Origin of the sequence: Actinomadura rubrobrunea NBRC 15275, assembly GCF_001552235.1 — a bacterium.
GTDB classification, from domain to species: Bacteria; Actinomycetota; Actinomycetes; order Streptosporangiales; family Streptosporangiaceae; genus Spirillospora; species Spirillospora viridilutea.
On record NZ_BCQU01000044.1, the window covers coordinates 1 to 53249 of the forward strand.

Annotated in this window: 51 protein-coding genes; 29 read left to right on the plus strand and 22 right to left on the minus strand. The window is 73.7% G+C overall.

From position 1 onward, the window contains the following. From AR3_RS15335 to AR3_RS15340, 3 genes are all read left to right on the plus strand, one after another. Nucleotides 1-239: hypothetical protein (locus AR3_RS15335; RefSeq protein WP_217998573.1), on the plus strand; the 239-nt coding region annotated here is incomplete at its 5' end. A gap of 10 nt (nt 240-249) precedes the next feature. Continuing rightward, nucleotides 250-375, plus strand: coding sequence for a hypothetical protein (locus AR3_RS32615; RefSeq protein ID WP_281179268.1), 126 nt, complete (start codon nt 250-252; stop codon nt 373-375). Then, complete coding sequence (locus tag AR3_RS15340; RefSeq protein WP_067914783.1) at nt 372-1295, plus strand: RNA polymerase sigma-70 factor; 924 nt, start codon at nt 372-374, stop codon at nt 1293-1295. Before AR3_RS32615 ends, AR3_RS15340 begins: the two co-directional genes overlap by 4 nt. Nucleotides 1296-1337: 42 nt before the next feature. On the opposite strand, the gene AR3_RS15345 is transcribed toward AR3_RS15340, so the two are convergent. Continuing rightward, nucleotides 1338-1850, minus strand: a complete 513-nt coding sequence (locus AR3_RS15345) for a hypothetical protein (protein ID WP_067914785.1) — start codon at nt 1848-1850, stop codon at nt 1338-1340. Between the two features lie 39 nt (nt 1851-1889). Between AR3_RS15345 and AR3_RS15350 the strand changes: the two genes are divergently transcribed. Next, entirely contained in the window at nt 1890-2828 is a 939-nt protein-coding gene (locus tag AR3_RS15350) for an HpcH/HpaI aldolase/citrate lyase family protein (protein WP_067914787.1), read from the plus strand. Between the two features lie 236 nt (nt 2829-3064). Further along, on the plus strand, nt 3065-4306 hold the full coding sequence (locus AR3_RS15355; RefSeq protein ID WP_067914789.1) for a CPBP family intramembrane glutamic endopeptidase: 1242 nt from the start codon (nt 3065-3067) through the stop codon (nt 4304-4306). Here the strand turns inward: AR3_RS15355 and AR3_RS15360 are convergent, their stop codons facing one another. Then, nucleotides 4307-4798, minus strand: a complete 492-nt coding sequence (locus AR3_RS15360; RefSeq protein WP_281179269.1) for an NUDIX hydrolase — start codon at nt 4796-4798, stop codon at nt 4307-4309. 76 nt (nt 4799-4874) lie between these two features. Here AR3_RS15360 and AR3_RS15365 point away from each other — a divergent pair, with 76 nt between their 5' ends. From AR3_RS15365 to AR3_RS15380, 4 genes are all read left to right on the plus strand, one after another. After that, on the plus strand, nt 4875-5522 hold the full coding sequence (locus tag AR3_RS15365) for a DUF6758 family protein (RefSeq protein WP_067914791.1): 648 nt from the start codon (nt 4875-4877) through the stop codon (nt 5520-5522). Nucleotides 5523-5578: 56 nt separating this feature from the next. Further along, on the plus strand, nt 5579-6418 hold the full coding sequence (locus AR3_RS15370) for a PHP domain-containing protein (protein ID WP_067914793.1): 840 nt from the start codon (nt 5579-5581) through the stop codon (nt 6416-6418). 64 nt (nt 6419-6482) lie between these two features. Continuing rightward, a complete protein-coding gene (locus AR3_RS15375; protein ID WP_067914795.1) occupies nt 6483-7193 on the plus strand; it encodes an MBL fold metallo-hydrolase in 711 nt (236 codons plus the stop codon). Nucleotides 7194-7206: 13 nt separating this feature from the next. Next, nucleotides 7207-8121, plus strand: coding sequence for a RecB family exonuclease (locus tag AR3_RS15380; RefSeq protein ID WP_313819667.1), 915 nt, complete (start codon nt 7207-7209; stop codon nt 8119-8121). A gap of 27 nt (nt 8122-8148) precedes the next feature. Here AR3_RS15380 and AR3_RS15385 read toward each other — a convergent pair whose 3' ends face one another. Beyond that, the gene (locus tag AR3_RS15385) at nt 8149-9054 is read right to left on the minus strand and encodes an oxygenase MpaB family protein (protein WP_067914797.1); all 906 of its coding nucleotides are present in this window, start codon (nt 9052-9054) and stop codon (nt 8149-8151) included. Between the two features lie 156 nt (nt 9055-9210). Then, complete coding sequence (locus tag AR3_RS15390; RefSeq protein WP_067914799.1) at nt 9211-10098, minus strand: alpha/beta fold hydrolase; 888 nt, start codon at nt 10096-10098, stop codon at nt 9211-9213. 69 nt (nt 10099-10167) lie between these two features. Here AR3_RS15390 and AR3_RS15395 point away from each other — a divergent pair, with 69 nt between their 5' ends. Then, nucleotides 10168-10857: a glycerophosphodiester phosphodiesterase gene (locus tag AR3_RS15395; protein WP_067914801.1), complete on the plus strand. Its 690-nt coding sequence runs from the start codon at nt 10168-10170 to the stop codon at nt 10855-10857. A 56-nt stretch (nt 10858-10913) separates the two neighbouring features. Here the strand turns inward: AR3_RS15395 and AR3_RS15400 are convergent, their stop codons facing one another. From AR3_RS15400 to ligD (AR3_RS15435), 8 genes are all read right to left on the minus strand, one after another. Next, a complete protein-coding gene (locus AR3_RS15400) occupies nt 10914-12407 on the minus strand; it encodes a DEAD/DEAH box helicase (RefSeq protein WP_227022982.1) in 1494 nt (497 codons plus the stop codon). 448 nt (nt 12408-12855) lie between these two features. Beyond that, nucleotides 12856-13140, minus strand: coding sequence for a GlsB/YeaQ/YmgE family stress response membrane protein (locus tag AR3_RS15405; protein ID WP_067914806.1), 285 nt, complete (start codon nt 13138-13140; stop codon nt 12856-12858). A gap of 173 nt (nt 13141-13313) precedes the next feature. Continuing rightward, on the minus strand, nt 13314-13541 hold the full coding sequence (locus tag AR3_RS15410; RefSeq protein ID WP_067914807.1) for a DUF3107 domain-containing protein: 228 nt from the start codon (nt 13539-13541) through the stop codon (nt 13314-13316). Nucleotides 13542-13593: 52 nt separating this feature from the next. Further along, nucleotides 13594-14214 (minus strand): TetR/AcrR family transcriptional regulator, encoded by a 621-nt coding sequence (locus AR3_RS15415; protein ID WP_067914860.1) that lies wholly within the window; start codon nt 14212-14214, stop codon nt 13594-13596. A gap of 246 nt (nt 14215-14460) precedes the next feature. After that, the gene (locus AR3_RS15420; RefSeq protein WP_067914809.1) at nt 14461-14655 is read right to left on the minus strand and encodes an Rv3202a family protein; all 195 of its coding nucleotides are present in this window, start codon (nt 14653-14655) and stop codon (nt 14461-14463) included. A gap of 76 nt (nt 14656-14731) precedes the next feature. Beyond that, on the minus strand, nt 14732-16087 hold the full coding sequence (locus tag AR3_RS15425; RefSeq protein ID WP_227022965.1) for a dihydrolipoyl dehydrogenase family protein: 1356 nt from the start codon (nt 16085-16087) through the stop codon (nt 14732-14734). 160 nt (nt 16088-16247) lie between these two features. Continuing rightward, entirely contained in the window at nt 16248-17147 is a 900-nt protein-coding gene (ligD, locus tag AR3_RS15430) for a non-homologous end-joining DNA ligase (RefSeq protein ID WP_067914811.1), read from the minus strand. Next, complete coding sequence (gene ligD / locus AR3_RS15435; protein ID WP_067914813.1) at nt 17137-18111, minus strand: non-homologous end-joining DNA ligase; 975 nt, start codon at nt 18109-18111, stop codon at nt 17137-17139. The genes ligD (AR3_RS15430) and ligD (AR3_RS15435) overlap by 11 nt, the downstream gene beginning before the upstream one ends. Nucleotides 18112-18281: 170 nt before the next feature. Between ligD (AR3_RS15435) and ku the strand changes: the two genes are divergently transcribed. After that, nucleotides 18282-19244 (plus strand): non-homologous end joining protein Ku, encoded by a 963-nt coding sequence (gene ku / locus AR3_RS15440; protein ID WP_067914815.1) that lies wholly within the window; start codon nt 18282-18284, stop codon nt 19242-19244. Nucleotides 19245-19317: 73 nt separating this feature from the next. Here ku and AR3_RS15445 read toward each other — a convergent pair whose 3' ends face one another. Both AR3_RS15445 and AR3_RS15450 read right to left on the minus strand, forming a co-directional pair. Beyond that, entirely contained in the window at nt 19318-19845 is a 528-nt protein-coding gene (locus tag AR3_RS15445; RefSeq protein WP_067914817.1) for a superoxide dismutase family protein, read from the minus strand. A 190-nt stretch (nt 19846-20035) separates the two neighbouring features. Next, nucleotides 20036-22198 carry an MMPL family transporter gene (locus tag AR3_RS15450; RefSeq protein WP_067914819.1) on the minus strand — a complete coding sequence of 721 codons (2163 nt, stop codon included), beginning with the start codon at nt 22196-22198 and terminating at the stop codon, nt 20036-20038. A 151-nt stretch (nt 22199-22349) separates the two neighbouring features. On the opposite strand from AR3_RS15450, the gene AR3_RS15455 reads away from it, so the two are divergent. Then, a complete protein-coding gene (locus AR3_RS15455) occupies nt 22350-23069 on the plus strand; it encodes a TetR/AcrR family transcriptional regulator (protein ID WP_067914822.1) in 720 nt (239 codons plus the stop codon). A gap of 120 nt (nt 23070-23189) precedes the next feature. Here AR3_RS15455 and moeZ read toward each other — a convergent pair whose 3' ends face one another. Further along, nucleotides 23190-24371 (minus strand): adenylyltransferase/sulfurtransferase MoeZ, encoded by a 1182-nt coding sequence (gene moeZ / locus AR3_RS15460; protein ID WP_067914824.1) that lies wholly within the window; start codon nt 24369-24371, stop codon nt 23190-23192. Nucleotides 24372-24704: 333 nt separating this feature from the next. On the opposite strand from moeZ, the gene AR3_RS15465 reads away from it, so the two are divergent. The 9 genes from AR3_RS15465 to AR3_RS15505 all read left to right on the plus strand — a co-directional run bounded on the left by AR3_RS15465 (nt 24705) and on the right by AR3_RS15505 (nt 36589). Further along, entirely contained in the window at nt 24705-24899 is a 195-nt protein-coding gene (locus AR3_RS15465; protein WP_067914826.1) for a CsbD family protein, read from the plus strand. Nucleotides 24900-25104: 205 nt separating this feature from the next. Beyond that, nucleotides 25105-25929 (plus strand): hypothetical protein, encoded by an 825-nt coding sequence (locus tag AR3_RS15470; protein ID WP_227022966.1) that lies wholly within the window; start codon nt 25105-25107, stop codon nt 25927-25929. A 25-nt stretch (nt 25930-25954) separates the two neighbouring features. Then, nucleotides 25955-27244: a S8 family serine peptidase gene (locus tag AR3_RS15475; RefSeq protein WP_083951556.1), complete on the plus strand. Its 1290-nt coding sequence runs from the start codon at nt 25955-25957 to the stop codon at nt 27242-27244. An 87-nt stretch (nt 27245-27331) separates the two neighbouring features. Continuing rightward, nucleotides 27332-27685, plus strand: coding sequence for an MGMT family protein (locus AR3_RS15480; RefSeq protein WP_067914830.1), 354 nt, complete (start codon nt 27332-27334; stop codon nt 27683-27685). Nucleotides 27686-27780: 95 nt separating this feature from the next. Continuing rightward, a complete protein-coding gene (locus AR3_RS29710) occupies nt 27781-28473 on the plus strand; it encodes a PucR family transcriptional regulator ligand-binding domain-containing protein (protein ID WP_174545451.1) in 693 nt (230 codons plus the stop codon). A gap of 109 nt (nt 28474-28582) precedes the next feature. Continuing rightward, nucleotides 28583-31768: an ATP-dependent helicase gene (locus AR3_RS15490; RefSeq protein WP_067914832.1), complete on the plus strand. Its 3186-nt coding sequence runs from the start codon at nt 28583-28585 to the stop codon at nt 31766-31768. A gap of 34 nt (nt 31769-31802) precedes the next feature. Next, nucleotides 31803-35228: an ATP-dependent helicase gene (locus AR3_RS15495; protein ID WP_067914866.1), complete on the plus strand. Its 3426-nt coding sequence runs from the start codon at nt 31803-31805 to the stop codon at nt 35226-35228. A gap of 187 nt (nt 35229-35415) precedes the next feature. Further along, nucleotides 35416-36198, plus strand: coding sequence for a class I SAM-dependent methyltransferase (locus AR3_RS15500; RefSeq protein WP_067914833.1), 783 nt, complete (start codon nt 35416-35418; stop codon nt 36196-36198). 61 nt (nt 36199-36259) lie between these two features. Then, nucleotides 36260-36589 carry a hypothetical protein gene (locus tag AR3_RS15505; protein WP_227022967.1) on the plus strand — a complete coding sequence of 110 codons (330 nt, stop codon included), beginning with the start codon at nt 36260-36262 and terminating at the stop codon, nt 36587-36589. A 40-nt stretch (nt 36590-36629) separates the two neighbouring features. Here AR3_RS15505 and AR3_RS15510 read toward each other — a convergent pair whose 3' ends face one another. The 5 genes from AR3_RS15510 to AR3_RS15530 all read right to left on the minus strand — a co-directional run bounded on the left by AR3_RS15510 (nt 36630) and on the right by AR3_RS15530 (nt 44383). Continuing rightward, nucleotides 36630-38267 (minus strand): AMP-binding protein, encoded by a 1638-nt coding sequence (locus AR3_RS15510; RefSeq protein WP_227022968.1) that lies wholly within the window; start codon nt 38265-38267, stop codon nt 36630-36632. A gap of 485 nt (nt 38268-38752) precedes the next feature. Next, nucleotides 38753-39925 carry a type III PLP-dependent enzyme domain-containing protein gene (locus tag AR3_RS15515; RefSeq protein WP_227022969.1) on the minus strand — a complete coding sequence of 391 codons (1173 nt, stop codon included), beginning with the start codon at nt 39923-39925 and terminating at the stop codon, nt 38753-38755. A gap of 32 nt (nt 39926-39957) precedes the next feature. Beyond that, entirely contained in the window at nt 39958-41622 is a 1665-nt protein-coding gene (locus tag AR3_RS15520; RefSeq protein ID WP_067914835.1) for an IucA/IucC family protein, read from the minus strand. Then, complete coding sequence (locus AR3_RS15525) at nt 41613-43220, minus strand: IucA/IucC family protein (RefSeq protein WP_067914837.1); 1608 nt, start codon at nt 43218-43220, stop codon at nt 41613-41615. The genes AR3_RS15520 and AR3_RS15525 overlap by 10 nt, the downstream gene beginning before the upstream one ends. Then, nucleotides 43217-44383, minus strand: coding sequence for an ATP-grasp domain-containing protein (locus AR3_RS15530; RefSeq protein ID WP_067914839.1), 1167 nt, complete (start codon nt 44381-44383; stop codon nt 43217-43219). The genes AR3_RS15525 and AR3_RS15530 overlap by 4 nt, the downstream gene beginning before the upstream one ends. Before the next feature lie 106 nt (nt 44384-44489). Between AR3_RS15530 and AR3_RS15535 the strand changes: the two genes are divergently transcribed. Continuing rightward, nucleotides 44490-45098 (plus strand): HD domain-containing protein, encoded by a 609-nt coding sequence (locus AR3_RS15535; protein ID WP_067914841.1) that lies wholly within the window; start codon nt 44490-44492, stop codon nt 45096-45098. 40 nt (nt 45099-45138) lie between these two features. Here AR3_RS15535 and AR3_RS15540 read toward each other — a convergent pair whose 3' ends face one another. Then, nucleotides 45139-45402 carry a DUF4031 domain-containing protein gene (locus AR3_RS15540; protein ID WP_067914843.1) on the minus strand — a complete coding sequence of 88 codons (264 nt, stop codon included), beginning with the start codon at nt 45400-45402 and terminating at the stop codon, nt 45139-45141. An 87-nt stretch (nt 45403-45489) separates the two neighbouring features. Between AR3_RS15540 and AR3_RS15545 the strand changes: the two genes are divergently transcribed. Together AR3_RS15545 and nudC are read left to right on the plus strand one after the other, a co-directional pair. Next, nucleotides 45490-46872 (plus strand): dipeptidase, encoded by a 1383-nt coding sequence (locus tag AR3_RS15545; protein WP_067914845.1) that lies wholly within the window; start codon nt 45490-45492, stop codon nt 46870-46872. 55 nt (nt 46873-46927) lie between these two features. Then, nucleotides 46928-47845, plus strand: a complete 918-nt coding sequence (nudC, locus tag AR3_RS15550) for an NAD(+) diphosphatase (RefSeq protein ID WP_227022970.1) — start codon at nt 46928-46930, stop codon at nt 47843-47845. 20 nt (nt 47846-47865) lie between these two features. Here nudC and AR3_RS15555 read toward each other — a convergent pair whose 3' ends face one another. Then, entirely contained in the window at nt 47866-48159 is a 294-nt protein-coding gene (locus AR3_RS15555) for a mycoredoxin (protein ID WP_067914847.1), read from the minus strand. Between the two features lie 164 nt (nt 48160-48323). Here AR3_RS15555 and AR3_RS15560 point away from each other — a divergent pair, with 164 nt between their 5' ends. From AR3_RS15560 to AR3_RS15580, 5 genes are all read left to right on the plus strand, one after another. Then, nucleotides 48324-50420, plus strand: coding sequence for an ATP-dependent DNA helicase UvrD2 (locus AR3_RS15560; RefSeq protein ID WP_067914848.1), 2097 nt, complete (start codon nt 48324-48326; stop codon nt 50418-50420). Between the two features lie 563 nt (nt 50421-50983). Continuing rightward, nucleotides 50984-51850 (plus strand): acyl-CoA thioesterase II, encoded by an 867-nt coding sequence (gene tesB / locus AR3_RS15565; protein ID WP_067914851.1) that lies wholly within the window; start codon nt 50984-50986, stop codon nt 51848-51850. A 292-nt stretch (nt 51851-52142) separates the two neighbouring features. Further along, on the plus strand, nt 52143-52490 hold the full coding sequence (locus AR3_RS15570) for a hypothetical protein (RefSeq protein WP_067914853.1): 348 nt from the start codon (nt 52143-52145) through the stop codon (nt 52488-52490). 123 nt (nt 52491-52613) lie between these two features. Further along, the gene (locus AR3_RS15575) at nt 52614-52892 is read left to right on the plus strand and encodes a WhiB family transcriptional regulator (RefSeq protein ID WP_106258262.1); all 279 of its coding nucleotides are present in this window, start codon (nt 52614-52616) and stop codon (nt 52890-52892) included. Nucleotides 52893-53037: 145 nt separating this feature from the next. Beyond that, nucleotides 53038-53249: hypothetical protein (locus AR3_RS15580; protein ID WP_157406682.1), on the plus strand; the 212-nt coding region annotated here is incomplete at its 3' end.

Consider the following 53249-nt stretch of genomic DNA (forward strand, 5'->3'; position numbering starts at 1 on the left):
CCGCGGAGCCCCCGCCGGGGCGCGCGGTCGGCCGCTCGTGCGGGATGCTGGAGCCGGGCACCGCCGCGGCGGAAGGCGCCGCCGCACCGGCCGCGCACGGCGCGTCGACGCCCCGCCTCGGAGGCGGACGCCCGCGGCGCTCCGCCGGGCGGGCCGGAGGCGATCCGCGGCGGCGCGACGGCGACGTGTTCAGCGAGGAGGAGCGCCCGGCGACGGTATGCGCCGAGGCGATGGCGTAGGAGGCGGAACATGAGCGAGCCGGGGCGGCGCGGCGCCGCCTGGACCGCCGCGCGGACCGACGGCGTGCGGCGCGGCGCGAGCGTGGGGGAGCGGCGCCGCCGCGTCGCCGCCGAGGCGAGCGGGGACGCGGGATGAGCGCGGGGCTGGAGGAGCGCGGCGTCGGAGTGGCCGCGGAGGTGTTCGAGGAGCACCGGGGGCTGCTGTTCGGGGTGGCCTACCGGATGCTCGGCACCGTGGCCGACGCCGAGGACGCGGTCCAGGACGCCTGGCTGCGCTGGTCGGCCGCGGACCGCGCCGACGTCGCGGACGTCAAGGCGTACCTGGTGCGGATCGTCACCAACATCGCGCTGGACCGGCTGCGGTCGGCGCGGGCGCAGCGCGAGACCTACGTCGGCCCGTGGCTGCCCGAGCCGATGCTGACGTCCCCGGACGTGGCCGCGGACGCCGAGCTGGCCGAGTCGGTGTCCATGGCGCTGCTGGTGGTGCTGGAGACGCTGAGCCCGCTGGAGCGGGCGGTGTTCGTGCTGCGCGAGGTGTTCGGCTTCCCGTACGCGGAGATCGCCGAGGCGCTGGACCGCAGCGAGACGTCCGTCCGCCAGCTCGGCACCCGCGCCCGCAAGCACGTGGAGGCGCGGCGGCCCCGGTTCTCGGCCGGCCGGCGGGAGCGGCGCGCCGTCACCGAGCGGTTCTTCGACGCGGCGCTCGGCGGCGACCTCAACCGGCTGATGGAGATCCTCGCGCCGGACGTGGCGCTGTGGACCGACGGCGGCGGCAAGGCCCGCGCCGCCCGCCGCGTCATCCACGGCGCGGACAAGGTCTGCCGCTGGCTGCGGGGCGTGTCGGACGACCCGTACCAGGGCGTGCAGCCGGAGGACATGCGGGTCCGGCGGGTGGAGCTCAACGGCGAACCGGGCCTGGTCTTCGAGGGCCCGGCCGGTCCGCTGTGCGCCGTGACCGCCGAGGTGGACGCGACCGGCCGGATCGGCAAGGTGCTGCTGGTCGTCAACCCCGACAAGCTGCGCTCGGTGGCCGAAGGGCGGACCCTGCCGACGTGACCCCGACGCGGCCCCGCGCCGCGCCCCCGGGCGCGGCCGGGGTCACCGGTCGGCCCGGCGGCGCCTGCCGCCGACCAGCCGCGGCGGCGGGCCGGCCGTGGCCGCGGGGGTGGGCACCGGGCGGACGGCGGCGTAGTCCTCGTCGTATCGGCCCGGTGCCTCGATCACCTCGTCGGTCGGGGTGAGCCGCACGACGTACGACTCCCGCGCCCAGCGCTCCACCTGCCCCTCGTGGGTCGCGGCGTTGAGGCGCTCCTTGGCCAGGACGGGAGTGATCTCGTCCCACAGGTCGGTGCCCGGCCGCACCTGCTCGCAGGCCGCGACGAACGACACCAGTCGCCCGCCCTTGTCCTTGCTGCGCAGCGTCACCCGCACCCGGTCGGCCTCGGGCAGACCGGGCAGCGGCTGCTCGCCCTCGCCGCCGGTCAGGACGTAGGCCGCGCCGTCGTGCCACACGTGCCAGGCCGCCCGCGGCTGCGGCAGCCCCGGCAGGTGCAGCCACATCAGCCCGGACTTCTTGGCGGCCTCCTCCACCAGCGCCTTCAGCTCGCCCATGCCCTCAGCGTCTCACAACGCCCCCGATAGCATCCGGCCATGCGGTCACGACGTACCACTTTGGCGGTCCCCGGCAGCAATCCCCGGTTCATCGAGAAGGCGCAGGGGCTCCCCGCGGACGAGGTGTTCCTGGACCTTGAGGACGCGGTCGCCCCTTCCGCCAAGGACGAGGCGCGCAAGAACGTCGTGGCGGCGCTGAACGAGGGCGACTGGTCGGGGAAGGTGCGCGTGGTCCGCGTCAACGACGTGGAGACCCCCTGGGCGTACCGGGACGTGATCGAGGTCGTGGAGGGCGCCGGGGCCAACCTCGACTGCCTCATGCTGCCCAAGGTGCGCGACGCGTCCCACGTGCAGTGGCTGGACCGGCTGCTCACCCAGATCGAGCTGGCCATGGGGTACGAGCCGGGGCGCATCGGCATCGAGGCGCAGATCGAGGACGCCCGCGGCCTGGCCGGGGTGGACGAGATCGCCGCGTCCTCGCCCCGGCTGGAGACCCTGGTGTTCGGCCCCGGCGACCTGATGGCCTCGCTCAACATGAAGACGCTGGTGGTGGGGGAGCAGCCGCCCGGCTACACCGAGGGCGACGCCTACCACTACATCCTCATGCGCATCCTCACCGCCGCCCGCGCCCACGACCTGCAGGCCATCGACGGGCCGTACTTCAACATCCGCGACGTCGAGGGGTTCGCCCGAGCGGCGCGGCGGTCGGCGGCGCTGGGCTTCGACGGCAAGTGGGTGCTGCACCCGTCGCAGATCGAGGCGGGCAACGCGGTGTTCTCGCCGACGCAGGAGGACTACGACCGCGCCGAGCTGATCCTCGAGGCGTACGAGTACCACACCACGGTGGAGGGGCGCGGCGCGGCCTTGCTCGGCGACGAGATGATCGACGAGGCGTCCCGCAAGATGGCCCAGGTGATCGCCGCCAAGGGCCGGGCCGCGGGCCTGACCCGCACCCGGCGTTTCGAGCCGCCGTCCTGACCCTCTCCGTCCGGTACCGGTCGTGTGCGCTGTGGCGCGAAGCGCACCGACCTGCACATAGCATGCGACGCAAGCAAACGTGCAGGCAGTCGTCAAGAGGGGGTCGATCGGTGCCGGAACCAGCGGACGCCCACGGCTGGGCGCCACCTGACTCCGTCCCTTCCCAGAACAGTCCCCAGGCGCAGCCCTTCGGTCATCCGGTGCCGCCCCCGTATACCGGAGCGGAGCATTACGGCATGCCGCCGCCCCACTACCACGGCCCGCCGCCCCACCAGCCCAACGGATATGCGGGTCCCTACGGATACGCGGGTCCCTACGGATACGCGGGATACCTGCAGCCGCTGGTGAAGAGCTCGTGGACAGTGCCGGTCCCGGCCGGGCTGCCGTACCACCGCTTGGCCCGCACCGCCGTGCACCGGTGGTGGCGACCCCTGGTCGGCACTTTGGCGCTCGTGGCGGGCGCGCTGTTCGCGACGCTCGCGCTGATGGTCGTCGGCACGGTCGGCTACGCGCTGGCCACCGGCGAGGTGCCGGCGCCGTCGGACTCGGAGACGTCGATCTTCGGCGAGCCCGTCGCGGACCTGGCCTTCAACCTGGCGGCCATCGCGCTGCTGCTGCCGGTGGTGCTGTTCGTGCCGTGGTTGGCGCAGCGGCGCCGCCCCGGCACCCTGTCGTCGGTGACCGGGCGGCTGCGGCGGCGCTGGCTGCTGGTGTGCTGCGCCGTGGCGGTCGGGTTCTGCGCCGTGTCGTTCGGCGCCGGCTGGGTGGCGGGCCACTTCGCGGAGCCCCCGATCGGCGGCGGCGACGAGTGGGTCGGGTGGGCCGACTTCCTGCCGCCCGCCCTGATCATCATCGCGCTGGTGCCGTTCCAGGCGTCGGCCGAGGAGTACATCTTCCGCGGCTGGCTGCCGCAGGCGATCGGCGCGTGCACCCTGGAGGGCAGCGGCGGCCGCGCGGGCCGCGCGCTCAGCGCGGTGCTCCGCACGCCGTGGCCCGGCCTGGTGATCGCGTCGGCCGCGTTCACCGCCGGGCACGGCTACACCGGCTGGGGCATCCTCGACATCTTCGCGTTCGGCGCGATCGCCGCGTGGCTGACGGTGCGCACGGGCGGCCTGGAGGCGGCGATCGCCCTGCACGTCTTCAACAACCTGATGGCCTTCCTGCTGCCCGCGGCCGCCGGACGGCTGGAATTCGAGCAGGGCGACGTCCCGTGGCAGTTCGTCGTGGCGGATGTGACGCCGCTGCTGCTGTACGCGGCGGTCGTGGTGTGGCTGGCGCGCAGGCTGCGCGTCGAGACCGTCACCGGTGACCCGGACCCGCGGGACGCGCCGGTTCACGCGCCGCCCGTATCCGGGCAGCCCGCCGGCATCCCTGCCGCCGCCCCCTACGCGCCGAGCGGCGTCCCGGGCGTCCCCGGCGCTCCCGGCGCCGCGGACGGGCCGGACGCCTACGGTCCCTCTGGCGTCCCCGGTCCCTAGCTAGGGCGTGTCGCGGACGACGCTGCCGGAGTCCGACCAGGGGTCGGCGGGCGGAGAGGCCGTTCCGGGGACGGTGAGCACTCCCCACCCGGTCAGGGCCTCCAGCAGGCCCGGCGAGGTCGGCAGGCGCAGCAGCTCCTCAGGGGCGGCCCAGCGGACGTCGGCGGCGTCGTCCCCGGCGGCCAGGCGGCCGCCGACCGGCGTGGCGAGGTAGTCGGCGATCTCGTAGACGACGCCGTCCGGCCCCGGACGCTCCACCGACCCGACCAGGGGGCCGACGGCCACCCGCAGGCCGGTCTCCTCGCGCAGCTCGCGGACGACCGCGGCCACGTCCGTCTCGCCGGGCTCGACGCGTCCCCCGGGCAGCGACCACCGCCCGGCGGAGGGCGGCCGGGCCCGCCGGACCAGCAGCAGCCGTCCTTCCTGGTCGCGGACGATCCCGCCCACGCAGCGCACCCGCATGGCCACTCCCTTGCCTGCGTCACCGTCCATTTTGTCGTTGTTTTGCGTGCGCGGCCACCGTGCGGACCTTGACGCGGCCCAGGTGAGGCCCGCACTGTGGGTAACCATGAGGGCGGAGCCCACGTGCCCGCGTTGCGGTCAGCGCGTCAGCGCGCCGAACCTCTGGTCGAACGACTGGAGGTGCGCCGTGCACGGGGCGGTGCTGCCGCGCCAGCCGACCCGCCGCCCGGGCCCCGAAGGGCTCGCCGCCACCGTCCGCGACTGCCGCGTCCCCGTGTGGGTGCCCTGGCCGCTGCCCTTCGGCTGGCTGGTCACCGGCTTCGCGACCGCGGGGGACGATCGCACCGGCACCCGCGCCTGCGCCGTCGCGGTGTCCGGGCCCGGTCTGGTCAGCGGCCCGGTCGACATGCTCCTGGTCGCCGAGGAGCCGGGCGTCGGGCTCGGCGCCTACTACGCCGGGCTGGCCGGCCCCGACCCGGGGGAGGGCTTCGACAAGGGGCCCCCGCCCGCCAAGGTGGAGGTCAGCGGCCCGTTCGCGGCGTGCGACCACTCGGTGCCGATGTGGGCGATCCCGGGCGGCCCGGACCGCGCCGTCTACGTCGGAGAGGCCATGGGCAACTGGCTGTGGGCGATCCTGTGGCCCGCCGACGCCGGGATCCTCCTGGCCGACCGCACCCACCTGGTCGACCTGCGCGACCCCGGGATGGAGCTCGACCTGCCGTACGGCGCGAGCAGCCCCCGTCTCGACGCCTGAACGTCCCGCGCCGTGGGCCTGCTCCGAGCGGCCCGCGCTGAGTAGCCTCGTCCCGTATGCGCATCGACCTCCACTGCCACAGCGACGTCTCCGACGGCACGCGCCCGCCCGCCGAGGTGGTCCGGCGCGCCCGGGCGGCGGGCGTGGACGTCCTCGCCCTGACCGACCACGACACGGTGGCGGGCTGGGAGGAGGCCGCGTCCGCCCTGGCCCCCGGCATGACGCTGGTGCCAGGCGTCGAGCTGTCGTGCCACCAGGACGGCCAGAGCCTGCACCTGCTCGGCTACCTGTTCGACCCGTCGGCCGCCGAACTGGCCGCCGAGCTGGCCCGCATCCGCGACGACCGGGTGGTCAGGGCGCGGACGATGGTGGACCGGCTGCGTGCGCTGGGCGTGGACGTCACCTGGGAGCGGGTGCGGGAGCTGGCGCGCGGCGAGGCCGTGGGACGTCCGCACGTGGCCCGGGCGATGGTCGAGGCCGGGGCGGTCCGCACGGTCGACGAGGCGTTCACCCGCGACTGGATCGGCGCGGGCGGCCGCGCGTACGCCGACCGCTACGCGCTGGACCCGGTGCGCGCCGTGCGGCTGATCCGCGACGCCGGCGGGGCCGCCGTCCTGGCGCACCCGCGGCCGCGCCGCGGCCCGGCGGTCGCCGACGCGGTGGTGGAGCGGCTGGCCGAGGCGGGCCTGGCGGGGATCGAGGTCGACCACCCCGACCAGGACGGGGCCGCCCGCGAGAGGCTGCGGGACCTGGCGTCCGCGCTCGGCCTGCTCGTCACCGGCTCCAGCGACGACCACGGCGCGCTCACCGGCGACCGCATCGGCTGCGAGACCACCTCGCCGGACGCGTACGCGGCGCTGCTGGACGCCGCCTCCGGCGAACCCGTCACCGGATGAAAAGGCCCCGGCGTGCCACGTCGGTCGGTCATTCCGCGCGGGTGCGCGCGGTAGGGTGCGGAACGTGGACGCGCGCATCGATCAAGTGGTGACCACGGGCAAGGTCACCCTGGACGACGAAGAGTACGAGGTCGAGAACAACACCTACATCGTCGGCGACGACGACGAGGTGATCGTGATCGACCCCGCCCACGACGCCGACGCCGTGCTCAAGGCCGTCGGCGAGCGTGAGGTCATGGCGGTGATCTGCACCGACGGCAACGAGCACAAGCTGTCGACGGTGCTGGAGGTCGCCGCCGCCGGCGAGGAGGACGAGGAGAACTGGGCGCCGATCGCGCTGCACCGCGGCGACCGGCTGCTGTGGCGCGACTACTTCGGGCGGCTGGCCCGCGACGAAGAGGACGAGGAGGACGCCGAGGCGCTGCGCTCCCTCGAGCCCGACATCTGGCTGGAGGACGGCGGCGTCTTCGAGATCGCCGGGACCCAGCTGGAGATCGTGCACACCCCGGGGCACACCCCCGGCAGCGTCTGCGTGATCAGCGAGCAGCTCGGCGTGCTGTTCTCCGGCGACACCCTGCACCGCGGCCGTCCCGGGTCGATCGGCGGGGTCTACGAGGACCTGCGCAAGCAGCTCAACTCCATCGGCGCGCTGCTGACGCCGCTGCCGAAGGACCTGCGGGTGCTGCCCGGCCAGGGCGACGAGACCACCGTGGGGGACGAGGACGCCCGCTGGGAGACGTGGGGCGCCCTCGCCGCGGACGGCGAAGGCCGCTGACCGCGGCCGCGCCGTGGGCGCCGAGCAGCTGCCGCTCGCGGGCATGCCGCAGCGGCTCTACACGTGCACCCCGTCACGGCTGAACGCCTGGCTGGACTGCCCGCGCCGGTACCGGATGACCTACCTGGACCGTCCGTCCCCGCCGAAGGGGCCGCCGTGGGCGCACAACAGCCTGGGCGCCAGCGTGCACAACGCGCTGGCCGCGTGGTGGCGGCTGCCGCGGTCCGAGCGCACCCCCGAGACGGCGGGGAGGCTGCTGGTGCGCGGCTGGCTCACCGAGGGGTTCCGGGACGCCGAGCAGTCCGATCGCTACCGCGAGCGCGCCCGGGAGATGGTGGAGCGCTACGTCGCCCGTCTGGACCCCGACGACGAGCCGGTGGGCGTGGAGCGCACCGTCGCGACGCGCACCGACCGCATCGCCGTGTCCGGCCGGATCGACCGGCTCGACGACCGCGGCGCCGAGCTCGTCGTGGTCGACTACAAGACCGGGCGCCACGTGCTCACCGCCGACGACGCGCGCGGCTCCATGGCGCTGGCGCTGTACGCGCTGGCCGCGTCCCGCGTGCTGCGCCGCCCGTGCCGCCGCGTCGAGCTGCACCACCTGCCCAGCGGCGAGATCGCGGTGTGGGAGCACACCGACGAGTCGCTCGCCCGGCACCTGCGCCGCGCCGAGCAGATCGCCGCCGAGGCCGCCGCCGCGGACGAGGCCTACCGCACCCGCCTCCGGGACGCGGTGCCCCGGCAGCGCCGGAGCGAGCAGCGTCACGGCGGCGACGACGCGGTGACCGTGGAGCACGGCCCGTACGACGAGCACTTCCCGCCGCGTCCCGGGAACCTGTGCGCGTGGTGCGACTACTTGCGGCACTGCCCGGAAGGGCGGCAGGCCGCCGCTCCGAAGGAGCCCTGGGCCGCGCTCCCGGAGGACTGAGCGGGCCCCGGGGGCACCGGTGCGCGGTCAGGCCGCCGCGGCGCGGCGCGAGGGCCAGCGGCGCGGGTCGCGCAGCCCGATCAGGCCGCGGCTCACGTCGTAGCCCTCGGCGGCCAGGCGCCGCCGGGCGCGCTCCAGCATGTCCCGGGTGGGCTTGGCGAAGGCGTAGTCGTGCAGCCGTTCGGGCAGCGCGTTCATCGCCAGGCGGAACGAGCGCAGCGCGGCGGTGACGGCGGCCTGCGGCACCTCGGGCAGGATCCCGTACATGGCGCGGGCCCAGTCCGGCAGCGCGTAATAGCACAGCGCGCCGAACGGGAAGTAGCCCGGCTTCCCGGCGTTGAGGAACTTCAGGTTGTCCGGCAGGCGCGGCCACAGCAGGAACCGCACCGTGGCCCTCGCCTCCTCGGTGGCCCGCAGCCGCGGCCGCATCTCGGCGAAGTACGCCTCCATCTCGGCCACGCTGCCGGGCACCTCGTCGGCGCGCAGGCCCACGAAGGTCGCGGTGCGGCGCTGCTCGTCCAGGTACCGGTCGGCCATCGCGTCCGTCAGCGGCAGCCCGGCGCGGCGCGCCACCTCCAGGTAGGAGTACACCTCGGCGCAGTGCACCCACAGCAGCAGCTCCGGCTGGTCGAGCCGCTCCCGCCTCCCGGTGTCGTGATCGAGGACGCGCAGGCTGCGGTGGATGCGGCGGACCCGGGCGGCCAGCGCGTCGATCTCCTCGGGGCTGCCGAACGTCGCGGTCCCGACGAAGTCGGCGGTGCGCTGCAGGCGGCCGATCGGGTCCTCCTGGAAGGTCGAGTTCTGCCACACGCCCCACATGGCCACCGGGTGCAGGGCCTGCAGCATGAGGCTGCGCACCCCGCCCACCCACATGGTGCGGTCGAGGTGCACCCGCCACGTCACGCTCTCCGGGGGCTGGACGGTCGCCGCCATACGCCACCTCGCGCGGGCTCGCCACGGATGAGACGAACGAAAGTAAGTGTGTCATTACATCCGCGGGGACGACAGACCCGTGTGACGAGGCTCACCGCCCCCTCACAACGACCCGGTCACAGCGCCCCGGTCACCGACCCCGTGACAGCGACCCCGTCACAGCGAGCGGCAGCTGCGCTCGGACCGGTTCCAGAAGTCGGTGAGGGCGCCCGCGGTGGTCTCCGGCGCCTCCACGGCCGGCGAATGCGCGGCGCCGGGGATGACGACCTTGGCCGCGTCGAGGCGCTCGGCCATGGCGGCCTGCTCGGGCGGCTCCCACACGTCGTCGTCCTCGCCGTACAGCACCAGGATCGGCAGTCCGGCGTCGTCCGCGGCCTTGGCCAGCTCGTCCACGCGGTCGGGGGCCGACAGCAGCTCGGCCGCCATGGCGCGCAGGCCCAGCTCGCAGTTGCCGAGCGTGCGCGCCTTCAGAAAGTCGATGATCTCCGGGGCGAGACCCCGCGCGCGGGCGTCCGGTTCCAGGGTGAGCGACCAGATGCGGTCCATGCCGAGCTGCGGGATCGCCTCCATCAGCGCCCGCGCCTTGGCCGCCGACGGGCCGCCCACACTGGCCGGACCCGAGCTCATCAGCGTGTACGACATCAGCCGCACCTGCCCCGACAGGACCGTCTCGCGGGTGACCAGGCCGCCGAACGAGTGGCCGACCAGGTGCACCGGATCGGGGCCGAGGGCCTGCACCAGCGAGGCGACGTCCTCGCCGAGCGCGCCGCAGGTGTACCGGGACGGGTCGTCGCAGCCGGGGGACTCGTACTGCCCCCGCATGTCGATGGCCACCACGCGGCGCCGCCCGGCGTCGGCCAGGGGCTGCAGGATGGCGAGGAAGTCCTCCTTGCTGCCGGTGTAGCCCGGGACCAGCAGGGCGGGACAGCGTTCCGGTACGCCCGAGCCCGGCAGGCCCTCGAGGGCGGCGAACCTGCCTCGGGGAGTCTCGACGTACGTCCTGTGCACGTTCGGGGGCAGGGTCAGGAACCGGGGCGTACTCACAGGTCGCCACCATACTAAATATGCAGTCCGGAACACCGGTGAAGGGTGTTCGGTGGTAGCGTCACCGTCGTGACGGCCATTTCTGCGCACCGCCGGGACGCGGCGGGCCTGACGGGTCTGCGGACGGCCATCGCCTCAGGTGCAGACTACGTCGAACTGGACGTGCGCCGCACCGCCGACGGCGAACTGGTCGTCCACCACGACCGGACCGTGGCCGGGCTGCCGCTGAGCCGATGCACCTACGCCCGCGTGCGCGCGCTGGCGCCGCGCCCGGTGCCCCGGTACGCCGACGCCCTCGACATGATCGCCGGCCGTTCCTTCGGCCACCTCGACCTCAAGGAGCACGGCTGCGAGCACGAGGCGGTCGCGCTCGCCCTGGACGTGCTCGGCCCGGGCCGGTTCCTGGTCACCACCCGCGAACCCGACTCCGTCGCCCTGATCAAGGACGCGTACCCCACCGTGACCACGGCCCTGTCGGTGGGCCGCGGCCTGTGGGAGCGCGGCGCCGTCGGCGACTTCGCGCCGGTGCGTCCGCTGCTGGACTCGGGCGCCGACATGGTCGCCCTCAACCACCGGCTCGCCCGCGTCGGCGTGCTGCGCCAGTGCGCCCGCGCCGGGGTGCCGGCCATGGTCTGGACGGTCAACGCCCGTCCGCTCCTGCGCCGCTTCCTCGCCGACCCCCGGGTCGCCGTGATCGTCACCGACCATCCGCACACCGCGCTGCGGCTCCGCGACGCCCACGGGCGTCGCCGAGGGTGAGCCCGGCGGCGCCGTCAGGCGGTCTGCGTGGTCTCGTCAGGCGGTCTGCGCGGTCGTCAGGCGGTCTGCGTGGTGTCGTCGGCGGCGACGGGCTTGCCGCCGCGGGTGCGGCGGCGGCGACGGCGGGTGCGGCGGCGCTCGGTGGCCACGGCGTTCACCACGGTGTCCGCCGCGCCCTCCGCCGCGTCGCCGGACCGGTCGGACGCGGGCCGCTCGGCGGACGCGGAGGCGTCCTCGGGCCGTCCCGCCCTGTCGACCGGCTTGCCGCCGCGGGTGCGGACCCGGTTGCGCTTGCGGCGCGGCCGCCGGCGTTCGCGGTCGCGCACCGCGGAGCGGGCGCGGCCGGTCTCGCCGATGTCCTCCAGCTCCTCGGCGGCCAGCCCGGCCCGCTCGCCGCGCTGCTCCTTGGGCAGCGTCCCGGTGGCGTCCTTCGGGATGCCGAGGGACTCGTAGAGGTGGTCGGAGGTGGAGTAGGTCTCCTGCGGCGCGCCGAACGACAGCCCCAGCGTGCTGTTGATCAGCTTCCAGCGCGGCAGCTCCGCCCAGTCCACCAGGGTCACGGCCGTGCCGGTGCGGCCCGCGCGGCCGGTGCGGCCGATGCGGTGCACGTAGGTGTCGGCGCTGTCAGGGCACTCGTAGTTGACCACGTGGGTGACGTCGTCGACGTCCAGCCCGCGCGCCGCCACGTCCGTGGCCACCAGCACGTCGATCTTGCCGTTGCGGAACGCGCGCAGCGCCCGCTCCCGCTGGCCCTGGCCGAGGTCGCCGTGCACGGCCGCGACCGCGAAGCCGCGGCGCGCCAGGTCGGCGGCCACCCGGTCGCAGGTCCGCTTGGTCTGGCAGAACACCATGGTCAGCCCGCGGCCCTCGGCCTGCAGCACGCGCGCCAGCACCTCGGGGCGGTCCAGCTGGTGGGTCTGCCAGACGTGCTGGACGACCTGCGGCGCCGGCTCCGGCTCGGTGTGCGCCTCGGCCCGGACGTTGGTGGGGCGGCGCAGGTAGCGGCGCGACAGCGCGACGATCTCGCCGGGCATGGTCGCCGAGAACAGCATGGTCTGCCGGCTCTCCGGCAGCAGGTCGACGATGCGCTCGATGTCGGGCAGGAACCCCAGGTCGAGCATGCGGTCGGCCTCGTCCAGCACCAGCACGTCGATGCGGGACAGGTCCAGATGCCGCTGCTTGACCAGGTCCAGCAGCCGTCCCGGAGTGCCGACCACGACGTCGACGCCCTCGCGCAGCGCCTCGATCTGCGGCTCGTAGGCCCGGCCGCCGTACACGGCCAGCACCCGGGTGCCCAGTTTGCCGCCCGCGACGAGCAGGTCGTCGGTGACCTGCAGGGCCAGCTCGCGGGTGGGGGTCAGCACCAGCCCGCGCGGGCGGGTGCCGCCGTGCTCGATGCGCTGCAGCAGCGCCACGCCGAACGCCAGCGTCTTGCCGGTGCCGGTGCGGGCCTGTCCGATGATGTCGTGCCCGCCCAGCGCGATCGGCAGGGCGAGCTCTTGGATGGGAAACGCGTCGACGATGCCCTCGGCGGCGAGGGCATCGGCGATCTCGGGGACGACCCCGAGTTCATGGAACGTAGTCAGGGCTTCCAGCCTCCAAAGTGCGGGGTCGACGCTCGCTCGCGCGGCGCAGCTGCAGATGCCACGATGCGCACCGGCCGGGCGGCGCCCCGCCGGTCGTGTCGCGTGGCCGCGCGCTCGCGCGGGAGGGACCAGCCGTCAGTCAAAACTTCCCCGGTGACCGCGTCAGGGGTCTGCGCAGTCACTCGCTGTGGCTGCGTGCGGTCACTCTCCGCGACGCAGTGTACCGACCATGGTTTCGCTACACCAATAGCCGAACTGCAGTGGCAACGCCGCCCGGGCCCGTGGTATTCCCGGGTCGTCCGGCATCGTCCAAGATCGGAGCCGTCTCCGGCCGGGCGGGTGCCCGAGATGGCCAGGAGAGGCCACGTGCGGCCGCGGGCCGGACGGCCGGGGCGGCGGGCCGGCGGAGCCGTCAAAAGGTGCGCCGCCGCGGGCCCCACGACCGGCCGCCACCGCCGCCGGAGAAGGCCCCCGTGATCAGCGCCACCGCCACCGCGGCGATCACCACCGCGAAGATGAAGGCGACCACCGATCCGGCGCCCAGGGCGTTGGACACCAGGCCGCCGAGGATCGCACCGGCGATCCCGACCAGGATCGTCAGGATGACGCCCATCGGGTTGCGCCCGGGCACCAGCAGCCTGGCGAGGGCGCCGATGACGGCGCCGACGACGATGAACCACAGGATCGTCGTGAGCATTGTCGACCACCATTCCGTCGTTCGGGGCCGCGGCGAACGCGACCCGCAGTCGGTGGTCGATGTGCCCGCCATGAGCGAGATAAACAAAATGCCGGAGCCGGTGCGCGCGGAACGGGCGCCGGCGCCGCCGCGGCGCGCCGCGCGGCGCCCCGTCCCAGGGCCGCCGTCCGCGGCTACCGGGTGGCGAAGCCGACGGTGCGGTTCTCCTCCTCGCCGATCTCCAGGTAGCCGATCCGGTCGGCGGGGACGACGACCCGCCCGCCGCGCTGGTCCTTCAGCACGAGGACGCCGCCCTCCTCCGCCAGCGCGACGGTCAGCGCCTTCTGCACCTCGTCGGCCGACTGCGCCGTCTCGACCACGAGCTCCTTGGGGACGGACTGGACGCCGATGCGAACCTGCACGCGTTGCGCTCCCTGAGTGAGACGTCCTGAGTGAGACGTCGGATCGGTCGGATCAGCTGGTGCGGGGGAAGCCGGAGATGCCGCGCCAGGCCAGGCGGGCGATGAGCTTCTCGGCGGTGTCCTTGGGGATGGCCCGGTGCTGCGACAGCCAGTACCGCGCGCTGACCTCGGCCATGCCGACCAGGCTCATGCCGAGCAGGTGCGCCTCGTCCGGCGGCGCGTCGGTGTCCTCGGCGATCACCTGGGCGATCATCTCGGCGCACTGCTGGTTGGTGCGCTCCACGCGGGCCCGCACCGGCGCCACGTTGCGCAGGTCCGACTCGAACACCAGGCGGTACGCCTCGCCCTCGCCGGCCACGAAGTCGTAGAACGCGGCGATCACCGCCTGCACGCGCTGCTTGTTGTCCGTGGTGGACTCCAGCGCGTCGCGCACCGTGCGCACGAGGGCCTCGGCGTGCTCGTCCAGCAGGGCCAGGTATAGCTCGAGCTTGCCCGGGAAGTGCTGGTACAGCACGGGCTTGCTGACGCCGGCGCGCTCGGCGATCTCGTCCATCGCCGCGGCGTGGTAGCCCTGGGCGACGAACACCTCCTGGGCCGCCCCGAGCAGCTGTCTGCGGCGCGCCAGCCGCGGCAGCCGCGTGCCGCGGGGGCGTGCGTCCGGGGTCGCGGTCACCACACTCTCCGATCACCGATCGTTGCGACGGCGGGGCGGCCCGCCCCGGAATCGTCGCCGGACGTTGATCCCATCATCGTACGCGCCGGTAACCACGGCGGTCACCACGACGCACGCACGATCGTACGCTCACTGGAACCTCCCGCTCGCTTCCATGATTCCCCATTTCCGGGGCGCCGCCCCGCCGCGCCGCGCGCTCCGGCCGGCGCGGCCCGAGCGGTCCCGCGCCGACGGAGCCGGCCCGGTTCAGCGGTATTCGTCCTCGTCGAACTCGACCTCGAGGCTCTGCTCGGTGGCGTCGGCCTCGTTGGCGTCCAGCGGCAGATGCGACGGCAGCACCGGCGCGTCCTCGTCCTCGCGGAGGGCCGCGCGCTGCTCGGCGGCGTCGGCCTCCGGCTCCTCGAAGCGCAGATCCGGCTCGGGGCCGTTGGTCTCGGTCATGGACGACTCCTCCCATCGATCCCCTGCGACATCCCCATCGCCGTCGCCATCGACATCGCCCGGTCGGACCTCGGCGTCACAGCCGTCCGGCCAGCTCGCGCAACGGCGCCTCCAGCGCCTCACCGAACGTCGGGAAGGCGTGCACGACGTCGGTGAGCACCCCGAGGGGCGTCTGCGCCCGGATGGCCAAGGCGATCTCGCTCATCCACTCCTCAGCGTAGAGCCCGACGGCGGCCGCGCCGATCAGCAGCCCGCGCGCACGGTCCGCGTACAGCTCGACACGGCCGCGGTCGTCGGCCTCGACCGCCGCGCGGGTGGTGGCCGCGAGGTCGTACCCGGCGGTGAGCAGGTCCATGCCGCGCTCCTCGGCCTGGGCGGGCGACAGGCCCACCGCGTAGACGGCCGGCGTGGTGTGCACGACGCGGGGGACGGCCCGGTAGTCGGCCTCGCGGCGCTTGCCGAGCACGTTGGAGACGACGACGCGGGCCTGGTAGCGGGCGGCGTGGGCGGTGCGCGCCACGCCCGTCACGTCGCCCGCGGCCCACACCCCGCCCTGCGGGGGCGTCTCCTGCTCGTCGTCGCCGAGCGCCACCGCGCAGGTCTCGTCCACCGGGAGCCCCTGGCCGGGCGCGACGGCGACGCCGAGCGTCTCCAGGCCGAGCCCGTCGACGCGGGGCCGCCGGCCGCACGCCAGGAGGATGCGGTCGGCCGCGAGCGCGCCGCCGTCCGCGAGCCACAGCCGCGCCCCCGCGCCCCCCTCGCCCCGCTCGACCCGCAGGACGTCGGCGCCGAGCCGCAGGTCGACGCCCATCCGGCGCAGCGCGTCGGCGAGGACCTCGCCGGTGAACGCCGCCTCGTCGGCCAGCAGCCGCCCGGCCGGCTCGACCAGCGTGACCTGCGAGCCGAACGCCGCGTACACCTGCGCCAGCTCGCAGCCGTCGGGGCCGCCGCCCAGCACCACCAGGCGGCGCGGCAGGTCCGGCACGGTGAGCGCCTCGTCGCTGGTCCAGACCGGGGCGTCGGCCAGGCCCGGCACGGCCGGGACGACCGGCTCGCTGCCGGTGCTGATCACCAGGTCGGTGCAGCGGTGCTCGACGCCGTCGACCTCGACCGTTCCAGGGCCCGTCACGCGGCCCCGGCCGCGCAGCACGGTCACGCCCTCCTCGGCCAGGCGCGCCACCGCGCGGTCGTCGTCCAGGTGCCCGGTGACCTCGTCGCGCCGCGCGATCGCCAGCTCCCACGTCTCGCCCCGCCGCGCCGACAGCAGCAGCGACTTGGACGGCACGCAGGCGAAGTACGGGGACTCGCCGCCGACCAGCCGGTTCTCCACCAAGGCGACGTCGCGCCCGCTCTGGGCCAGTTCGGTCGCGACGAGGCCGCCCGCGGTGCCGCCCCCGAGCACCACGACGTCGTAGCGATGGTTCCGATCCAACGTGCATCCCTCCACGCCCGGTCTGGATGGCCCCCGTCCGCATCCATGGTGGCGGAATCCGGTATCCCTGCGTGCCGGTTCGAACACATACGGCTCACGGCCGGGCCCTCCGGGCGCGGGCGGCGGGACCGCCGACGACGGGGCGAGGGCTCCGGAGCGGCTAAGGGAGCGGCTGGCGGCGCTCCAGGAGCGGGGCGAGCAGGTCCCCGTGCTTGTCGGCGCGTTTCAGGACCTCGTCGGGGGTGAACGCCAGGTCGTCGGGGGCGCGGGCGTCCTCCAGCTCGTCCCAGGTGACCGGCGCCGACACCGACGGCGCGGACGCGGCGCGCAGCGAGTACGGCGCGACGGTCGTCTTGGCCGGGTTGTTCTGGCTCCAGTCGACGAGCACCTTGCCCCGGCGCAGCCGCTTGTCCATCTTGCTGACCACCAGGTCGGGATGCGCGGACTCCAGGGTCTGCGCGGCCCGCTTGGCGTACGCGGACGTGCGGTCGTCCTCCTTGATCGGCACGTACAGGTGCACGCCCTTCTTGCCGCTGGTCTTGGGGTAGGACTCCAGCTCGTCGGCGGCGAGCAGGTCGCGCAGCAGGCACGCCACCCGGCAGGCGTCGATGATCGTGGCGGGCGGGCCGGGGTCGAGGTCGAACACCATCAGGTCGGGCGCGTGCCGCTTGCCGCGGGGCCCGACCTTCCACTGCGGCACGTGCAGCTCCAGCGCGGCCAGGTTGACGCACCACATCAGCGTGGGCAGGTCGTCGACCACGATGTAGTCGACGGTGTCGCGGCCGCGCGAACTGCCGGGCGAGGACACCGTGACCGTGCGGATCCACTCGGGCGTGTACGAGGGGGTGTTCTTTTCGAAGAACGACTCGCCGTCCACGCCGTCCGGGTACCTGATGCGGGTCAGCGGACGGTCCTTCAGATGCGGCAGCAGCACCGGGGCGACGCGCGCGTAGTAGTCGAGGACCTCCCCCTTGCTGAACGCGGGGTACAGGTTCTTGTCCAGGTTGGACAGCCGCAGCTCGCGGCCCTGCACGTGCACGCCGAGCTTCTTAGCGGTCACGGGTCACCTCAACGGGGTCCTTGTCGTGGCGCAGCCCGCGCCAGGACGGGAAGCGCAGCCGCCCGTCGCGCGTGCGCAGGCTGTAGGCCACCTCCCCGACGAGGCGCGGTTCAACCCACTGGGCGTCGCGGGCGATTTCGCGGGGGATCGGCTCGTCGTAGGGGCTGGTGGGGCGGCGCAGCGGCCACAGCGTCGCGTACAGGTCGTCGAGGGCCCGGTCGGAGAACCCGGTGCCGACGTGCCCGACGAAGCACAGCCGTCCCTTGGCGTCGTACTCGCCGAGCAGCAGCGACCCCAGACCGCCCGCGCGCCGGCCGCGGCCCGGCTTCCACCCGCAGACGATCACCTCGCGGGTCAGGTAGTGCTTGACCTTGCGCCAGGAGTCGACGCGGCGGCCCGGCCGGTAAGGGGAGTCGAGCCGCTTGGCCATCAGCCCTTCGAGCCGCTGCTCGCGGGTGAACTCCAGCAGTTCGGCGACCTGGGCGGTGTCGCCGCCGTGCAGGTACGGGGGCGCCTCGACGGGCCCGGCGGGGGTCAGGTCCAGCTCGGCCAGCAGGGCGCGCCGCTCGGCGTACGGCCGGTCGTACAGCACCCGCCCGTCCAGGAACAGCAGGTCGAACACCACGTACCGGACCGGCACCGCGCGGACCAGCCGGGGGTCGGGGCGGCTGACGTGCATGCGCCGCTGCAGGCGTTCGAAGCTGGGCCGGCCGCGGTCGAAGGCGACCACCTCGCCGTCCAGCACCACGTCGTGGTGCGGCACCAGGTCGGCCAGCCCGGTCAGCTCGGGGTAGCGGCCGATGAGCTCGGTGGCGCGCCGTCCGGTGGCCCGCACGCCGTCGGCGGAGACGTAGGCGATGACGCGGACGCCGTCCCACTTGATCTCCAGACCCCACCGGGCGGTGTCCTCGGGCAGGTCCCCGGTCTCGGCCATCATCGGCTGGACCGGCCACGGCATCGTCATATCGGGCTCTTACCCGTGCCCGCCCGGACGGAAAAGATTCACTCCCGATAGGGACGGCCGGTCACCGTGCGCCGGGAACGCGGGGTGACCCTCGGGTGCACCGCGGGGCTCTGGCGGAAACCGGGGCCGCTTGCGACGCTAGTGAGGAGATCTCGGGGTAAGGACTGGCCATGCGCAGTATCTGGAAGGGCGCCATCTCGTTCGGGCTGGTGACGATCCCGGTGAAGGTGTATTCGGCGACCGAGCAGCGGGACGTCGCCTTCCACCAGGTGCACCGCACCGACGGCGGGCGCATCCGGTACCGCCGGGTGTGCAGCATCGACGGCGAGGAGGTCCCCTACTCCGACATCGCCAAGGGGTACGAGCTGCCCAGCGGCGAGATCGTCGTGCTGACCGACGAGGACTTCGCCGACCTGCCGCTGTCCACCAGCCGCCGCATCGACGTGCTGCAGTTCGTGGCGGAGGAGGAGGTGGACCCCATCTACTTCGCCAAGTCGTACTACCTGGAGCCCGACGCCCACGGCACCAAGCCGTACGTGCTGCTGCGCGACGCCCTGGAGGCGTCGGGGCGGGTGGCGCTGGTGAAGGTGGCGCTGCGCCAGCGCGAGTCGCTGGCGACGCTGCGCGTGCGCGACGGCGTGTTCGTCCTGGAGACCATGCTGTGGCCGGACGAGATCCGCACCCCCGACTTCCCGTTCCTCGAGGAGGACATCGAGGTCCGCAAGCAGGAGCTGGCGATGGCGACCTCCCTCATCGAGACCATGGAGGGGGAGTTCGACCCGACCGAGTACAAGGACGCCTACCGGGAGGCGCTGCAAGCGGTCATCGAGGCCAAGGTGGAGGGCCGGGAGGTGACGCGGCCCGAGGAGGCGGCCGAGGAGGAGCCGGCCGCCGACCTGCTCAGCGCGCTGCGCGCCAGCGTCGAGGCGGCCAAGAAGAGCCGGGAGGGGAAGAAGGCCCCGGCGTCCCGGAAGAAGGCGGTCTCGGGACGCGCGGCCAAGGCGGCTTCTTCCAACAGCGCCCCGTCAAAGAGCGCCCCATCAAAGAGCGCCCCGTCAAAGAGCGCGTCCGGCAAGGCGGCGGGCAAGAAGACGGCGGCCAAGTCGCCGTCGCGGAGCCGCAAGAGCGCCTAGCCGCGACGGCGGACCCGGCCGCCGCCTCCGGACGCGCGTCCGGTCGGAAGAGGGTTCCTGTCGGAAGCGGGTCTCAGAACGGGACGTTGGTGCACACGAGCCGGTCGCCCGCGTCACCGGTCCGCCGGTCGGTCGGCTTGGCGTGGATCACGATGGATCCGGCCTGGCCCCGGGCGACCCGCCACGGCACCCGGGTCTCGCCGTACGCCGTGCGGTCGCGCCGCACCTTGAAGTCGAGCCAGATCTCCTTGGCGCGCAGCGGCGCGTTCCGCGCGGCCCGCGGGTTCTGGTAGTGCGGGCCCGCGTCGGCGGGCCTGCGGCCGCACCGGTTCTTGTGGACGTGCACGCCGAGCGCCTTGCCGACGGCCGACCGCGGGAACCCGGTCGCCCGGAAGCGCACGACGGTCGAGTTCCGGCCGTACGACACGTGCGCGCTGGTCCTCACCTTTCTGAAGGCGGGGTTCGCGTACACGTACGTCGGGCCTTGGACCCGGATGTCTCTCGGCTTCCCGCGGGCCTGGGCAGGGGCCGGAGCCGCCAGCAGGGCCAGCGCGGCCCCCGCCGCGGTGAGCGTGACGGCCGTGCGCCGCACCAGTGTCATGGGTCGTCCCCCTGTTCACCCTGAGTGGTCGTGACGTCACGAGGACGTCGCCAACAGGCCCGATGATGCCCGTGGAACCAAGATCAATGCATGCGCCCCACGCGGGCGAAGGCTCGTGTCGCATCCCTTTTGACCTGCACAAACGTCCTCTTTGCGATGCGGTGCCCGACACGTCCCCGCCCCGGCGCCGTCAGGTGCCGGCGGGCTCCAGGCGGCCCGCGGCGGGGGCCGGGGCGTCGTCCTCGCGGATGCCGTAGCGGCGGTAGACGCGGGCGAGCGGGCCGGGCGCCCACCAGTTGGCGCGTCCCAGCAGGCGCATGGCCGCGGGGACGAGCAGGCCCCGCACGATCGTGGCGTCGAGGAGCACCGCGGTGACCATCCCCACGCCGGTCATCTTGATGAACGAGATGCCGGAGGTGGAGAACGCCGCCATGACCACGATGAACAGCAGCGCCGCACCGGTGATCACGCCGGCGCTGCGCTGCAGGCCGGAGGCGACCGAGCCGGCGGTGTCGCCGGTGGCGTCGTAGCGCTCGCGGATCCGCGACAGCAGGAACACCTCGTAGTCCATGGTCAGCCCGAACAGCAGGGCCAGCATGAGGATCGGCATCGCGGGGGCGAGCGAGCCGGTGGCGGTGAAGTCGAGCACGCCGGACAGGTGCCCCTCCTGGAAGATCCACACGACGACGCCGAACGTGGCCGACAGCGACAGCGCGTTCGCCGCCATCGCCTTGACCGGCAGCACCACCGACCCGAACGCCAGGAACAGCAGGACGAACGTGGCGCCGCCGACCGTCGCCGCCAGCAGCGGCAGGCGCGCGCCCAGACCGGACAGCTGGTCGACCAGCTCGGCGGTCCGACCGCCGACGTACACCCGCGCGCCCGGCGGCGCCGGCACGTCCCGCACCCGCTCGACCAGCGCACGGGCCTCCGCCGACATCGGGTCGGCGGCGTAGCGCAGCGAGATCTTCGCGGTGGTCCCCGCGGCGCCGGTCACGGCGGCCTGCGTCACCCCGGGCACCTGGCCGAGGCGCTGCGCGTACGCCCGGGCGTCGACGCGCCCGGACACGATCACCTCGATGGGGGCGGTGGCGCCGCTCGGGAAGTCGCGTTGCAGCGTCTCGGCGACGACGCGCGCCTCCGTGCCCTCGGGCAGCACCTTGCCGTCGACGCCGCCCCAGCTGATGCCGAGGAACGGCGTGCCCAGCGACAGCAGCACCGCCATGGCCCCCACCAGGTACAGGACGGGGCGCCGCATGACGCTCTGGGCGAGCCGGTACCAGCCCCCGCGGGCGGCCGGGGCCGCCGTGGCGCGGCGGCGCCGGAACGACAGGGCGTTGACCCGAGGGCCGAGGACGGCGAGCAGCGCGGGCAGCACGGTCAGCGCGGCGGCCATGCAGACCACGACGGTGGCGACGCCGCCGTATCCCATCGACCGCAGGAAGGTCTGGGGGAAGAGCGTGAGCCCGGCCAGGGAGACCGCGACCGTGATCCCGGAGACGGCGACGGTGCGTCCGGCGGTGGCCATGGTCCGCGCCAGCGCCTCCTCGGTGCCGCGGCCCGCGGCGAGCTCCTCGCGGAACCGGCCGACGACGAACAGCCCGTAGTCGATGGCCAGGCCGAGGCCGAGGAACGTGGTGATGTTGACGGCGAAGATCGACACGTCCGTGCCCAGGGTGAGCAGCCGCAGGGCGGCGAACGAGCCGAGGATCGCCATGCCGCCGACGACCAGCGGCAGGCTCGCCGCCGCGACCCCGCCGAAGATCACCGTGAGCAGGATCAGCAGGACCGGCAGGGACAGCATCTCGGCGCGGGCGATGTCCCGGGAGACCCGGTCGTTGATGGCCGTCTCGGTGGCGACCTCGCCGCCGAGACGGGCCGTGCCCGCCGCGCCTCCCGGGTGGCGCAGGGCGTCCTCGATGTCGGCGAAGTTGTCGGCCCGTTCCTCGGGGTCGGCGCCCGCCAGCCGCAGCACGGCGTAGGTGGCGGTGCGGTCGCGGCTGACCAGGTCGGGCGACCCGGTGGACCAGTGCGTGACGACGCCCGTGACCTTGTCCGCGGGCAGGGCGGCCAAGGCGCCGGTCACCGCGGACCGGAAGCCCGGGTCGTCGATCGTGCGGCCCCGCGGCGCCGTGTAGAGGACGACCACGTCGGCCTGGTCGCGGCCGAGGTCGCGTTCCGCGATCCGCGCGGCGCGGGCGCTCTCGCTGTCGGGCGTGGTGAAGCCGCCCGCCGCGGTGAGCGCGCCGAAGACGCCCGTGCCCCAGACCGCCGCCGCGACCAGGGCGAGCACGCCCAGGGCCAGCACCGGTCGCCGGCGCCGGTGCACGAGCCGGCCCCATCGTTCCAGCATGCGATGTCCTCCCCCGTGACGATGCGTCACTGAAATGAACGCCGTTAACTAGTGAACGCCGTTAAGTTGGCATACACTGTTAACTGTCGTCAAGGGTGTTCATGCGACATCATCGGAGGGTCGGCGGACGCGGGCGGAGGGAGACGAGACGGTGGCTGAATCCCGGCGCGACCGGCTGCGCGCGGCGACGGTGGCGGAGATCTCGCAGATCGCCCGCCGCATCCTCGTGGAGCAGGGGCCGCAGGCGCTGACGCTGCGCGCCATCGCCCGGGAGATGGGCATGACCGCGCCGGCGCTCTACCGCTACTTCGACAGCCGCGAGCACCTGATCCGGTACGTCGTCGGCGCCCTGTTCCAAGACCTGACGGCCGAGCTGACCCGGGCCATCGGCGCCGCCGGGGACCTGGACGGCAAGTTCCTGGCCGCCGCCCGCGCCTTCCGCCGCTGGGCGTTGAAGCACCGGCGCGAGTACGAGCTGCTGTTCGGCGCGCCCGTGCCGGGCGTCGGGCACACCGAGGCGGTCGACCACGCCGAGCAGTGCGCCAAGGAGTTCGGGGGGACGTTCGCCGCCCTGTTCGCGGAGCTGTGGCAGGAGCGCCCCTTCCGCGTCCCGTCCGACGAGGAGATCCGCCCCGACCTGCGCGAGCAGCTGCGCCGCTACGGCGGCGAGATGCTGGGCGACGTCGGCCTGCCGCTCGGCGCCGTCCTGCGGTTCCTGCAGTGCTGGATCCGCCTCCAGGGCGGCGTCAGCCTGGAGGTCTTCGGCCACCTGGACTTCGCCCTGGACGATCCCGAGCCGATGTTCGAGCTGATGCTGGAGGAGATGGCGCTCATCCTCGGCCTGAAGTACAGCCCGCCGTCCGGCCGGTGACGAGGGGAGGCCGGTGACGAGGGGAGAACGCGAGCGGGGCGCGCCCGCAGGCGCGCCCCGCTCGGTGCGGCTCCGGCGCCGGGTGCGGTCGCGCACCTGGCGCGGGCTCAGTAGGAGGGCTCAGTAGGAGGGCAGGCTCGGGTCGATCTGGTTGACCCAGGCCACGATGCCGCCGCCGACGTGCACCGCGTCGGCGAAGCCGGCCTTCTTGACCACGGCCAGCGCCTCGGCGCTGCGCACGCCCGACTTGCAGTGCAGGACGATCTTCTTGTCCTGGGGCAGCTTCTCCAGGGCGTTGCCGTTGAGGAACTCGCCCTTGGGGATCAGCGTGGCGCCCGGGATGGAGACGATCTCGTACTCGTTGGGCTCGCGCACGTCCACCAGGAAGATGTCGTCGCCCCGGTCCAGCATCGCCTTCAGGTCGTGCACCGAGATGGTGGAGTCCTTGACGGCCTCGGCGGCCTCGTCGGACACCGCGCCGCAGAACGCCTGGTAGTCCTCCAGCAGCTCGGTCTGGGTCGGGTTCTTGCCGCACAGCGGGCACTCGGGGTCCTTGCGGACCTTGACCGAGCGGTACGTCATCTCCAGGGCGTCGTAGATCATCAGCCGGCCGACCAGCGGCTCGCCGATGCCCGTGATCAGCTTGATGGCCTCGTTGACCTGGATGGAGCCGATCGAGGCGCACAGCACGCCCAGCACCCCGCCCTCGGCGCAGGAGGGCACCATGCCGGGCGGCGGCGGCTCGGGGTACAGGCACCGGTAGCAGGGGCCGTGCTCGGCCCAGAACACCGCGGCCTGGCCGTCGAACCGGTAGATCGACCCCCACACGTACGGCTTGCCGAGCAGCACCGCCGCGTCGTTGACCATGTAGCGGGTGGCGAAGTTGTCCGTGCCGTCCAGGATCAGGTCGTACCCGGAGAAGATCTCCATGATGTTGTCGCGGTCCAGCGCGGTGTTGTGGACCACGACGTCGATCAGCGGGTTGATCTCGCGCACGGCGGCGGCGGCCGACTCGGCCTTGGGCTTGCCCAGGCTGGACTGCCGGTGGATCACCTGCCGCTGCAGGTTGGACTCGTCGACGACGTCGAAGTCGATGATGCCCAGGGTGCCCACGCCCGCGGCGGCCAGGTACATCAGGGCCGGGGAGCCGAGACCGCCCGCGCCCACGCACAGGACCTTGGCGTTCTTCAGGCGCTTCTGCCCGGCCATCCCCACGTCCGGGATGATCAGGTGTCGCGAGTAACGGTTGACCTCGTCGCGGGTGAGCTCCGCTGCGGGCTCGACCAGAGGTGGCAACGACACGGTGGGTGCTCCTGTGCTGACGCTCGGCTGTACCAGGGGTGGACGGCCGTCCGGGCGCCTCGCCGGGATCGCTGCCGCGACACCCCGCGGGAGCCCGTGCCGGGAACGTCCTCCCACGGCACAACCTTGCCATGCCCGTCCGAATTCCCGTAGCGCGCAGTACCCGGAACAAGCCGGGCCGTCGAAGACGCGGGATCGGCCCGCAGCCGGGTGCCGCGCATTCCTGGCGGTCCCCGGCCCCCGGGCCGGGGACCGCCTGCGCCGTCGGCGCATAGATCGGCGCATGGGGGGCAAAGTCCGCACGTTACGGACATCGGCCTCGAAGGAGGAACCGTGGGTTTCCTCGACAAGATGAAGAACAGGTTCCAGCGGACCAAGGGCCGCGCCAAGGAGGAGACCGGCCACCACACCCGGGACCCGTACCTGGAGTCGGAAGGCAAAAAGGACCGCGTCTCCGGTGACATGAAGCAGGTCGGCGAGAAGGCCAAGGAGGCCGCCAGGGAAGCCCGCCGCATGATGGGGCGGTGACGCCGCCGAGTAAAAAATCCGCTCCGCTCGTCGCGCGGCGCGAAGGCCGCGCGATCAGGCGTGCATCGCACGCGAAAGCCTTGTAGTGGGGGAGAAAGGGCCTCTCGGGTGAGAGGCCCTTTTCCCTGCTCACGGTCGTGCGTCAGGGCGCGGCCCCGGTAACGTCCGGGCAGAGCGCGGCAAAGCAGGGTTAATCTGTGCGTTTGTGGCGTTCCTGCCTCCCGTTGACCGGCCGCCCGCCCAGCCGAGCCCGCCGGCGGCCGCGCAGAGTGAAGCACCGGGGCGGCCGACGGTACTGGGCCTGCACGGCCGCCAATGGATGGTCGTCGCCGTGGTCGTGGCCGGCTGCTATCTGGCGGCGACCGCCGTCGCGCTCGTCGGCGCCTGGACCACGCTGAACCGCCCGCCGACCAACGCCGAGCTGCAGCGCGCGGCCGGCGCCGAGGTCGCCCGCCGGTGGCAGGCGTGGCCCGCGCAGCGGATCTTCCCCGAGCGGCTGCCGTACCGCGTGCGCGCCGGACGCAGCGAGTTCGCGTCCCGGCAGGGCATCTCCTCGGCGACCGAGTGCGACACGGCGGTGGACGAGGAGATCGCCGCGGTCCTGCGCCGCCACGGCTGCCGGGCCGTGCTGCGCGCCACCTACGCCGACCAGCTCGAGGGCGTGGTGGTGACGGTCGGCGTGGTCGCCTTCGACGACGCCTGGCGCGCCGACCGGGCGCTGCGCGAGCTGCCCGCGCCGCTGCCGGACCGTTCCCGCGGAGTGCGGCCGGCGCTGCGCGCCGCCGCGTTCCCCGGCACGGCCGCCGCCCGGTTCACCGACGGCGCCCGCCAGGACCGCAGCAGCGACCGCGGCGGCCCCTACGTCGTGCTCACCACGTCCGGGCACGCCGACGGCCGCCCCGCGGCCGCGGTCGCCAAGGACCGTCCCGGCGCGCCGTTCGCGCTCGCCCCCCAGCTCGGCCGCCACATCGCCAAGGCACTGTCCACCCAGGCCCTGCCCGACTGCTCGTCGCGCGAGTGGCGGTGCTGAGGCCGCCGACGGGACCCCTGCACCGATGACGTTCTTTCGGCGAACCGCGGCCGCCGTGCTCGCCGCGGCGGTGGGCGCGGGCCCGGCGCTGGCGCCGGGCGTCGCGCACGCGGACGAGATCCGCGACCGGCAGCGGCCGGTGATCGAGACGCTGGGGCTGGAGGAGGCCTGGAAGGTGACGCGCGGCCGCGGGGTGACCGTCGCCGTCGTCGACTCGGGCGTGGACCCGAACCAGCAGGACCTCGCCGGGGCGGTCGTCACCGGCCCCAACATGCTGGCCGAGGTGGACCGCGGCGCCCGGCCCGCCCGGCTGCACGGCACCGGCATGGCCTCGCTGATCGCCGGGCGCGGGCACGGCCCGGGCCGCCGGCACGGCGTGATCGGCGTCGCGCCCGAGGCGCGCATCCTGGCGATCCGCGCGATCGGCGAGCGGGAGGACCCCAGCTACGCCCGCTACCGCGCGTCGGAGGAGGCCGAGGACGCGGTGGCGCGCGCCGTCCGCTACGCCGCCGACCACGGCGCCGACGTGATCAACCTGTCGCTCGGCAAGCGGGACGAGAACCCGGCGGAGCGGGAGGCCATCGGGTACGCCATCGCCAAGGGCGTCGTGGTGGTGTCGGCCGTCGGCAACGACGGGGACAAGAAGCGGCTGCTGGACCGGGACGGATTCGCCCCGTACTCCTACCCGGCCGCCTACCCCGGCGTCATCGCGGTGGCCGCGACCAAGCCGGGCCACCGGCGCGCCGCGTTCTCCAACCGCAACTACTCGGTGCTGCTGTCGGCGCCGGGCACGGGCGTGCCCGTGGCGGCGCCGGGCGGCGACTACTACGTCACCGACGGCACCAGCGACTCCAGCGCGCTGGTCGCGGGCGTCGCGGCCCTGGTGCGCAGCCGCCATCCCCGGCTGCCCCCGGCGCTGGTCACGCAGGCGCTGCTGAACAGCACCCGCTACGGCCCGCCCGCCACCTACGACCCCGAGGTGGGGTTCGGCGAGGTCCACGCGGCCCGCGCGGTGCGCGCCGCGGACGCGCTGGTGGCGCCGCGCCGCACGGTCGGCCAGCCGCCGTGGCAGCGGTTCGGCGGCGACGAGCCCGGCCCGGTGGCGGTGATCGACCGCCCCGCCTGGGTGCGTCCGCTCATCCTGGTCATCGCGGTGCTGGGCGTGGCCGGCGCGGTGATCGCGGTCGGGATCGCGGTGGCCCTGGCCCGCCGCCATCCCAGGCAGCAGCGACCCGGCCCTCAGGCCACGTCGTCCGAAGGCTGGGAGACGTCGTCCGGAGGCTGGGAGACGTCGTCCGAAGGCTGGGAGAGCTGAGACGACCGTGCCCGAGGCGTCGGCGCACGAACGACGGACGCAGTGCACACTTGGCTGTGTCCGACCCCAGGAAGGACGGAGTCGCCCTTGACCTCCTCTGAGACGTCCGACGCGGCGCCCGACCCGCTGGACGACTACGCCGAGGCGGTGCTGGACGTGGTGGAGCGCATACCGCCCGGCCGAGTCCTGGCGTACGGGGACGTCGCCGAAATGCTGGGCGCGGGCGGTCCCCGGCAGGTCGGCCGCGTCATGGCCCTGTACGGAGGCGCCGTGCCCTGGTGGCGGGTGATCCGCGCCGACGGCAGCCCGCCGCCCGGCCACGAGGTGCGCGCGCTGGAGGAGTACCGCGTCGAAGGCACGCCGCTGCGCCCGGACGGCCGCCGGGTCGACATGCGCCGGGCCCGCTGGGACGGACGCGGGCACTCCGGCGCGCGGGACTGACATGGGGACCGAACGCCCGGAAGCGCCGCCCTGACACGTCCGTAACACGGACGTGCCCATTTTGGGGCGTTGTCGCGAAACGTCCGGTTCGTAGCATGTGCGGTGTGAGGGTCGCCGAGCTGCTCGAGGATCCGGAACTGCGGCTGCGCCCGCTGGCCTGCCTTGACCGGCTGGACCGCCCCGTGCGGCAGGTCTTCGTGACCGACCTGCCCGACCCCAGCCGCTACCTGGACGGCGGCGAGCTCGTCCTCACCGGGCTGATGTGGCGGCGCGGCCCCTACGACTCGGCGCCCTTCGTGGCCGCGCTGGCCGCCAAGCAGGTCGCCGCGCTGGGCGCGGGCGAGGCCGTCCTCCCCGTCCCCGACGACCTGGTGGCCGCCTGCGACCGCTACGGCCTGCCGCTGGTGGCCGTGCCCCGCGAGACGCCCCTGTCGCGGCTGATGGCGATCGTCGTGCGGCGCCTGGACGCCGAAGCGGGCGCCCTCGGGGACGCCCCCGCCACGCACGCCGCCCTGCTGGAGCGGCTGCCCGCCGACGCCCGCCGCGAGTTCCGCCGCCGCGTGCTCGGCGAGCTGATCCGCTACGACCGCCGCCACGGCAGCGAGCTGCTCGCCACGCTCGAGGCGTTCCTCGCCTGCTCGGGGTCGTGGACGGTCTGCGCGCGCCGCCTGAACCTGCACGTCAACACGCTGCGCTACCGCATCGGCCGCATCGAGGAGCTCACCGGCCGCGACCTGTCGTCCCTGGACGACCGCGTCGATCTGCTGCTGGCCCTGCGCGCCGAGTGACCATCGGGTCGCGGATCCCGGCGTTTCACCCGTTTCACACCGGACACGCAACCGTTCGAACGGCGATTCTGGTCAGACCCGCCCCGATGATCTGCTGGAATCGTCTGTTGTGCCGTCAGCGTCCTACCGCCTCGTCCGGCGCGCCAGTCCCACGCGCGCCGTCCCGCCCGTGCTCGACGAGCGGCAGCGCCGGGTGGTCGAGCACGCGGGCGGGCCGCTGCTGGTGCTGGCCGGTCCGGGCACCGGCAAGACGACCACCCTCGTGGAGGCGGTCGTCGACCGCATCGAGAACCGCGGCGTCGACCCCGAGCGGGTGCTGGTGCTCACGTTCAGCCGCAAGGCCGCCGAGGAGCTGCGCGAGCGCATCGCCGGACGGCTGCACCGCACCACGCGCACGCCGCTGGCGCTGACCTTCCACAGCTACGCCTACGCGCTGCTGCGCCGCGACGCCGTCGCGAACGACGAGCCGGCGCCGCGCCTGCTGTCGGGACCCGAGCAGCTGCTGGAGGTGCGGCGGCTGCTGGAGGGCGAGCTGGCGGACGGCGCGCGCGACTGGCCGGAGCGGCTGCGCCCCGCGCTGGCCACCCGCGGGTTCGCCGAGGAGCTGCGCGACTTCTGCCTGCGCGCCGCCGAACGCGGCTACGGCCCCGAGGACCTGATCGCGCTCGGCCGGACCCGGGGGCGCGACGACTGGACGGCGATCGGCCGGTTCATGCGGCGCTACGCCGACCGGTTCGCCGTCGACCCGGTGCCGACCTACGACTACGCCGAGCTGATCCAGGTCGCGGCGGCGCTGCTGGCCGACGAGGACGTGCGCGTCCGCGAGCGCGACGCCTACGACGCGGTGTTCGTCGACGAGTACCAGGACACCGACCCCGCCCAGGAGCACCTGCTGCGGCAGCTCGCCGGGGACGGGCGCGACCTGGTCGTCGTGGGCGACCCCGACCAGTCCATCTACGGGTTCCGCGGCGCGGACGTGCGCAACATCCTGCAGTTCCCGACCCGGTTCCCCACGGTCACCGGCGAGCCGGCCCCGGTCGTCGCGCTGCGCCGCTGCCGCCGCATGGGCCCGGAGATCCTGGCCGCGTCGCGCCGGATCGCGCGGCGCCTGCCCGCCGGTCCGCTGGCCGCCGAGCACCGCGACCTGGTGCCCGCGCAGGACGCCCGGGGCGACGACGGACCGGCCGACGAGGTGCGCGTCGTCATCGCCGACAGCGAGAGCCAGGAGGCGGCCCTGGTCGCCGACGAGCTGCGCCGCGCCCACCTGCTCGACGGGGTGCCGTGGTCGCGGATGGCGGTGCTGGTGCGCAGCGCCGTCCGCCAGGTGCCGGTGCTGCGGCGCGCGCTCGCCCAGGCCGGGGTGCCGGTCGTGGTGGCGGGCGACGAGGTGCCGCTGATCGCCGAGCCCGCCGTCCGGCCGATCCTGCTGCTGCTGCGCGCCGCCCTCAAGCGCGGGTTCCTGGACGAGCTCGTCGTCGAGGAGCTGCTCACCGGCCCCCTGGGACGCGCCGACGCCCTCGCCCTGCGCCGCCTCAAGCGCGCGCTGCGCGACCTGGAGGACCTGTCGGGCGGGCAGCGTCCGCTGAACGAGCTGCTGGTCGCGGCCGTGACCGACCCGCGCGAGCTGATCCCCGTCCACGAGAAGGTGCGCGCCCCGGCCGAACGCGTCGCGCACCTGATCCGGGTGGCCCGCGACACCGCCCGCGAGGGCGGCAGCGCCGAGGACGTGCTGTGGGCGGTGTGGCGGGAGAGCGGCCTGGCCGACGAGCTGCTGGAGCAGAGCGCCAAGGGCGGCCCCAAGGGCGCGGCCGCCGACCGCGACCTGGACGCCGTCGTCGCGCTGTTCGACCACGCCGCCCGGTTCGTCGACCGCATGCCGCAGGCCGGTCCGGAGCTGTTCGTCGACTCGATCGCGTCCCAGGAGATCGCCGGGGACACGCTCGCCGAGCAGGCCCCGCACGGCGAGGCGGTGCGGGTGCTGACCGCGCACCGCTCCAAGGGCCTGGAGTGGGACGTGGTCGTCGTCGCCGGGGTGCAGGAGGGCGTGTGGCCGGACCTGCGCCTGCGCGGCTCCCTGCTGGGCGTGGAGGAGCTGGTCGAGCAGGCCGCGGGCGGCGAGGTGCCCGGCGAGCAGGCCGCGGGCGCGTCCATGGCCGCCAAGATGCTGGACGAGGAGCGCCGCCTGTTCTACGTCGCGGTCACCCGGGCCCGCCGCCGCCTCGTCGTCACGGCGGTCGGCGGCGACGACACCGAGGAGCGCCCGTCGCGGTTCCTCAACGAGCTGTCGCCGGGCGCCGCCGAGCAGGCCCAGCTCGACGAGAAGACCCGCTGGCTGTCGCTGCCCGCGCTGGTCGCCGACCTGCGCTCGGTGGTGACCGACCCGACCCGCCCCCTCCCGCTGCGCCGCGCCGCCGCCGCGCACCTGGCCCGGCTGGCGCGCGCCGGGGTGCGCGGGGCCCGCCCCGACCAGTGGTACGCGATCACCGCGCTGTCCGACCCGGGGCCGGCGTTCGGCGACGACGAGCAGATCACCGTGTCGCCGTCGCAGGTGGAGACGTTCACCACCTGCGGCCTGCGCTGGCTGCTGGCCTCGGCGGTGGGCGCCCAGGAGGGCGGGCCCGGCGAGTTCAGCACCATGGGCAAGGTCATCCACGCGGTCGCCGAGATGGCCGGGGCCGACGACGGGATCACCGAGGTCGACGTCGCCAAGCGGCTCGACGAGATCTGGAACGAGCTGGACTTCCGCAGCGCCTGGTACTCCGACAAGCAGCGCGCGCAGGCCGCCGCCATGGTCGACAAGTTCCTGGCCTGGCACCGGGAGAACCCCAACGAGGTCGTCGCGCTGGAGGAGTCGTTCAAGGTCGACCTGGGCCGCGTGGTCATCAAGGGCCGCGTCGACCGGGCCGAGCGGGACGCCCAGGGCCGGGCCGTGATCATCGACATCAAGACCTCGTCCACCGCCGTCCCCAAGGAGGAGCTGGCGCGGCACCCGCAGCTCGGCGTCTACCAATACGCGGTGATGCTCGGCGCGTTCGAGCGGCACGGCCTGATCGAGCCGGGCGGCGCCAAGCTCGTCCAGGTCGGCAAGGCCGCCTTCGCCGCCCGCGCGCGCGAGCAGACGCAGCCCCCGCCCACCGAGGACCCCGAGCCCGACTGGCCGAAGAAGCTGGTCGACCTGGTCGCCGCCGGGATGGCCAGCGACGTGTTCCAGGCCCGCGCCAACGACAAGTGTCGGACCTGCCCGGTACGGTCCTGCTGCCCGGTGCACGAGGAGGGCGGGCAGGTGGGGCCGTGACGATCGGCTACGCGACCGGCCGTGGGGGGTGCCGTTGATCACACCTGGCGAGCTCGCCCGGCTGCTGGAGATCCCGGAGCCGACCGACGAGCAGGCCCGGGTGATCGAGGCGCCGCTGGCGCCGATGGCGGTGATCGCCGGCGCCGGGTCGGGCAAGAGCGAGACCATGGCGGCCCGGGTGGTGTGGCTGGTCGCCAACGGGTTCGTCCGGCCCGAGCGGGTGCTGGGGCTGACGTTCACCCGCAAGGCCGCCGCCGAGCTGGCCGCCCGCGTCCGCAAACGGCTCGACCGGCTGCGCGAGGCGCTGCCCGCGAGCGAGCTGGCCCGCCTCGGCGGCGAGGCGGTGTTCGACGGCGAGCCGACGGTCGCCACCTACCACTCCTACGCCGCGCGGCTGTTCGGCGACCACGCGCTGCGCGAGGCCCTCGAGCCCGCCATGCGGCTGATCTCGCCCGCGGTGGCCTGGCAGATCTGCTCGCGCGTCGTCGACGCCTACGACGGCCCCATGGACAAGATCGAATGGTCGCCGGACACCGTGACCAAGGCCGTCATGGACCTGGCCGGCGACCTGGCCGAGCACCTGCGCACCCCCGACGACGTGCGCAAGGTCGGGGCCTGGCTGGAGGAGCGCTTCGCGGCGCTGCGCAAGCCGCTCAAGGCGCAGCGCGACATCCTCGCCAAGCAGGCCGTGCGCGAGCAGCTGCTGCCGCTGGTCGAGGCGTACGCGCGGGCCAAGGCCGACCGCGAGGTCATCGACCACGGCGACCAGATGGCGCTGGCCGCCCGCATCGCCCACAAGCACCCCGAGGTCGGGATGATCGAACGGTCCCGCTTCGCGGTCGTGCTGCTGGACGAGTACCAGGACACCAGCCACGCCCAGCTCGTCCTGCTCCGCTCCCTGTTCGGCGGCGGGCATCCGGTCACCGCCGTGGGCGACCCGTGCCAGTCGATCTACGGGTGGCGCGGCGCGTCCGCGGGCAACCTGCTGCGGTTCGCGCACGACTTCCCGCTGCGCCCCGCGCGGCGGCCGGGGGAGCGGCCCGTGCCCGCGCCGGTCGTGCAGCTCAGCCGCAGCTTCCGCAACGGCGAGCGCATCCTGGAGGCGGCGGCGCGCGTGCAGGACGAGCTGCGCGCCGAGACGTCGGCGGTGCCGCGGCTGGTGCCGGGGCCGGGGCGGGAGAAGCGCGGCCGCGTCGAGTGCGCGCTGTTCGAGACGGTGGAGGAGGAGGCCGAGCGGATCGCCGCCCGCGTGGCCCGGCTCCTCGCCGGCGATCCGGCGATCGCGCCGGACGGCGGGGCCTGGGACGGCGACGAGCCGCTGCGCTGCTCCGACATCGCCGTGCTGGCCCGCAAGCGCTCCCAGTTCCCGCTGATCCGCAAGGCGCTGGAGAGCCGGGGCATCCCGGTGGAGGTCGTCGGTCTGGGCGGCCTGCTCACCGTCCCGGAGGTGCAGGACGTGGTGGCGACGCTGCGCGTCATGCACGACCCCACGGCGGGAGCGTCCCTGGCCCGGCTCCTCACCGGCCCGCGGTGGCGGCTCGGCCCCCGCGACCTGGTCGCGCTCGGCCGCCGCGCCCGCGCCTTGGCCCAGGAGGCGGCGAGGGACGTCACCCCGCCCGCCGGCGCCGCGCCCCCCGGTGACGGCGCGTCCCCCGATGAGGCGGCGTCCGCCGCCGACGGGGCCGGCGGGCAGGGCGCCGCCCCTCCCGACGACGATCCGCTCCGGCAGCTGGTCAGCGAGCTCAACCAGGAGACCGGCGGCCTGGTCGACGCGCTGGACGACCTCGGCCCGCCCGAGCAGTACTCGCCGGAGGGCTACGCGCGGCTGCGGCGCCTGCGCGACGAGCTGCGGGCCCTGCGCCGCCAGGTCGGCCTGCCGCTGCCCGACCTGGTCACCGAGGTGGAGCGGGTCCTCGGCCTGGACATCGAGGTCGCCGCCCGCGCCGGCCTGGACCCGGTCACCGCCCGCGCCGATCTGGACGCCTTCATCGACGCCGCCGCCGAGTTCGCCGGGGACGCCGAGGACCCCACGCTCGGCGCGTTCCTGGCCTACCTGCAGGCCGCCGAGACCGAGGAGTTCGGCCTGGAGGCGGGCCGCGTCGGCGAGAGCGACAGCGTCAAGCTGCTCACCGTGCACGCGTCCAAGGGCCTGGAATGGCCGGTGGTGATCGTCCCCGGCCTGTCCTACGCGCCGCGCAAGGGCGGCGGGCCCGCCAAGGGCTCGGTCTTCCCGTCCCCGCCGCAGAACGCCACCCGATGGACCGCCAACCCGCGCGTCCTGCCGTTCCCGCTGCGCGGCGACCGCGCCGACCTGCCCGAGCTGCGCGGCCTGGAGAAGGACGACCTGGAGGCGTTCGACCGGGCGTGCGCCGAACGCGAGCTGCGGGAGGAGCGGCGGCTCGCCTACGTCGCGGTCACCCGCGCGTCCCACCTGCTCATCGCCACCGGCTACTGGTGGGGGTCGTCCGGTCGTCCCCTCGGCCCGTCCCCGTTCCTGGAGGAGATCCGCGAGGTGTGCGTGGCGGGCGCGGGCACGGTCGCCGTCTGGACGCCGCCGCCCGAGGAGGACGCCGCCAACCCGCTGCTGGAGCGCCGCGAGGAGGCGCCCTGGCCGCTCTCGCCCGCCGAGCAGGCCGCCCGGGGCGACGCGTCCGCCCGGGAACGCTACGAGGCGATCGTCGCGGGCGCCCGCATGGTGGAGGACGCCATGACCGGCCGCACCCTGCACTGGGCCGGGAACGAGGGCCTCACCCCCGCCGACCGGCACCGCATGACCGCCTGGGCGCGCGACGTGGAGCTGCTGCTCGCCGAACGCGACCGCGGCCGCGGCGGCGACGGCCTGCAGGTCGAGCTGCCCGCGCACCTGTCGGTGTCGGCGCTGGTCTCCCTGGCCCGCGACCCGGAGGCGCTCGCCCGCCAGATCCGCCGCCCCATGCCGCGCCCGCCCGCCCCGTACGCGCGCCGCGGCACCGCCTTCCACGCCTGGCTGGAGAGCCGCTGGGGCCAGCAGCGGCTCATCGACCCCGACGAGCTGCCCGGCGCCGCCGACGAGGGCGCCGCCGACGACGCGTTCCTGGACCGGCTGCGCGAGCGGTTCGAGGAGTCGCCCTGGGCCGCCCGCCAGCCGGTGGACATCGAGGTGCCGTTCGAGACCGTCATCGGCGACCGGCTGGTGCGGGGGCGCATGGACGCGGTGTTCCGCTCCGCCGACGGCGGCTACGAGGTCGTCGACTGGAAGACCGGCCGCCCCCCGTCCGGCGCGGACGCCGAGGCCGCCGCGGTGCAGCTGGCCGCCTACCGCCTGGCCTGGGCCGAGCTCGCGGGCGTCCCGGTCGAGCGGGTCAGCGCGGCCTTCCACTACGTGCCCGACAACCTCACCGTCCGCCCGGCCGACCTGCTCGACGCCGCCGGCCTGGCCGCCCTCCTGGAGAAGATCCCGGTCGCCGCCGCGCCGCGGTGATCCCGCTCTGGTCACCGAGCGTGATTTCAGGGATGATCCGGACAAACAGCGTCCAGGACGGATATGTCCCGCAGAACGGGTATTACATGCTGTGCACGCCCGTGACCCGCAGTGGCGGGCCCGGGGCGCGCCTCGCAACGGGCGCCCGGCGGCGCGGCAGGAGCAGGTGACGAGCGGAGGCAGAGGTTTGGCGACGACGCACGGCGAGACGGTGGTCCGGGAGTTCACCAAGCAGGCGGCCGCGTTCGGCGACGTCCGCCTGAACGAGGCCCTGACGCGCCATCTGGCGCGCCTGACCGACTTCATGGAACCCGAACTGGACCTGGAGGACGTGGTCCTGGAGGTCGCCGCGGGCACCGGCCTGGTGGCGCGCGCGATCGCCCGCCGCGTCCGGCACGTGACCGCCCTGGACCTCACGCCCGCCATGCTGGAACAGGGCAAGCGCGAGGCCGACCGCGAGGGCGTCACCAACGTGACCTTCGCCCGGGGCGACGCCGCCGACCTGCCCTACCTGTCCCGGTCGTTCACGGTCGTCCTCTGCCGCTTCGCGCTGCACCAGGTCGCCGATCCCGGGGCCGTGGTGCGCGAGATGGTCCGGGTGAGCCGTCCGGGCGGGGCGCTGTTCGTCCACGACATCATCCGGCCGGACGACGCGGCCGCCGCCGACCCCGACCGCTTCGAGCGGCTGCGCGACCCGTCCCACAACGCCCTGCTCACCCGGGCGCGCGTCATCGAGCTTCTGGAGGCGGCGGGCGCCGAGGTCAAGCGGACCGAGACCTTCGACCACGTCCGGCCGCTCGAGCCCTGGCTGCGGCTGTCGCAGACGCCGGAGGACATCGCCATCGGCATCCGCAAGGAGCTGGAGGCCGAGCTGGCGGGCGGTCCCCCGACCGGCATGCGGCCCCGCATGGTCGACGGGGAGCTGTGCTTCACCCACACCAACCTGCTCGTGCACGCCTGCGCACCCTGAGGCCGGGGATTTTCGAGCAAACGTTCGACGGCTGTGACTTCTGTGGTCTATGTTGTCGAACATGAGTTCTACCAGTGCTCTGGCCTCTTCCCCCGCACGGCGTCCGGAGCGCGAGCCCGCCGCGTTGGCCATGCGCATCGGTGTGGCGGCCGCCGAGGCCGCCCTGGCGACCTTCGCCCGGCACATCGACCTCGACGACCTCGCCGAGGGCGACGTCGACTTCGAAGGCGCCATCAGCCCGGCCGAATGGCCCGTGTTCTCCCTGGTCATCGACACCCTGGCGGAGGCGCACGCGGGCGACGGCCGCAGCCTGGACGAACGCCGCGCCGAGGCCCTCAACGACCTGGCCCGCATCTGCATGGCCGCCAAGGAGCGCGCCGGCGCCGCCTGACGCCCGCGCTCTTTTCGGCCGCGTCGGCGGTCAGGGGAGGTCAGGGCAGAGCGCCCGCCTTCACCTTTCCGCTGCTCGTCCGCGGCAGCTTGTCGACGAAGTGCACGTCGCGGGGCACCTTGTAGCGGGCGAGGTGCTCCTTGACGTAGCGCTTGACGTCCTCTTCGTCGATCGACGCGCCCGGCTTGCGCACCACGTAGGCGGCCAGCCGCTGCCCGAAGTCGGCGTCCTCCACACCGACGACCGCGACCTCGGCCACGTCGGGGTGATCGCCGAGCAGGTTCTCCACCTCCCCGGGGAAGACGTTCTCCCCGCCCGACACGATCATGTCGTCGGCGCGGCCGTCGACGAACAGCCGCCCCGCGTCGTCGAAGTGCCCCAGGTCGCCGCTGCCCGCCAGGCCGTGGTGCACCCGCTTGCCCCCGCCGCCCGTGTACCCGGCGAACCGCAGCCCGCCGCCGGTGTAGATCTCCCCGATCTCCCCGGCGGGCAGCTCGCGCCCGTCCTCGTCCAAGATCTTGACGGTGAGCCGGAAGGTCGGCCTGCCCACCGTGCCGGGCGCCTCCCGCAGATCCCGCGGGGTCGCGATCGTCGCCCACCCCGTCTCGGTGGCCCCGTACACGTTGTGCAGGATGTCCCCGAAGACGTCCATGAACGTCTCCGACAGGTGCGGATGCAGCGCCGACCCTCCGGACACCACCACCCGCAGCGAATCCGGCAGCGGCCGGCTGCCGGCGGCGTCCAGGATCCGCCGCAGCATGATCGGAACCGCGACCAGCGCCTCCACCCGGTGGGCGTCGATGGCGTCCAGCGCCTTCCCGGCGTCGAAACGGCGCAGCAGCACCAGCGGCATGCCCAAGCCCAGAGCGACCAGGGAGTACGCGAACCCGAGCACGTGGAACAGCGGCGGCGCGACCAGGATCGGAGCCCCCGACCGCATCGGGACCCGCATCAGGTGGCTCAGCGCCACCGGGACCAGCGCGGCGACGGAGACGTCATGCCGGGCGCCCTTGGGCGTGCCGGTGGTACCGGACGTCAGCACGATGACACGGCTGGTCCGCTCCGGCGTGAACGCGTTGGGCTCCGTGTCCGCCAGCTCTTCGATCGTCGGCACGAGCGGGTCGCCGGCATGGTCGGTCCACGTGTGCACCCGCCGACCGCGGAAGGATGACTGCTCGACCACCTCGTCGAACTCCTGGTCGTGCAGCAGCAGCCCGACGCCCTCCCGCTCGGTGACGTCCCCGAGTTGGGCCGCGGAGAAGTCCGTGTTGAACAGCACCACGTCACGGCCCAGCCGCGAGGCCGCGAGCATCGCTATGACGAAGCCGCGATGGTTGCGGCACAGCACGCCGATCCGCGTGTCCGCTTCGTCTCCAGCGACCGCCGCCACGGCGGTCGGGCCGATGCGCTCGCGCAGCGCGGTGGCGACCGCCGCCGCTTGCCGCTCCAATTCCGCATACGTCAGGGCGCCGTGCTCGTCGTACAGCGCCGTCCGGTCGGGGAACCGCAGCGCCGCCATCGCCCCGAGCGTCGCCGGCGTCGGCCCATACCGTGCGTACGCGAACACCAGCCGCACCGCCCGGTCGGGCCGGATGGGGTGCAGCAGCCCGACGTCCCGCACCGCCTGCACCGCCCGCGCGCCAAGCCCTGCCGCCGTCCGCACCCGGTCGAGCACCACAGCCGCTCTCCTCCTGACACCCCGGCGGTCCGCGCCACCGGGCCCGCACGTGACCGCTCAGTGACATACCCACCAATGGACGAATATGTGGGCCAAGCCGCATGCAGCCGTTCGACTGGGCATGCCTATGACATTCGGCACGATCTTTCGCGACTGCGAGCATGGTCAGCGCTCGGCAAAGCCCCGGTGAGAAGTCATGCCGACGGCTCGCGCGGTCATCGCGGGGTTTGCGCCATACAGACCGCCGTCAAGGCCGCGGCAGAGCGGCCGGATGCTGCGCCGCGGTCGGAACCGAGGCCGACGTTGCGCGCGCTCGGACCACGGACATCTCGTGGTCCGTGTGCGGCGGTGGCCCTCGAGGCCACGGTTGAACCGCGACGCTCCAGCGAGCGGCGGGTCGCGGACTGGGCGGTGTCCTGCGCGGCATTGGTCGCGCGAATGGGCGGGGACGGCGATCGCCGACCTAACTGAAGATCCGGGGTGCGTCAGTCGTCGATGTAGTGGAAGTCGGGTTTCGGGTGCATGAGGAAATCGTGGTGGGAGATGTTCCACGCGTACGCGCCGGCCATGGCGAATGCCACCACGTCCCCTGGCTCCAATGGCGGGACGGGCACGTCTCGCGCGAAAACGTCCTTCGGCGTGCACAGCTGGCCCACCAGCGTCGCCCGCTGCGTCGGGTCCGCGGCGGCCCCGGTGGCGGACAGCGCGACGAACGGCTGGTCGTGGCCCTTGGTGACGGGTGTCCGCAGGTGATGCGTGCCGCCGCGCAGGACGACGTACGTATCGCCTCTCGTGTTCTTCACGTCCAGCACGTCGGTGACGTACCAGCCGTGGTAGGCGGTGACGGCGCGGCCCGGTTCGATGCGCAGCCGGACACCGGGCGGAGTCAAGGACGCCAGGCCCTCGGCATAGGAGCGCCAGTCGAAGAGCGTGTCGGGGGCGGTGTAGTCCACGGCCATGCCGCCTCCGACGTTGACCTCGGGTTCGGTGATACCGCATCTGTCGCGCAGCCAGGGGAGCGCCCAGTCCAGGATGCGTGACGCCAGATCGAGCATGGCGGGGGCGTGCAGCCCGGAGGCCAGATGCGCGTGGATTCCGTGCAGCCGCAGCCAGGGCCGCTCGGAGACCAGTTTGGCGCACGTCTCCAAGGCGTCCTCGTCCATGCCGAAGGGCCCGCTCATCGATAGGGCGGCGCCGGACGTCGCGAACGGCAGGTTGGCGCGCAGCAGGATGCCGGCCGGCCGGTCCAAGGCGGCGATGCGGTGCAGTTCGTGAGGGCTCTCCACGTGGATGCGGTCGACGTTCAGGTCGAGCGCCAAGCGCAGCTCCTGGTCCGTCTTGCCGGGGCCGCCGAACGCCAGCCGCGCGTGCGGCAGCGTCCGCCGCACGTGGACGAGCTCGCCCCCCGACGAGATCTCGATGCCGTCCACGAACGGGTCCAGGACGCGCAGGATGGGCGCGTCCGCGTTGGCCTTGGCCGCGTAGTAGAGCTCCGGCCCTCCGGCCGCCGACGGCGCTCTCAGGGCGTTCCGGATGGCTTCGGCGTGCGCGCGCAGCCCGGGCAGGTCGTAGACGTAGGCGGGAAGGCGACCGAGACGGCGGACGTACGACAGCACGTGCGGCGGCATCTTCATCCGGCGGTCCTTTCGAGCTTCCATGAGCGGGATGTCAGCACGTCTGGCCATCCCGCTCATGGCCCGAGAGGCGCCGGTGGGGCCAGGGGGTTGGGGGCCGTTACGTATCCGGCGCCTCGATCAGCGATACGCGCCCAGCGGGCCCGCAGGTTCGCCTTGGCGGGGAGCGGGACGCCCGCGAGCAGCGCTCTCAGCTCGGGCCGGTGCGCGATGTCGAGGGCGGACAGGACCGCGCGTGCGGTCGTCCACAGCTCGGCGTCCAGGTCGGGATGCAGGTCGGCGACGGCGGCGGCCGTCTCGGCCAGGTGGTTGACGAAGAGGCAGTAGACGACGCGGTTCCAGCCGCGTCCGGGGTCGTAGATGAGGGATTGGCGGACGCGCGGCGGCAGATCCGCCAGTTCGTCGGCGAGGGCCCGTCCCGCCACCAGCTTGGTGCCCTCCAGGTCGCGGAACACCGCGCGCAGGGGCATGCCGTCGTCGTCGACGGCGATGAGCACGTTCTGCAGGTGGGGTTCCAGGACGACGCCGTGTTCCACGTAGGCGTGCAGTACGGGAGGCGCCACCCGTTGCACGTAGGCCCGCCACCAGGCGAGGGCGCCGTCGGGGGTGGCCATCGCGGGGAGCCCGGGCAGCAGCGTTCCGTACGGGTCGGCCAGCGCCCCTGCCAGCAGCGGGGTGCCGGGCAGGTCGCGTATGCCCCGACGGAGGATGACGCCCAGCCCCTCGTAGAGGGCGCGGTCGGCCAGCGCCGCGGTGCGGTAGGCGGGCTCGGCGAGCAGGACGCAGTCGTCGAACCGGGCGCCGAGCGTCGTGAAGACGGGGCGGAGCAGGCGGTCCAGGACGACGGCGCCGGCCAGTTCGTACCAGGAGTTCTTGCGGACGCAGTTGGTGATGCGCACGTCCAGGCTGAATTTGCAGAACAGGTCGGCGTCCGGGACGTACACGGTGCGGACGGAGGACGTCGGTGCGGCCTCAGGCCCGCAGGGGCCGAGGTCGTGGACGAGGCCCTCGGAGAGGGCGCGGCGGAGCAGGGGGCGGTCGGCGAGCAGAGACAGCTGCCAAGGGTGCGCCGGGAGCGCCCGGTAACCGGGGGGAACAGCCGGGCCGAGGGCCTCGAGTGCGGAGAAGGCGTCCGTGTCTCCTTCTTCGGCGACGAGTTCCTGCCTGACGGCGAGCCAGTGGGGCCGGAAGCGGGCGCGCGCCTCGGGGGCGTACGGGAGCCATTGCTCAGGCGCCCCCTGGCGGGCCTTGGGGGAGGGATGGAAGCGATGCCCCGCGATGAGGGATTGCTCGGACTCCACATACCGGTGGACGGCGGGTGAGGGGAGTGCACCGGAGGGGGAGTCGCCTCGCGCCCGCAGGATCGCGGTCAGGGCGGCGTGGCTGTCGGCGACCTGGGCGGCGAATTCGGGGTTGGCTTCACCGGTGGCGAGTTCCAGTTCACCGGCGACGAGGTCGCTGAGCCGGTCCCAGGGGGCGGCGAGCCATTCGTCGTCGCGCCGCTCCTCGTACGGGGGGACGAGGCGGTATGAGGGGCCGGCCGAGGGGCGCGCGAGGCGCGCGCGCAGGACGACCCCGACGCGGGGAAGCCGGACGACGAGATGCGCGTCGTCCTGCCACACCTGCTGCTCGGGTGCGCAGACCTCGCGCACCAGGCAGTTGAGCAGGGCGGTCGCCGTGACGTCGTCGGCGGTGAACGTCGTCGTTCGCGTCAAGAGCACGGTTCGATGTCCCGGAGGTAGTTGGGCCCGGGCGGGCCGTAGTGCTTGTTGATATCGGCGGCCCCTGTACGGGCCTTGTCCACGAGCGTCCCCGCGGTGACCATCGCCTTGGTGGGCAGCCGGTCGGCGTCCAGCGTGCGGGAGCGCAGGAACGCGTCCTCCGGGCCCAGCGCGGCGTCCAAGCGGTCCCGGATCATCGCCAGGCCCGTCCGCAGCGGCAGCAGTCCCCGTTCGGCCAGTCCGAAGGCGAGGGCCGCGGCGCACAGGTGCAGGGTGATCGTGACGAAGACGCGCGCCAACGCCTCGGGGTCGCGCGTGGTCATCCGCGGGTCGGCGAACCCGGCGGCCGCGTCGGCGGCAGGGCCGAGGGCGCCCGCGAGCCGGTCGGGGTCGATGAGCGTCCCGTCGTTGTCCTTGAGCAGCAGGGACGGTGTCTCGTCGCCGGTGAGGACCAAGGACACGTTCTGCTGGTGCGCCTCCAGGGCGATGCCGTAGCGGAACAAGGTGACGTTCCAGCGCAGCAGCACGTCCAGGTAGGCGCCGAACAACGCCGGTACGTCCCACTGCTCGATCACGTGCGTGCCGTCCGGGGCCTTGGCCAGAAGGGCCGCGACCGGCACGACGTGGGCGTGTGCCGTGACTTCTGGGAACCGGCGCACGAGGTAGCCGAGCATGGGGGAGTCGGCGTGCCCGAACGTCTGCTCGTCGGCGAGCAGGACGGGCATGCCGGGCTCGCGGTCCAGGACGAGGCGCAGTATGCGTTCGACCAGTGCCCCGTCCGGCAGTGTCCTCGGCACGATGGTGCGTCGATTGCGCAGGCCCAGGGTGCTTGTCGGCAGCGGCATCTTCAGATGCGTGAGCGGGGCGACGGCAACCGTGCGCATCGACAGCGTGGGGACGACCTCTACCCGGGCATCGGGGGCGAGCATGACGTCATCGTGATTGAGGACGTGCCGCGCCGATAGGGGATGCACCGGGAAGAGTTCGTGCGTGGTCGCCATCGCCGGGGCCAAACCGACGTCTTCGGGGGAAGGCCACCATGCGGGCTTCACGCCCGTCGTCGTGACCTGTTCGCGTGGGACCGCCGCCCAGCGCAGCGGGAAGGACGGGGCGAATTCAGGGGCGTGGGCCCGTTGGTCCTGTTCGGTCAGGCCGGTGCGCGCCAAGCCGGTGGGATAGACAGGGTGGTCGTTGTATGCGGCGAGCGTGTCGTAATACGTGCCTGGGCCCCGGCGGCGCTCCCCGGGGATTCTGTCCAATCGGGCGAGCATTTCCGGGTGCACGCGCTTGTGCAGCCGCATAGTGGCGAGCGCGTCACGGCATTCGCGCTCGAACGACGCGATGTCGTCGCGGGGGTCCGCCACGTGGCGGGCCAGCCGGAGGACGTCGTCCAGTCCCAGGTCCTGCCCGGGTTCCACGGCGAAGTCGTACAGGAAGCGGTGGGGGCGCAGCCGTATGGGCGGCAAGTCCGGCGACGCCAGAGTGCGCTTGTCGGGGTCTACGAAACGGCGCAGGTTCCCGTAGTTCTCGCGCAGTAGCGCGTCCAGTACGCGGCATGCCAGTGCGCGCTCGCACGCGTCCGGATTCGGTGCGGTCATGTGATGGTCCACGTGTGCGCTGCGCGGAAGCGGGCTATGGCGGCTTCGACGTCGGCCCGGGCCGGTCCGATGGCGCGGATCGTGCCCAGGTAGTCGCGGTTGGTGCGGGTCAGTTCGAACGTCTCGCCCACGGACCGCTGCGGCAGGTAGGCCAGTCGTACCGGGCCGTCGGTCAGTTCGACGGCGCCGGGAGCCGCCGCCAGCGTGCCGCCCCGGTCGGCGATGACGACGTCCGCTACCGCATGGCCGCCCGCCGGCTTCTCGATGGGCGGCAGGGGCTCGCCCAGGTGCACCCGCAGGATCGTTTCGTGCAGGGGGACGCCCAGCAGGTCCGCCAACAGGAAGTCGCAGTGGTCGCCGATGAGCCGGTAATTCACCTCGATCAGCCGGGCGCGGCCCTCGTGCACGACGAACTCGGTGTGGCACATCCCGAAACCCACGCCCAGGGCGTCCAGTTGCGCGAGGACCTGGTCGGTCTCTGGAGGCGGCGGGGCCCACTCCAGGCGTTCCTCGATGAAGTGCGGGGGCGGCGACAGCCGTGTGCGGAACGAGCCCAGCACCCGCGTTTCACGGCCGTCGCCGAGCGTCTCCAAGGTGTGCAGCCGTCCTGGCAGATATTCCTCGACCACCAAGGAGTCGGAGCGGCGCGCCCGGATCTGGGCGCGACGGGCCGCCAGCTCATCGGGGTCCTGCACCAAGAAGACGTCTTCGCTGGCCACGCCTTCCCGGGGTTTGAGCACGAGGGGGTAGGGGGCGTCGGCCGGGACGCGGTCGGCGTCCGCGGAGAAGACAGGGTCCAGATCGGCCAGGTGACGGCGCATGAGCGCCTTGTTCTTCGCCCGGGTGGCCGCGCGCCAGTCCTTGGCGGGAAGGTCGAAGTAGGCGGCGGCCAGGGCGGTGGGGGCCTGCAGGAAGTCGCTGTTGGAGAAGATCGCGCGCGGTTCCCCGTCCAGGGCGGCCACGCACGCGACGATGCTCCGATAGTCCGTGACGTCGCACTCCACGACCGGCACCGGGTGGGCGTACGCGTGCTGGGCGGGACGGTCGGTGAGCAGCACGACGTCCAGACCGCGGGCTTCCGCCAGGCGGACGGCCGCGGGCAGGAACCCGTGGGTGACCGAGTCGGTCGCCTTGCCGGCGACGAGGTACAGCGAGGCGGCCACGGCGCCCCTTTCAAGTGAGGTAAGCCTTGCCTAACTCGCCGCACACGATAGCGGCGAGGCCCCGCCCCGCGTGCGCGAAACGCCGTCACGGCGCCAAGATGAGCGCATGGACCTCCTCGACCGGTGGACCGCTCTGGCCGGACCCGAGGCCCGGGTGCTCGGAGAGCGGCTGGTCGCCCGCTATTCGGAGGAGCACCGCCGCTACCACGACCGCGAGCACCTCGTCGCCGTCCTCGACATGGTCGACGAGCTGGCGCGGTTCGCCGCCGACCCCGACCTGGTCCGGCTCGCGGCCTGGTTCCACGACGCCGTCTACGATCCCGCCCGCGCCGACAACGAGAAGCGCAGCGCGCGCCTGGCCCGCTGCATGCTCGCCGACACCGACCTGACGCCGGACGCCGTCGAGGAGGTGGCCCGTCTCGTCGAGCTGACCGAGTCGCACGCGCCCGACGAGGACGATCGCAACGGCCGGGTCCTGTGCGACGCGGACCTCGCCGTGCTGGGCTCCGACCCCGAGCGCTACGCCGCCTACGCCGCCGCCGTACGCGAGGAGTACTCCTTCGTCCCCGACGAGGTGTTCAAGGCGGGCCGCGCGCGGATTCTCAGAAGCCTGCTCGATCTGCCCGTCCTGTTCCACACCCCGACGGCGCGCGCCCGCTTCGAGGAGCGCGCCCGGAAGAACATCTCGACGGAGCTGACGCTGCTGGAAGGCTGATCTGAACGACGGCCGGAACGCTTCGCCCGCGGGCGGAGCGTCAACGCCGGACCGTCTTGCGGCGGCGCAGCCCCGCGCGGGTGAGGCGCCGCAGCAGCTCCTGGCACCCCACGGGAGCGGCGCCCAGAGCGACGGCCGTCTCGTACAGTTCCGATGGCACGTCGTAGTGGTCGCGTTCGAACGCCCTGGGCGGCAGCCCCAATCGCGCCGCGAACGCGTGCAGCTCCTCATAGGAGACGTCGCTGACCATGTGGGACCACACCCGGCCCCGGGCAGGCCACAACGGCGGGTCGATGAGGATCAAAACACCTCCACCATGTCCCGGCCCACGGATCCCCTACAGTGCCAGACGGAACAACGTGCAAGGGAGCCGTGCAAGGGGGCATGGTCGATGGACGTAGCCGCATACATCCAGGACAACAAGGCCGAGTTCTTCGCCGACCTCAAAGAGTGGCTGGCGATCCCCTCCATCTCGGGACACCCCGGGCACACGGAGGACGTGCGGCGTTCGGCGCACTGGCTGTCCGAGTATCTGCGCACCATGGGGTTCCCCACCGTGGAGGTGTGGGAGACGCGCGGCCTCCCCGCCGTCTTCGCCGAATGGCCCGCGGCCGATCCGGATGCCCCCGCCGTGGTCGTCTATGGCCACCACGACGTCCAACCGGTCGAGCCCTTGGACGAATGGGAGACCGACCCCTTCACCCCCGTGGAGAAGGGCGACCAGCTCATCGCCCGCGGCGCGTCCGACGACAAGGGGCAGGTGTTCTTCCACACCCTGGGCCTGCGCGCGCTGCTGGCCGCGACGGGCGCCACCGCCCCGCCGGTGACGATCAAGCTGCTGGTGGAGGGCGAGGAGGAGTCGGGGTCGGTGCACTTCGCCGAGCTGCTCCGGGAGCACCGCGACCGGCTCGCCTGCGACGCCGTCGTCATCAGCGACACCACCATGTGGTCCGCCGACGTGCCGTCCATCTGCACGGGCATGCGCGGGCTCACCGAGGCGGAGGTCTCCCTGTACGGGCCCGACACCGACCTGCACTCCGGGTCGTTCGGCGGCGCCGTGCCCAACCCGCTGCACGCGCTGGCGGAGCTCCTGGCGGCGCTGCACGACGACGACGGGCGCGTCACCCTGCCCGGCTTCTACGACGACGTCGTCCCGATCACCGACGAGGAGCGCGAGCTGTTCGCCCGGCTGCCGTTCGACGAGGACGCCTGGCTGCGCACCGCCGGGAACAGCCGCGCCGCGTACGGGGAGAAGGGCTACACCACTCTGGAGCGCGTGTGGGCGCGCCCGACGGCCGAGGTCAACGGCATGTGGGGCGGCCACACAGGCCCGGGGGGCAAGACCATCATCCCCCGCGAGGCGCACGCCAAGATCTCGTTCCGCCTGGTCGCGAACCAGGAGCCGCGGAAGGTGCAGGAGGCGTTCCGCGCCTGGGTGGCCGACAACACCCCGCCCGGCATCCGCGCCGAGGTCAAAATCCCCGGCGGGGGCGTGCGGCCCTGCTTCTCGCCGATCGACTCCCCGGGAGTGCAGGCGGCCCGCCGCGCCATGGAGCGGGCCTTCGGCAAGCCGGTCCTGTTCACCCGTGAAGGAGGCAGCGGTCCCGAGGCGGACCTGGCCGACATCCTGGAGGCGCCGCTGGTCTTCCTCGCGGTGGGCCTGGACGACGACAGGATCCACGCCCCGAACGAGAAGGTGGAGATGCCGCTGCTGCTCAAGGGCGCGGAGGCGTCCGCCTACCTGTGGGAAGAGCTGGCCACCGCTTTGCGTTAGCGCCGCTGTGGCGTCCAAGCCCCGCACCGCCTCGTCCGCCGCTGGAGGGACCTCGTTGCCGGAGCCGTACGAAACCCTGGAATGGCTGGCGCTGGCACGCGGCGACATCGACCGCGTGGCCGAACGCCGCCGCGACGACGCCTGGTTGAGCGAGGCGTGGGCGGACCCGGCGACGCGCGTGCTCGTCGTGGAGCGCGGCAAGGCCCTCGTGCAAGGCGACGAAAAGCCGCGGCTGCTGCTGCTCCCTCCCGCTGCGGCGCCCCAGGGCGAGCGATACCTGCTGGGCGTCGATGACGACGGCGTCGCCTACTTCGCCGTGGCAGCGCCCCTGCCCGTCGTGGAAGGCGCCCGCGCGGCGGGGCTGCGGCACGTGGGGGCGGTGCTGGACGACCGCGACTCCGGGCTGCTCACCCACGCCGTCGCGTTGGAACACTGGCATTCCACGCACCGCTACTGCCCTTCCTGCGGCGGCCCCACCGAACTCGCCGCCGCCGGTCACGTCCGCGTGTGCCCCGCGGACGGCAGCGAGCATTTCCCCCGCGTCGACCCGGCGGTCATCATGCTGCTGCGGGACGAGCGCGACCGGGTGCTGCTGGCCCGCGGCCCCGCCTGGCCGGAGAACCGCCGCTCGATCCTCGCCGGATTCGTCGAACCCGGCGAGTCCCTGGAGCAGGCCGTGGCGCGCGAGGTGCGCGAGGAGGTCGGCCTCCCCGTCCGGGACGTGCGCTACCTCGGCAGCCAGCCGTGGCCGCTGCCGCGCAGCCTCATGGTCGGGTTCTTCGCCCGCACCGACGGCGACCTCCCGCTGCGCACCGACCCGGAGGAGATCCTGGACGCGGCCTGGTACACGCGCGAGGAGCTGCGGGCGGCGGTGGAGGCGGGCGAGGTGCTGCTCCCGCCGCCCCTGTCCATCGCCGCCCAGCTCATCAAGCGCTGGTACGGCGGGCCGCTCCCCGGGACGTCCGACTTCTGACCCGGCAGGGCGGGCCGCCGTCAGGCGCCCTGGCCGTCGAGCTCGGCCAAATGGCGCTTGACCTCCTTCGCGCTGGGGTTGGTGAGCACGATGCTGTCGCCGATGGTCACGGTGGGGACGGTCTGGTTGCCGCCGTTGACGCTCATCACGAACTCGGCGGCCTTCGGGTCCCGCTCGATGTCGATCTCGACCATCTCGATGCCGTCCCGGGCCAGCTGGCTCTTGAGCCGCCGGCAGAAGCCGCACCACGACGTGGTGTACATGGTGACCCGCCCGGTGGGCCGTCGGGTCTCATCGGCGGTCGGAGTGGCCATCGGTGCCTCTGTCTCCTTCGGTCGCTTCGTCTGAGCTCGTCCGCCCGCGGTGGCCGCGCCGGACGCCTCAGTGCGAACGCCGCGGGCCGGCGCCGCATTCCGGAGGTTATCCACAGGTCGCGCGGGTGGACCATCCGGTCCCCGGCTGCTGCCACGATGGAGGAATGTTGGCAGACGCGGTTCTGGAAGGGCTCGATCCGGAGCAGCGGGCCGTGGCCGAGGCGGTGCGCGGCCCGGTGTGCGTGCTGGCGGGCGCGGGCACCGGCAAGACCAGGGCGATCACCCATCGGATCGCCTACGCCACGCTCACCGGGGTGGTGGCGCCGCAGCGGGTGCTGGCGGTGACGTTCACCAACCGGGCCGCCGGGGAGCTGCGCGCGCGGCTGCGGCGGCTGGGCGCGCCGGGCGCGCAGGCCCGCACCTTCCACGCCGCGGCGCTGCGGCAGCTGACGTACTTCTGGCCGCGGGTCATCGGCGGCGAACCGCCCCGGATCATCGAGTCGAAGATCGGGCTGGTGGCGGACGCGGCGCGCGTCCTGCGCCTGCCGTACGGCCGCACCGAGCTGCGCGACGTGGCCGGCGAGATCGAGTGGGCCAAGGTCACCCAGACCCGCCCCGAGGACTACACCGCCGCGGCGGCCGCCGCCGCGCGCCGTCCCCCCGTCGACGCGGCCGACGTCGCCCGCGTCTACGACATGTACGAGACGCTGCGGCGCGAGCGCAACCTGCTGGACTTCGAGGGCATGCTGGAGCTGACCGTCGCGGTGCTCACCGAGCATCCCGAGGTGGCCCGGCAGGTCCGCGACCAGTACCGGTACTTCGTGGTCGACGAGTTCCAGGACGTCAACCCGCTGCAGATGCTGCTGCTGGAGGCGTGGCTGGGCGAGCGCGACGACCTGTGCGTGGTCGGCGACCCCAACCAGACCATCTACTCGTTCACCGGCGCCACCCCGTCCTACCTGCTCGACTTCACCAAGCGCTTCCCCGACGCCAAGGTCGTCAAGCTGGTGCGCGACTACCGGTCCACGCCGCAGGTGGTGCGGCTGGCCAACGGCGTCATCGGGCAGGCGGCGGGCGAGGCGGCGCGGCGGCACCGGCTGGAGCTGGTCGCGCAGCGCCCCGACGGGCCCGAGCCGGTGTTCGTGTCCTACGACGACGAGGTCGCCGAGGCCGACGACGTCGCCCGCCGCGCCCGCAAGCTCATCGACGAGGGCGTGCCCGCGCGCGAGATCGCCGTCCTCTACCGGGTGAACGCCCAGTCGGAGACCTACGAGTCGGCGTTCGCGGCGGCGGGCGTGCCGTACGTGGTGCGCGGCGCCGAGCGGTTCTTCGAACGCCCCGAGGTGCGGGAGGCGGTGGTCCGGCTGCGCGGCGCGGCCCGGGCCGCGACCGACGTCGAGACCGACGGCATGGGCCTGGTCGACGCCGTGCGGCACGTCCTCACCGGGGCGGGCTTCAGCGAACGCCCGCCCGAGGGCGCCGGCGCGGCCCGCGAGCGCTGGGAGTCGCTGGCCGCGCTGGCCCAGCTCGCCGAGGACATCGCGGCCGCCGATCCGTCCGCGGGGCTGCCCCAGTTCGTGGCCGAGCTTGAGGAGCGGGCCGCGGCCCAGCACGCCCCCGCGCTGGAGGGCGTCACGCTGGCCTCGCTGCACGCCGCCAAGGGCCTGGAGTGGGACGCGGTGTTCCTCGTGGGCCTGGTCGAGGGCACGCTGCCGATCGTCTACGCCGAGACGCCCGAGCAGATCGAGGAGGAGCGCCGCCTGCTCTACGTGGGGGTGACGCGCGCCCGCGAGCACCTCACGCTCTCCTGGTCGCTGTCGCGCTCGCCGGGCGGCGCGCCCCGGCGCCGGGTGTCGCGCTTCCTGGACGGCCTGACGCCCATGGCGCAGACGCCGACCCCCGCCCGCGCCCGCCGCGCCAAGCGGCGCGGCGGCCTGGGCCCGCAGCCGTGCCGGGTGTGCGGGCGTCCGCTGACCGCGGCGATCGAACGCAAGCTCGGCCGGTGCGAGGACTGCCCGGCGGAGATCAACGAGGAGCTGCTGCTCGCCCTGCGCGACTGGCGCGCCCGCACGGCCGACGAGCAGCGCATCCCCGCGTACGTGGTGTTCACCGACGCCACCCTGCAGGCCATCGCCGAGCACGTCCCCGAATCCCTGGAGGACCTGGCCCGCATCCCCGGCGTCGGCCGCGTCAAGCTGGAGCGCTACGGATCGGATGTCCTCGCCCTGTGCCGCGGCGCCGACCCCGCCGATCCCGGATGACCGCCGCCGATCCCGAGCCGCCGGCCACGAGGCCGACGAGCCGTTCCCCGACCTCGCGATGGGGGACGGCGGGACGATCGCCATTGCGCGTGCGCAGATCGCCTGGGGCCGACACCTTCGACTGGCACACCGGGGGCGGGGTGTCGCCGGCGTCCTCCGCGCTCGCGGGCGCGGACGGCGGGACGGGCGCCATTGTGCGGGAGGATTGCCTGGGCCGGCGTCCTCGATTGGCATACCGGGGCCGGGGCGTCGCCGGCGTTTTCCGGGCTCGCGATGGGGGACGGCGGGACGATCGCCATTGCGCGTGCGCAGATCGCCTGGGGCCGACACCTTCGACGGGCACACCCAGGGCAGGGCGTCGTTGGCGTCCTTCGGGCTCGCGATCGGGGGCGGCGGGGCGGCCGCCGTTGTGCGTGCGGATTGCTTGGGTCGACGTTCTCGACTGGCACACCGGGGCCGGGGCGTCGACGGCGTCGTCCGCGCTCGCGATGGCGGAGGGCGGGACGCTCGCCGGGCATGGGTGAGATCTCCACCACACCGGTCGGTTTGCGACACTATCGGCCGTGAAGGAGTCCTTGAAAGAGCTGCTCGACCTGCTGGACCTGGAGCAGATCGAGAACGACATCTTCCGCGGCCGCAGCCCCGAGGAGCGCCAGCAGCGGGTGTTCGGCGGGCAGGTCGCGGGGCAGGCGCTGGTCGCGGCGGGGCGGACGGTCCCGGTCAACCGGCCGGTGCACTCGCTGCACGCCTACTTCATCCGGCCCGGCGACCCCTCGGTGCCCATCGTGTACACCGTCGACCGGGTCCGGGACGGCCGTTCCTTCACCACGCGCCGGGTGCTGGCCGTCCAGCACGGCAAGGCGATCTTCAGCCTGTCGGCGTCGTTCCAGGTCGTCGAGGACGGCCCGAGCCACCAGGCCGCGATGCCCGACGCGCCCGACCCGGAGACGCTGCCGCCCGCGCTGGAGCGGCTGACCCCGATCTTCGGCGAGCGCGCCGCCGCCGAGTTCGTGAGCCGGCGTCCGTTCGACGTGCGGCACGCCACCCCGCTCACCTGGGAGGCCGCCAAGGACCCCGCCCTGGTCACCCCCGAGTCCAAGGTGTGGCTGCGGGTCGACGGCGAGCTGCCCGACGACCCGTTGCTGCACGTGTGCCTGATGACCTACGCCTCGGACATGACGCTGCTGGACACCGTGCTGCTCAACCACGGCCTGGCCTGGGGCGACAACCGCGTCATGGGCGCCAGCCTGGACCACGCCATGTGGTTCCACCGGCCGTTCCGGGCCGACGAATGGCTGCTGTACTACCAGGACACGCCGTTCGCCGGGGGCGCGCGCGGCCTCGCCCGCGGTCAGGTCTTCACCCGCTCCGGGGAGCTGGTCGTGTCGGTCATGCAGGAAGGGCTGATCCGGGTCGGCGACCGGTCGTAGCGACGCGCGTCGACCCCTTGCGAGCGCCGCCGCCCCCGGAACTGAGGTCGCCGACGGGGCGGCGGGCCGCGGCCCGCGAGGTGCTGCCCGCACCATTAGACGCTCGCCGCGGCGCCGAGGTTCTCTCCAAATCGGGTGAACTCACCCACAAAACTGCAGGTCAAAAATACCTTGCCTGCTTCGAGCGAGTACCCGTACGCTCGAACGCGAGCATTCAGACGGCCCTGCCGACTCGGATCATCTGTTGTCCGGACCGGGGCCCCGAGGAGCCAGAGAGGTGGTGTGCAGTCCGGTGATCACGACTTCGAACGTCGCGGAGCAGAGCATCCGGACCGTGCTGCGTCCTGGCGTCGCACCGGCGTATCGCGGACGGTCCGCGCACGCCGCCTCGGGCTCCGTCCTCGGCGGTGAAGCCTCGCTGATCAGCGGCGACGCGTGGTCCCTGCGGCTGCGCGTGTCCGCCGATCCGTGCGACGTGCGTCAGGCGCAGCGTGTCCAGATCGAGCAGGGGCGCGGTGTCTTTGCACTTCTCGCCGAAGGCAATGACGTCATGGCTCCGGCCACGGCCCACGTGGGCGCCTCCTTCACCGAGCTGAAGGGTGGCGTGTCGGGTCCGTATCCCTGGAGGCGACCGGTCTAGCAGTGCCGGCAAGCCCCCAGGGCCGCGGATCCAGACACCGGATCCGCGGCCCTTCTCATTTGCCCAGACAACCCACCGACACGACCGTTGAGACCCAACGAGAGGAAGCCAAGGGTGACCGTGATGCAGGGGGCGCTCGCGATGAGCGAGGAGGACCTCACGCTTCCGTGCCGGACCGACCCGGAGCTGTTCTTCGCCGAGGACCCCGCCGACGTCGAACTGGCCAAGTCGCTCTGCCTGGAGTGCCCGCTCCGCAAGGCGTGCCTGGCCGGCGCGCTGGAGCGCAAGGAGCCCTGGGGCGTGTGGGGCGGCGAGCTGTTCGTCCGCGGCGTCATCGTTCCGCGCAAGCGGCCGCGTGGCCGTCCGCGCAAGAACCCGCTGCCGGACGGCGCCGGGGTCTGACGGCCGGACGGGACGGCCGGTACGCCCCGACGGCGTGAACGCTCCGACGAGCACCGACGATCGTGATGCCGACACTCGGCCGAGCGGACCGGGGGAGCGCGGCTCCGGGACGGGGCCGCGCCCCTCGGCCGCCAGGGAGAACACCATGACCATGGATGTCCGGGACCGGGTCCCCGCCCGCGCGGCGCGGGGCCCGGCCCCCGCCTTCGACGCCCCCGAGCTCGAAGCCCTCGTCTTCGAGAAGCGGGCCTTCGAAGGCCGGGCCCTCGCGCTCGACGAGGACGCCCGCCGCCGGATCGCCGTCCGGGTGCGCGCCATGCGCCGCGCCCGCCGCGACGCGCGCGTCCGAGCGGCTCC

Coding starts and splice junctions, on each gene's coding strand:
- AR3_RS15535 (WP_067914841.1), top strand. CDS start 44,490: ATGGACCTCCTCGACCGGTGGACCGCTCTGGCCGGACCCGAGGCCCGG.
- AR3_RS15350 (WP_067914787.1), top strand. CDS start 1,890: ATGCGGTCACGACGTACCACTTTGGCGGTCCCCGGCAGCAATCCCCGG.
- AR3_RS15505 (WP_227022967.1), top strand. CDS start 36,260: ATGAGTTCTACCAGTGCTCTGGCCTCTTCCCCCGCACGGCGTCCGGAG.
- AR3_RS32615 (WP_281179268.1), top strand. CDS start 250: ATGAGCGAGCCGGGGCGGCGCGGCGCCGCCTGGACCGCCGCGCGGACC.
- AR3_RS15560 (WP_067914848.1), top strand. CDS start 48,324: ATGTTGGCAGACGCGGTTCTGGAAGGGCTCGATCCGGAGCAGCGGGCC.
- AR3_RS15525 (WP_067914837.1), bottom strand. CDS start 43,220: ATGACCGCACCGAATCCGGACGCGTGCGAGCGCGCACTGGCATGCCGC.
- AR3_RS15340 (WP_067914783.1), top strand. CDS start 372: ATGAGCGCGGGGCTGGAGGAGCGCGGCGTCGGAGTGGCCGCGGAGGTG.
- AR3_RS15475 (WP_083951556.1), top strand. CDS start 25,955: ATGACGTTCTTTCGGCGAACCGCGGCCGCCGTGCTCGCCGCGGCGGTG.
- AR3_RS15450 (WP_067914819.1), bottom strand. CDS start 22,198: ATGCTGGAACGATGGGGCCGGCTCGTGCACCGGCGCCGGCGACCGGTG.
- AR3_RS15555 (WP_067914847.1), bottom strand. CDS start 48,159: ATGGCCACTCCGACCGCCGATGAGACCCGACGGCCCACCGGGCGGGTC.
- AR3_RS15575 (WP_106258262.1), top strand. CDS start 52,614: ATGCAGGGGGCGCTCGCGATGAGCGAGGAGGACCTCACGCTTCCGTGC.
- ligD (WP_067914813.1), bottom strand. CDS start 18,111: ATGACGATGCCGTGGCCGGTCCAGCCGATGATGGCCGAGACCGGGGAC.
- AR3_RS15345 (WP_067914785.1), bottom strand. CDS start 1,850: ATGGGCGAGCTGAAGGCGCTGGTGGAGGAGGCCGCCAAGAAGTCCGGG.
- AR3_RS15355 (WP_067914789.1), top strand. CDS start 3,065: ATGCCGCCGCCCCACTACCACGGCCCGCCGCCCCACCAGCCCAACGGA.
- ku (WP_067914815.1), top strand. CDS start 18,282: ATGCGCAGTATCTGGAAGGGCGCCATCTCGTTCGGGCTGGTGACGATC.
- AR3_RS15445 (WP_067914817.1), bottom strand. CDS start 19,845: ATGACACTGGTGCGGCGCACGGCCGTCACGCTCACCGCGGCGGGGGCC.
- AR3_RS29710 (WP_174545451.1), top strand. CDS start 27,781: ATGTGCGGTGTGAGGGTCGCCGAGCTGCTCGAGGATCCGGAACTGCGG.
- AR3_RS15420 (WP_067914809.1), bottom strand. CDS start 14,655: ATGACCGAGACCAACGGCCCCGAGCCGGATCTGCGCTTCGAGGAGCCG.
- AR3_RS15385 (WP_067914797.1), bottom strand. CDS start 9,054: ATGGCGGCGACCGTCCAGCCCCCGGAGAGCGTGACGTGGCGGGTGCAC.
- AR3_RS15365 (WP_067914791.1), top strand. CDS start 4,875: ATGAGGGCGGAGCCCACGTGCCCGCGTTGCGGTCAGCGCGTCAGCGCG.
- AR3_RS15545 (WP_067914845.1), top strand. CDS start 45,490: ATGGACGTAGCCGCATACATCCAGGACAACAAGGCCGAGTTCTTCGCC.
- AR3_RS15405 (WP_067914806.1), bottom strand. CDS start 13,140: ATGCTCACGACGATCCTGTGGTTCATCGTCGTCGGCGCCGTCATCGGC.
- AR3_RS15370 (WP_067914793.1), top strand. CDS start 5,579: ATGCGCATCGACCTCCACTGCCACAGCGACGTCTCCGACGGCACGCGC.
- AR3_RS15360 (WP_281179269.1), bottom strand. CDS start 4,798: ATGGACGGTGACGCAGGCAAGGGAGTGGCCATGCGGGTGCGCTGCGTG.
- AR3_RS15515 (WP_227022969.1), bottom strand. CDS start 39,925: ATGGAAGCTCGAAAGGACCGCCGGATGAAGATGCCGCCGCACGTGCTG.